The organism is Bradyrhizobium sp. LeoA1Lang (assembly GCF_055413685.1).
On sequence record NZ_JBVAPG010000056.1, the window covers coordinates 1 to 50,555 of the forward strand.

The 50,555-nt window shown below is 64.4% G+C and carries 44 protein-coding genes and 2 pseudogenes; 21 read left to right on the forward strand and 25 right to left on the reverse strand.

Going from position 1 to position 50,555, the window contains the following annotated elements:
* Nucleotides 1-263 (forward strand): annotated as a pseudogene (locus ACZYOF_RS19895) (IS4 family transposase); the annotation flags it as partial.
* Nucleotides 264-345: 82 nt separating this feature from the next.
* On the forward strand, nt 346-1,026 hold the full coding sequence (locus tag ACZYOF_RS19900; protein WP_130583758.1) for a DUF1345 domain-containing protein: 681 nt from the start codon (nt 346-348) through the stop codon (nt 1,024-1,026).
* A 150-nt stretch (nt 1,027-1,176) separates the two neighbouring features.
* On the opposite strand, the gene ACZYOF_RS19905 is transcribed toward ACZYOF_RS19900, so the two are convergent.
* Entirely contained in the window at nt 1,177-3,000 is a 1,824-nt protein-coding gene (locus tag ACZYOF_RS19905) for a caspase family protein (protein ID WP_463716839.1), read from the reverse strand.
* A gap of 253 nt (nt 3,001-3,253) precedes the next feature.
* On the opposite strand from ACZYOF_RS19905, the gene ACZYOF_RS19910 reads away from it, so the two are divergent.
* Nucleotides 3,254-3,628, forward strand: coding sequence for a nuclear transport factor 2 family protein (locus ACZYOF_RS19910; RefSeq protein WP_130583756.1), 375 nt, complete (start codon nt 3,254-3,256; stop codon nt 3,626-3,628).
* A 107-nt stretch (nt 3,629-3,735) separates the two neighbouring features.
* Nucleotides 3,736-5,343 (forward strand): Na+/H+ antiporter, encoded by a 1,608-nt coding sequence (locus ACZYOF_RS19915; protein WP_463716840.1) that lies wholly within the window; start codon nt 3,736-3,738, stop codon nt 5,341-5,343.
* 28 nt (nt 5,344-5,371) lie between these two features.
* Here the strand turns inward: ACZYOF_RS19915 and ACZYOF_RS19920 are convergent, their stop codons facing one another.
* Nucleotides 5,372-6,220: an N-acetylmuramoyl-L-alanine amidase gene (locus ACZYOF_RS19920; protein ID WP_463716841.1), complete on the reverse strand. Its 849-nt coding sequence runs from the start codon at nt 6,218-6,220 to the stop codon at nt 5,372-5,374.
* A gap of 48 nt (nt 6,221-6,268) precedes the next feature.
* Nucleotides 6,269-7,609: a Rieske 2Fe-2S domain-containing protein gene (locus tag ACZYOF_RS19925; protein WP_463716842.1), complete on the reverse strand. Its 1,341-nt coding sequence runs from the start codon at nt 7,607-7,609 to the stop codon at nt 6,269-6,271.
* A 180-nt stretch (nt 7,610-7,789) separates the two neighbouring features.
* On the opposite strand from ACZYOF_RS19925, the gene ACZYOF_RS19930 reads away from it, so the two are divergent.
* Complete coding sequence (locus tag ACZYOF_RS19930) at nt 7,790-8,065, forward strand: hypothetical protein (RefSeq protein WP_463716843.1); 276 nt, start codon at nt 7,790-7,792, stop codon at nt 8,063-8,065.
* 31 nt (nt 8,066-8,096) lie between these two features.
* Here ACZYOF_RS19930 and ACZYOF_RS19935 read toward each other — a convergent pair whose 3' ends face one another.
* Nucleotides 8,097-8,993 (reverse strand): TauD/TfdA dioxygenase family protein, encoded by an 897-nt coding sequence (locus tag ACZYOF_RS19935; RefSeq protein ID WP_463716844.1) that lies wholly within the window; start codon nt 8,991-8,993, stop codon nt 8,097-8,099.
* 126 nt (nt 8,994-9,119) lie between these two features.
* The gene (ispG, locus tag ACZYOF_RS19940; RefSeq protein ID WP_394567401.1) at nt 9,120-10,406 is read right to left on the reverse strand and encodes a flavodoxin-dependent (E)-4-hydroxy-3-methylbut-2-enyl-diphosphate synthase; all 1,287 of its coding nucleotides are present in this window, start codon (nt 10,404-10,406) and stop codon (nt 9,120-9,122) included.
* 267 nt (nt 10,407-10,673) lie between these two features.
* Between ispG and ACZYOF_RS19945 the strand changes: the two genes are divergently transcribed.
* Nucleotides 10,674-11,549, forward strand: coding sequence for a sulfurtransferase (locus ACZYOF_RS19945; protein ID WP_130580510.1), 876 nt, complete (start codon nt 10,674-10,676; stop codon nt 11,547-11,549).
* 242 nt (nt 11,550-11,791) lie between these two features.
* Here ACZYOF_RS19945 and ACZYOF_RS19950 read toward each other — a convergent pair whose 3' ends face one another.
* Both ACZYOF_RS19950 and ACZYOF_RS19955 read right to left on the reverse strand, forming a co-directional pair.
* A complete protein-coding gene (locus tag ACZYOF_RS19950; protein ID WP_130580527.1) occupies nt 11,792-12,667 on the reverse strand; it encodes a DMT family transporter in 876 nt (291 codons plus the stop codon).
* A gap of 252 nt (nt 12,668-12,919) precedes the next feature.
* A complete protein-coding gene (locus ACZYOF_RS19955; RefSeq protein ID WP_130580528.1) occupies nt 12,920-13,405 on the reverse strand; it encodes a Fur family transcriptional regulator in 486 nt (161 codons plus the stop codon).
* Between the two features lie 152 nt (nt 13,406-13,557).
* Between ACZYOF_RS19955 and ACZYOF_RS19960 the strand changes: the two genes are divergently transcribed.
* The 4 genes from ACZYOF_RS19960 to ACZYOF_RS19975 all read left to right on the forward strand — a co-directional run bounded on the left by ACZYOF_RS19960 (nt 13,558) and on the right by ACZYOF_RS19975 (nt 18,061).
* Entirely contained in the window at nt 13,558-14,037 is a 480-nt protein-coding gene (locus ACZYOF_RS19960; protein ID WP_207234525.1) for a MarR family winged helix-turn-helix transcriptional regulator, read from the forward strand.
* Entirely contained in the window at nt 14,030-15,190 is a 1,161-nt protein-coding gene (locus ACZYOF_RS19965; RefSeq protein ID WP_463716845.1) for an HlyD family secretion protein, read from the forward strand. Before ACZYOF_RS19960 ends, ACZYOF_RS19965 begins: the two co-directional genes overlap by 8 nt.
* Nucleotides 15,191-15,198: 8 nt before the next feature.
* Entirely contained in the window at nt 15,199-16,764 is a 1,566-nt protein-coding gene (locus ACZYOF_RS19970) for an MDR family MFS transporter (RefSeq protein ID WP_282528816.1), read from the forward strand.
* A 232-nt stretch (nt 16,765-16,996) separates the two neighbouring features.
* The gene (locus tag ACZYOF_RS19975; protein ID WP_463716846.1) at nt 16,997-18,061 is read left to right on the forward strand and encodes an SDR family oxidoreductase; all 1,065 of its coding nucleotides are present in this window, start codon (nt 16,997-16,999) and stop codon (nt 18,059-18,061) included.
* 145 nt (nt 18,062-18,206) lie between these two features.
* Here the strand turns inward: ACZYOF_RS19975 and ACZYOF_RS19980 are convergent, their stop codons facing one another.
* The 8 genes from ACZYOF_RS19980 to ACZYOF_RS20015 all read right to left on the reverse strand — a co-directional run bounded on the left by ACZYOF_RS19980 (nt 18,207) and on the right by ACZYOF_RS20015 (nt 26,937).
* Entirely contained in the window at nt 18,207-18,926 is a 720-nt protein-coding gene (locus ACZYOF_RS19980; protein ID WP_130580515.1) for an HAD family hydrolase, read from the reverse strand.
* Entirely contained in the window at nt 18,923-19,846 is a 924-nt protein-coding gene (gene cbbX, locus ACZYOF_RS19985; RefSeq protein WP_463716847.1) for a CbbX protein, read from the reverse strand. The genes ACZYOF_RS19980 and cbbX overlap by 4 nt, the downstream gene beginning before the upstream one ends.
* Nucleotides 19,847-19,956: 110 nt before the next feature.
* Nucleotides 19,957-20,382, reverse strand: a complete 426-nt coding sequence (locus tag ACZYOF_RS19990) for a ribulose bisphosphate carboxylase small subunit (protein ID WP_130580517.1) — start codon at nt 20,380-20,382, stop codon at nt 19,957-19,959.
* A 13-nt stretch (nt 20,383-20,395) separates the two neighbouring features.
* Nucleotides 20,396-21,856 (reverse strand): form I ribulose bisphosphate carboxylase large subunit, encoded by a 1,461-nt coding sequence (locus ACZYOF_RS19995; RefSeq protein WP_130580518.1) that lies wholly within the window; start codon nt 21,854-21,856, stop codon nt 20,396-20,398.
* A 32-nt stretch (nt 21,857-21,888) separates the two neighbouring features.
* On the reverse strand, nt 21,889-22,971 hold the full coding sequence (gene fba / locus ACZYOF_RS20000) for a class II fructose-bisphosphate aldolase (RefSeq protein WP_130580519.1): 1,083 nt from the start codon (nt 22,969-22,971) through the stop codon (nt 21,889-21,891).
* Between the two features lie 2 nt (nt 22,972-22,973).
* The gene (tkt, locus tag ACZYOF_RS20005; protein ID WP_463716848.1) at nt 22,974-24,998 is read right to left on the reverse strand and encodes a transketolase; all 2,025 of its coding nucleotides are present in this window, start codon (nt 24,996-24,998) and stop codon (nt 22,974-22,976) included.
* Nucleotides 24,995-25,870 carry a phosphoribulokinase gene (locus ACZYOF_RS20010; protein WP_463716849.1) on the reverse strand — a complete coding sequence of 292 codons (876 nt, stop codon included), beginning with the start codon at nt 25,868-25,870 and terminating at the stop codon, nt 24,995-24,997. Before ACZYOF_RS20010 ends, tkt begins: the two co-directional genes overlap by 4 nt.
* Nucleotides 25,871-25,881: 11 nt before the next feature.
* Nucleotides 25,882-26,937, reverse strand: a complete 1,056-nt coding sequence (locus ACZYOF_RS20015; protein ID WP_463716850.1) for a class 1 fructose-bisphosphatase — start codon at nt 26,935-26,937, stop codon at nt 25,882-25,884.
* Nucleotides 26,938-27,073: 136 nt separating this feature from the next.
* Between ACZYOF_RS20015 and ACZYOF_RS20020 the strand changes: the two genes are divergently transcribed.
* Nucleotides 27,074-28,000 carry a LysR family transcriptional regulator gene (locus ACZYOF_RS20020; RefSeq protein WP_130580523.1) on the forward strand — a complete coding sequence of 309 codons (927 nt, stop codon included), beginning with the start codon at nt 27,074-27,076 and terminating at the stop codon, nt 27,998-28,000.
* A 239-nt stretch (nt 28,001-28,239) separates the two neighbouring features.
* Here the strand turns inward: ACZYOF_RS20020 and pcaG are convergent, their stop codons facing one another.
* The 3 genes from pcaG to pcaF form a co-directional block, all read right to left on the reverse strand.
* Nucleotides 28,240-28,845, reverse strand: a complete 606-nt coding sequence (gene pcaG / locus ACZYOF_RS20025; RefSeq protein ID WP_463716851.1) for a protocatechuate 3,4-dioxygenase subunit alpha — start codon at nt 28,843-28,845, stop codon at nt 28,240-28,242.
* A complete protein-coding gene (gene pcaH, locus ACZYOF_RS20030; RefSeq protein ID WP_463716852.1) occupies nt 28,842-29,546 on the reverse strand; it encodes a protocatechuate 3,4-dioxygenase subunit beta in 705 nt (234 codons plus the stop codon). The genes pcaG and pcaH overlap by 4 nt, the downstream gene beginning before the upstream one ends.
* 185 nt (nt 29,547-29,731) lie before the next feature.
* Nucleotides 29,732-30,940 carry a 3-oxoadipyl-CoA thiolase gene (gene pcaF / locus ACZYOF_RS20035; protein WP_463716853.1) on the reverse strand — a complete coding sequence of 403 codons (1,209 nt, stop codon included), beginning with the start codon at nt 30,938-30,940 and terminating at the stop codon, nt 29,732-29,734.
* 198 nt (nt 30,941-31,138) lie between these two features.
* Between pcaF and mutS the strand changes: the two genes are divergently transcribed.
* Nucleotides 31,139-33,865, forward strand: coding sequence for a DNA mismatch repair protein MutS (mutS, locus tag ACZYOF_RS20040; RefSeq protein ID WP_463716854.1), 2,727 nt, complete (start codon nt 31,139-31,141; stop codon nt 33,863-33,865).
* Nucleotides 33,866-34,069: 204 nt separating this feature from the next.
* Here the strand turns inward: mutS and ACZYOF_RS20045 are convergent, their stop codons facing one another.
* The 5 genes from ACZYOF_RS20045 to ACZYOF_RS20065 form a co-directional block, all read right to left on the reverse strand.
* Nucleotides 34,070-34,870 carry a hypothetical protein gene (locus tag ACZYOF_RS20045; protein ID WP_463716855.1) on the reverse strand — a complete coding sequence of 267 codons (801 nt, stop codon included), beginning with the start codon at nt 34,868-34,870 and terminating at the stop codon, nt 34,070-34,072.
* Between the two features lie 46 nt (nt 34,871-34,916).
* Nucleotides 34,917-35,426 carry an OsmC family protein gene (locus tag ACZYOF_RS20050; protein WP_463716856.1) on the reverse strand — a complete coding sequence of 170 codons (510 nt, stop codon included), beginning with the start codon at nt 35,424-35,426 and terminating at the stop codon, nt 34,917-34,919.
* A gap of 53 nt (nt 35,427-35,479) precedes the next feature.
* A complete protein-coding gene (locus tag ACZYOF_RS20055) occupies nt 35,480-36,265 on the reverse strand; it encodes an ABC transporter ATP-binding protein (protein ID WP_463716857.1) in 786 nt (261 codons plus the stop codon).
* Nucleotides 36,265-37,107 carry an ABC transporter permease gene (locus ACZYOF_RS20060; RefSeq protein WP_463716863.1) on the reverse strand — a complete coding sequence of 281 codons (843 nt, stop codon included), beginning with the start codon at nt 37,105-37,107 and terminating at the stop codon, nt 36,265-36,267. Before ACZYOF_RS20060 ends, ACZYOF_RS20055 begins: the two co-directional genes overlap by 1 nt.
* A gap of 90 nt (nt 37,108-37,197) precedes the next feature.
* Nucleotides 37,198-38,172 (reverse strand): aliphatic sulfonate ABC transporter substrate-binding protein, encoded by a 975-nt coding sequence (locus ACZYOF_RS20065; RefSeq protein ID WP_463716858.1) that lies wholly within the window; start codon nt 38,170-38,172, stop codon nt 37,198-37,200.
* Nucleotides 38,173-38,377: 205 nt separating this feature from the next.
* On the opposite strand from ACZYOF_RS20065, the gene ACZYOF_RS20070 reads away from it, so the two are divergent.
* From ACZYOF_RS20070 to proB, 3 genes are all read left to right on the forward strand, one after another.
* Nucleotides 38,378-41,182: a [protein-PII] uridylyltransferase gene (locus tag ACZYOF_RS20070; protein WP_463716859.1), complete on the forward strand. Its 2,805-nt coding sequence runs from the start codon at nt 38,378-38,380 to the stop codon at nt 41,180-41,182.
* Between the two features lie 197 nt (nt 41,183-41,379).
* The gene (gene obgE, locus ACZYOF_RS20075) at nt 41,380-42,435 is read left to right on the forward strand and encodes a GTPase ObgE (RefSeq protein WP_463716860.1); all 1,056 of its coding nucleotides are present in this window, start codon (nt 41,380-41,382) and stop codon (nt 42,433-42,435) included.
* A gap of 122 nt (nt 42,436-42,557) precedes the next feature.
* Complete coding sequence (gene proB, locus ACZYOF_RS20080; protein ID WP_463716861.1) at nt 42,558-43,700, forward strand: glutamate 5-kinase; 1,143 nt, start codon at nt 42,558-42,560, stop codon at nt 43,698-43,700.
* A gap of 39 nt (nt 43,701-43,739) precedes the next feature.
* On the opposite strand, the pseudogene ACZYOF_RS20085 reads toward proB, so the two are convergent.
* Both ACZYOF_RS20085 and ACZYOF_RS20090 read right to left on the reverse strand, forming a co-directional pair.
* Nucleotides 43,740-44,000 (reverse strand): annotated as a pseudogene (locus ACZYOF_RS20085) (type II toxin-antitoxin system RelE/ParE family toxin); the annotation flags it as partial.
* Nucleotides 43,990-44,268: a type II toxin-antitoxin system ParD family antitoxin gene (locus ACZYOF_RS20090; protein ID WP_130579692.1), complete on the reverse strand. Its 279-nt coding sequence runs from the start codon at nt 44,266-44,268 to the stop codon at nt 43,990-43,992. The pseudogene ACZYOF_RS20085 and the gene ACZYOF_RS20090, both read right to left, overlap by 11 nt.
* 186 nt (nt 44,269-44,454) lie before the next feature.
* Here ACZYOF_RS20090 and ACZYOF_RS20095 point away from each other — a divergent pair, with 186 nt between their 5' ends.
* The 6 genes from ACZYOF_RS20095 to ACZYOF_RS20120 all read left to right on the forward strand — a co-directional run bounded on the left by ACZYOF_RS20095 (nt 44,455) and on the right by ACZYOF_RS20120 (nt 50,279).
* A complete protein-coding gene (locus tag ACZYOF_RS20095; protein WP_463716862.1) occupies nt 44,455-45,741 on the forward strand; it encodes a glutamate-5-semialdehyde dehydrogenase in 1,287 nt (428 codons plus the stop codon).
* 34 nt (nt 45,742-45,775) lie between these two features.
* A complete protein-coding gene (locus ACZYOF_RS20100) occupies nt 45,776-46,402 on the forward strand; it encodes a nicotinate-nucleotide adenylyltransferase (protein ID WP_207234489.1) in 627 nt (208 codons plus the stop codon).
* A gap of 225 nt (nt 46,403-46,627) precedes the next feature.
* A complete protein-coding gene (rsfS, locus tag ACZYOF_RS20105; RefSeq protein WP_130579691.1) occupies nt 46,628-46,978 on the forward strand; it encodes a ribosome silencing factor in 351 nt (116 codons plus the stop codon).
* Between the two features lie 48 nt (nt 46,979-47,026).
* Nucleotides 47,027-47,509, forward strand: coding sequence for a 23S rRNA (pseudouridine(1915)-N(3))-methyltransferase RlmH (gene rlmH, locus ACZYOF_RS20110; RefSeq protein ID WP_130579686.1), 483 nt, complete (start codon nt 47,027-47,029; stop codon nt 47,507-47,509).
* Nucleotides 47,506-48,915, forward strand: a complete 1,410-nt coding sequence (locus ACZYOF_RS20115; RefSeq protein ID WP_394568268.1) for a murein hydrolase activator EnvC family protein — start codon at nt 47,506-47,508, stop codon at nt 48,913-48,915. The genes rlmH and ACZYOF_RS20115 overlap by 4 nt, the downstream gene beginning before the upstream one ends.
* Entirely contained in the window at nt 48,912-50,279 is a 1,368-nt protein-coding gene (locus ACZYOF_RS20120; protein ID WP_282528797.1) for a S41 family peptidase, read from the forward strand. The genes ACZYOF_RS20115 and ACZYOF_RS20120 overlap by 4 nt, the downstream gene beginning before the upstream one ends.
* The last annotated feature ends 276 nt before the right edge of the window (nt 50,280-50,555 follow it).

A 50,555-nucleotide genomic window follows, 5' to 3' on the forward strand; every position in this document is an offset into this window, starting at 1 on the left:
CCACCGGCCAAAACCTGCTTGAGGCCTTCGAGCCTGCCGATCAACCCATCCTCGAAGCCGTCTCGGCCAAACTGGAAGGCAAGACCGAGCGGCAAAAGAACGCGCACCCTAAAGGTTCACTGGCCTTTGCCGCTTGGGTCATTGCCCGTCTGGGCGGATGGGACGGCTACTATGGCAAGCCCGGGCCGAAAACGATGCGCTTGGGGCTCGAAGCCTTCCAGCGCATCAAATTTGGTACCAGTCTGGCGCTCCGCGATGTGTGAATCGGACAGCCCGCAAGCGGGGAGGTGAACGAGTGCGCGGTCGGACCGTTACAATCAAATAGAACGAAAAGATGGGCGGACCATGAGCAAGGAATTCGAGGAACGCCTTGTTCGCTTCCGGAAGCTGCCGAAGGCCGTCCGCGTGGTGTATTCGCGGCCACGCATCTTTACTTCGATCGCAGTGGGCGTCGCCGCGTTTTTCCTGCTGCCGCAGTGGCTGCGGCCGGTGACGCGGCTCTTGGTGAGCTGGGACATCTTCGTCGCGCTGTATCTCGCCCTCGCCTTCATGATGATGCTCCAATGCAGCATCGCTTACATCAGGCGCAACGCGATACTGCAGGATGACGGCCGGTTCCTGATCCTGCTCATCACGGCGCTCGGCGCCTTCGCGAGCCTTGCCGCCATCATCTTCGAGCTCGGCGCCGCCAAGAGCAGCGCGGAAGCGCTGGCGCTCGCGATCGTCACCATCGTGCTATCCTGGGCGCTGGTCCACACCGCCTTTTCGCTGCACTATGCGCACGAATATTATCGCGGGAAGGAACCCGGCGGTCTGCAGTTTCCCAGCGGCAAGGAACACGTCGAGGCCGATTACTGGGATTTTGTCTATTTCTCGTTCGTGATCGGCATGACCGCGCAGGTCTCCGATGTCGGCATCACCGACAGGATCATCCGCCGCACCGCGACCGTGCACGGCATCATCTCCTTCGTGTTCAACACGGCGCTGCTCGCGTTGATGGTCAATATCGCGGCGAGCGCGATCTAGCCGGTTTCAAGCTATCGACCGTCATTGCGAGGAGCGATAGCGACGAAGCAATCCATGCCTCCGCAAGCGGCTCCATGGATTGCTTCGCGGAGCCTGTCATCGGGCGCGCATTCGCGCGACCCGTTGGCTCGCAATGACGGCACCCCGGTCTCAATTGCAAACCTGAACGTTGCCGCCGCCGCCCTCGTACGGGCCGCCTTGCGCGGTGGTGCGGAATTCGAGGTGGCAGCCGCGCGCGACCGGGCGACAGCCGCCGCGGTCGCAGACCATTTGGCCGCCACCACCGCCGCGGCCGCCCGAAGAGGCCATCGGCCGGGGAATGCGCACTTCCGGCCGCTCGCGCCGCGCCGGCCGATCGTCGGAATCGCGCTTGGCGACCGGCTTCTTCTCGCGCCGCTTCTCGCACGCATTGTCGTCGTTGAGGAACGAGCCGGCGCCGCAGACGATCCGGGTGCAGCGGTCGCCATCGGCCTTGGTGCCGTGCTCGCAGACGAGCGGGCAGACGCGCGATGATTTCTGCTTGATGGCATCGAGCGTGTCGACATTGGCGACCTTGGTGTCGAGCCTGGTTCCGGCATAGCGATTGAACAGCGTCAGCGACCGCTGCGAGGCGGCGTTCCACTCGCCATCGGCACTACCTGTGAGGCAGCCGACGCGGCGCAGCTCGGTCTGCACCGATTTGGTGACGTCAACCTGCGGCGAGCCGGTACTGAGCACGGCGACATTCACCGCCTTGTCGACAGGCGCTGCGGCGGGCGCCTGCTCCGCGGTGGCCTTGTCGGCGGCGATCTTGTCGGCCAGTGCCTTTTCGGCCGCGAGCCGCTTCTGCTCGGCGACCGCCGCCTGATCCTGCGCGACCTGCTTGGCCTTCTCGGCGGCAATGCGCGCCTGTTCGGCGGCCCTGGCGTCGGCGGCCGCCTTGGCCTGCTCGGCTTTTTGGGCACCTTCGGCGGCAAGCCGGGCACGCTCCTGCTCCGCCGCCCGCGCCTTCTCCGTGGCGGCGACGCGGGCTTCCTCGGCGGCGATCTTCTCGAGCTGGAGCTTGGCGAGGCTCGCATAGAAGCCGTCGGGATATTGCGCGAGGAAAGCGTTGAGCGCGCTCTTGTTGCCGACCTGCAGCGCCAGTTCGTAGTCGCGGCGGATGTCGGCCTGCGGGCTCAGTGCGGGCGCGGCAGGTGCCGCCGCCTTGGCCGGCGCCGGCACCAGCGGCACATCCTCACCACCGAGCGAGCCATAGACGAACGGCTCCTGGCGGTTATTGGTCGACTTCAGCACGTCGTCGCGGACGTAGCCGAATGCGCGCCGCACATCGAGCCCGGGCGTCGTCAGGTGCTTTGCGAGCGCTGATGTGAAGGGGCTGTTCTTGCCGTCGCCATCAGCGGCGGTGGAACCGGCCTTGGCGGAATAGGCGATCAGCACGTTCGGGCTGGTCGGCTCCACCTTGGCAAGGCCCTGCCCGATCGCGCGCGAGGCCACCGTGCGCTTCATGGTCTTGGCAAAGGGATTGTCGCGGCAGGCGTCGAGGATCACGAGCCGCAGTTTCTTGGCCGGCTCGATCGCGATCAGGACGCGGTCGAGCGAAAACGCCTCATCATAGACGTCGGTGTCGCGTTCCAGCCTGGCATCGACCGGAATGAGGTAATTGCCGCCGTCGACCTCGATGCCATGGCCGGCGTAATAGACCACGGCGATCTCGGCATCGCGGGTACGATCGGCAAAGTCGCGCAGCGCGCGGCGGGTCTCAACCGCCGGAAGATCGCGGCGGAAATCCACCACGTCGAAACCGGCGTCCTTCAGCATCGCGGCGATCAGCGCGCCGTCATTGACGGGGTTGGGGAGCGGCGCGACGTTCTGATAGGCCGCATTGCTGAGCACGAGCGCCACGCGCTTCTCGGCGAAGGCCGGCTGGCACATCAGAAGCAGGAACAACGCCAGAACGAACCGATGCAATCCCGGAAATCCAATCGATTTCATTACCGCACCTTCAAAAAACCCGCCTGTTCAGCATGATAGCAAAGCCTATCAGAAGCCGGGGCGGGGTTTGGTGACCCAGGTCACGAACGGGCCGCACCATCCGCTAAGCTTTAGTACCGCGGGACGAATGATGGTTCGGCCCGCCAGCCCGTAGCCCGGGTCAAGCGCCAGCGTAACCCGGGATCGCTCGTAACGGGTTGCGCGCTCCGCTCCACCCGGGCTACCAACGAATGCCGCGAGGGAGGAACCAACCATGAGCCATGACCGATCGACCGTCGAAGCCGTCGTGCAGAACTATTTCGACGGACTCTATGAAGGCGACGCCGACAAGCTCGGCGCGATGTTTCACCCCTCCGCCGACCTGCGCTGGGTGGAAAAGAGCGAGCTTCAGGTGCTGACCGTGCCGGACTGGCTCGACCGGGTCCGCAAGCGGCCGTCGGCGAAGGCGGAAGGCAAGCCGCGCGAGGATTTCATCGTCACCATCGACCGTTCGGACGACGTCACCGCCTTCATCAAGGTCCGCTGCCAATTGCCGCCGCGCTATTTCACCGACTATCTGGTGGCGATGAAGCTCAAAGACGGCTGGCAGATCGTCTCGAAATCCTATCGTTACGACCTGCGGGAGTAAGTACACCCGGGGCTTGGCTGATCGGACGGCCGCTTTTTCGATCTCGCACGGTCGAGCCGTCCACGCACATTGACCTTGCCTGCGCTTCGGGGCCAATTGGACCGGCCATGGAAGCCAGATTCCAGACCTTCCTGATCCTGCTTGCCGTGCTGGCGGGCACGGCGCTGTTGGCGCGGCGCCTCAATGTCGCGCCCGCCATCCTCTTGATGCTGGCCGGCATCGCGCTGGCGTTCGTGCCGGGCATGCCCAGCATCGAATTGCCGCCGGAACTGGTGCTGCTCATGGTGCTGCCGCCGCTGATCTACATGGCCGCGGTGGCCATGAGCTGGCGGGAGTTCAAGAACAGCCTTCGTCCGATCGTGCTGCTCGCCGTCGGCTGCGTGATCTTCACGGCGGCGGCGGTCGCGACCGCCACTCACTACCTGATCGGGCTGCCCTGGGAGGTCGGGTTCCTGCTTGGTGCGATCGTGGCGCCGCCCGACGTGGTCGCCCCGCTTGCGATCGCGCGGCGGCTCCATCTCCCCCGCCGCATCCTCGTCATACTCGAAGGCGAGGGGCTGGCGAATGATGCCACGGCGCTGATCCTCTACCGCTTCGCCCTCGCGGCGATCACCACCGGCGCCTTCTCGCTGCCGAAGGCCACCGGCGAATTTGCAGCCATCGTCGTCTGCGAGATCGCGTTCGGCATCGCGGTCGGATGGTTGAGCCTGCGCGCCCGCCAGCACTCGCGCGATCCGCAGGTCGAGATCACGCTCTCGCTGATCACGCCCTATGTGGCCTATTGGCTGCCGGAGCACTTTGGCGGCTCCGGCGTGATCGCCACGGTCGCCTGCGGTCTCTACGTGAGCTGGAACGGGCCGCTTCTGATTCCTTCCGCCACCCGCCTGCAGGGCATCTTTTTCTGGGACTTGGTGATCTACCTGATCGAAGGCATCCTGTTTTTGCTCACCGGCTTCCAGATGCGTTCGCTCTACGAGAAGTCGAAGGCATTTCCGCTCGACGACATCCTCTCCACCACCGCGCTGGTGATCGCGGTCATCGTCATCGCCCGCTTTGCCTGGGTGTTTCCCGCAACCTACCTGCCGCGGATCCTGAGCGAGCGCGTGCGACAGCGTGATCCGCAGCCGCGCTGGCAATGGACATTCCCGATCGCCTTCGTCGGCGTCCGCGGCGCGGTGTCGCTCGCCGCCGCACTGGCGCTGCCGTTCGCGCTCGCGAGCGGCGAGCCTTTTCCCTATCGCGACATGATCCTGTTCGTCGCCTTCGGCGTCATCTTCATCACGCTGGTGGGGTTCGGCTTGACCCTACCCACCGTCGTGGGTTGGCTGAACATCGCCAAGGACGGCTGCGCCGAGACTATCGCCGAGCATGAAGCCGAAATTGTCGCGAGGCGCCAGGCGCTGGCCGCCGGCCTCGCATCGCTCGACGCCATCGTCGACGAGCGCGAGCTCTCCGAAGAGGTCGTGAAGCTGCTGCGGGCGCGGCACGATATCCGCACCAACCAATTGCCGGCCGCGCTCGACCCCGACAACCACGACGTCTCCGCCAACGGCACCGAGCTGACGCGGGAATTGATCGCGACCGAGCGCCAGTTCATCCACGCCCTGCTCCGCGACGGCAAGATCACCGACGAGACGCGGCGCCGGATCGAGCGCGATCTCGACCTGGAAGAGGCCAGCCTCGCGAACCGCGAATATCGGAAGATACCGCTGTAATCGGGGGCAGGCCACCGCACAGGGTGCGCTACCGCGAGGCGCAGAATTCCTTGACAGCACCGACCACGGCGGCGCCGATCATGTCCTGCCGTTCCGTGGACGCCATCGCCAGCTCTTCGTCCCGGTTGATGATCGAGCCGGCCTCGAACAGGACGGCAGGCACGCGCGTCCGCGAGAGCACGATGAGCTGGTCGTACCGGTAGAGCCCGACCTTCTTGTCCAGCAGTTTGCGCCGGTACCGACCCATCACCGCCTGCGAATATTGGCGGGCATATTGCAGGCCCTGCGCCTTCATTCGATTGCCGAGCAGCCGGGCGAACCTCAGGCTGGTCCAGAATTTCGGATTGTCGTGAGAAACGAACAGCGAATAGCCGCTGAACCGGTCGCTGAAATGGCTCTTCGTTCCCTCGAACTCCCATTCTTCGAGAAAGGAATCAGGCACCGAGTCATGGTGGATCGACAGGACCAGATCGGCCCCCGAATTGTTGATCGCGGTGGCGCGCTTGAACAGGCTCGGCCTTTTCGGGCCTTCCGTCACCAAGAGGCTGGTTTGCGCAAAGCCTTCCGACTTCAGTTTGTCCTCGATGCGTTTCGCAAGGCGGAGATTGAAATCGAACTCCGGAATGTTGCGAGCGCTCCTCGCACCCGGCGCGTCGGCGGTATGGCCGACGTCCAGGATGAGCTTGAATTTGGACCGGTCGCATTTCGATGGCACGGCCTTTGGCGCAGTCCTGACACTCCCGCGCGGCCATGCGGCATATCTCGTGTCGAGCGACACGAGCGACAACAGGATGATCATGATGATCGGACTGTGGCGCCACACGCCCGGCATCGTAGCCCGGATGTAGCGAAGCGCAATCCAGGATCGGTCTGTCAACTGGCGAAGATGTCCCGGGTTACGCTTTCGCTTCACCCGGGCTACGACCTACTCCGCCGCGGCGTTCTGGCCGGGACCGCCAACGAAGCCTGCCGGGTCGCCGAAACGCTCGATCATGACCGCCGTCAGATCCTTGGCCTTGCTGGTGACACAGGCGCCGGAACGGACGGTGTAACGATCCTGATGCGCAACATGCGGCGGGGCCTCGCCCTGTTGCAGCGCGCGGGCCGCGTCCATCACCAGCTTGCGGAAATGCATGATGCCGAGATCGGTCGGCCCGAGATGCTCGCGGGTGCGGTCGGCAATCGGGCCCTGGCTGTCCTGCACCGCGGCATCCTGCTCTGAGACGCCCTTGATGCCGGTGTAGCTCTTGGTCTTCTGCAGTTTGCGATCGATCAGGTAGTCGTTCGACTTGTTGCGCAGCGGCACATAGTTCTCGTCGATCTCGGCGATCACGCCGTTGCCGCGGTCATAGGCGTCGCGCTCCGCTTGCGTGATCGGACGCTGCGGATTCCAGGCATAGGTGTAGATCCAGCACTTGGTGTCGCTGACCGGCACGAAGCTCTGGCCGAAGATGTTCTCGCCCGGCATCGAGCTCGGCGCGTAAGCGTGAACCGGCATCAGGAACTGGGCGATGCGCCAGTAGATGTTGTCAGTGCCGGTGAGGCGCCCGCCTGCGATCGTCAGCCCGGCGTCATGCGGGTTGATCTTGATCACCGGCCGCGGGTCTTCGGCGATCCAGCGCATGTGCTCGGTCGCCACGCGCACCAGCGGATTGACGAAATGCTTCTTGATGTCGAGGATCTCGTTCTCGTCCTTCTCGAACGACAGATGCGCGAAGGTGAAATGCGCGGTATCGATCGAGCCTTCCAGCGCCTGCACCCAATTGCAGTCCTGCCATTTCTTGCTGACGTAGCGGTGCGACGGCGGCAGCAGCGCCATCTCCAGCGCCGGCAATTCCGGCACTGAATCAGCCGGGCCCATATAGGCCCAGATCATCTCGCCCCATTCGCGCACCGGATAGGACTTGATGCGGATGTGATCCTTGGCGTTGAGATCGGGATAGGAGGTCGGCATGTCGACGCAGCGGCCGTCGGTGTCGAACTTCCAGCCGTGATAGACGCAGCGGATGCCGCATTCCTCATTGCGGCCGAGCCAGAGATTGGCGCCGCGATGCGGGCAATATTGGTCGATGACGCCAACGACGCCGCGACTATCGCGGAAGGCGAGCAGCTCCTCGCCGAGGACGGTGACCTTCTTCGGCTCGCTGTCAGGCTCTGGCAGCTCCTCCGACAACAGCACCGGCAGCCAAAAGCGGCGCAACAGCTCGCCCATTCCCGTGCCCGGCCCGCTTTCGGTCAAGAACTTGTTGTCTTCCGCGCGAAGCATAGGGCGCCCTCCCGTTCTTGTTTTGGTTGTGGGGAAGCTTGGCGCAAGCGCAAGCGCGGGTCAACGCGCGCTGCATCAACGTGTCACACATATAGATTGTGAGGTTTATCACACACAATTTCCGGTGAAGATGATAGCGATGGTTGCACTGCCATGCCCCATTCAGGAAAGGATGCTCAGATGACGACGTCGGAAGCCGAAGTCCAAACCGCTGTTCGTGGCGGATGCGCTCTCTTCAGGCGAATGATCGCAAACCTGGAAATCAGGATCCGCGACGAGCGGCGCAGGCTCGCCGTCCTCGAAGCCAGCTTGAGGAAGGCGGAGTCTCAACCAGGGCCCGAACCGACCCTCATCGAGCAGCTCAAGCAGTCGATCGCAACATTGCAGAGCCAGATCGATGAGGATGAGATGAGCCTTGCCGACATCCGCATCGACTTCGAGATGTTCTGCGCGTGATAGGTAGCGGAACGCCGTCCTGCGTTCACCGTCACACCGGCCGCTCGCCCTTCACTGTGACGCGCGTGCCGGCGCGGGTGTGGGGCCAGTAGTCCCACATCGCACGGTGCTGGGTGCAGCGATTGTCCCAGAAGGCGATCGCGTTCTCGGTCCAGCGGAAGCGGCACTGGAACAGCGGATTTTCCGCGTGCTGATAGAGATAGGCGAGGATCGCATCGCTCTCGTCGCGGGGAATGTCTACGATGTGGCGGGTGAAGCCGCGATTGACATAGAGCGCCTTCCTTCCCGTCACCGGATGCGTGCGCACCACCGGATGCTCGGCATGGGGATAGCTCGGCTTGTCGGCGACGCCATAATTGGCGTAGAGGCCGCGATAGATCGGCTCGCCGTCATGCAGCGCGGTGAGCCCTTCGAGATAGGCCTTCATCCGCTCCGACAGCGCCTCATAGGCCGCATACATATTGGCGAACAGCGTGTCGCCGCCGTGCGGCGGGCACTGCCTGATGTAGAGGATCGAGCCCATCGGCGGCTCGAGATCGCAGGACACGTCCGAATGCCAGCCTTCGCCATTGGCGCGCGGTGAATCCTTGTCGGCGTAGATCTTCATCAGCGCGGGATCCTCGCCCTGATGCGGCGCGGCGGGATGGATGTGCAATTCGCCGAACTTGCGGCCGAAAGCGAGATGGTCCTTTGGCGTGATGCGCTGGTCGCGGAAGAAGATCACGAGGTTCTCGGCAAGCGCGCGATGGATCTCGTCCATCTGGCGATTGGAGCGCGCATCGTCGGAGACGAGCTGCGCGACATCGACACCGGAAATCTCCGCGCCGATGATCGGCGTCAGCTTTTCGACGCCGATGGTCTCATAGGGCTCGCTTTCGTCGGCGAGATGCTTGTAGCGAGGACCTTGCTTGCCGGACAGCGAGCTCATGGGTGTTGCTCCCAATCGTTATTGTTGGGAGCATCGTAGCCCGGATGGAGCGAAGCGCAATCCGGGATCAGTCCGTTAGGGTAGGAGCAGTCCCGGGTTTCTCTTCGCTCCACCCGGGCTACGATGTTACTCCGCCGCGGTGACGGTGCTCGCGGGCACGCTGCTGCCCTGGCCGTAGCGCTGGTCGATGTAGTCGATCACCAGCGCCTTGAAGTCGGCAGCGATCGCGGGGCCGCGCAGGGTGCGGAACTTCTTGCCGTCGACGAAAACAGGCGCGGCCGGCGCTTCGCCGGTGCCCGGCAGCGAGATGCCGATATTGGCGTGCTTGGATTCGCCGGGACCGTTGACGATGCAGCCCATGACAGCGACGTTGAGCTGCTCGACGCCGGGATACTTCGTCTTCCAGGCCGGCATCTCGTCGCGGATGAAATCCTGGATCGAGCGCGCCAGCTCCTGGAACGTGGTCGAGGTCGTGCGGCCGCAACCCGGGCAGGCCGCGACCAGCGGCACGAAGGTGCGGAAACCCATGGTCTGCAAGAGTTCCTGCGCGACCTGGACCTCCAGCGTGCGGTCGCCGCCGGGCTCAGGCGTCAATGAGATGCGGATGGTGTCGCCGATGCCGTCCTGCAAGAGGATGCCGAGGGCGGCGGAGGAGGCGACGATGCCCTTCGATCCCATGCCGGCCTCGGTGAGGCCGAGATGAATCGCATAATCCGAGCGACGCGCCAGATCCTGATAGACCGCGATCAGATCCTGCACGGCCGAGACCTTGGCCGACAGGATGATGCGGTCCTTCGGCATGCCGAGCTCTTGCGCGCGGGCCGCCGACAGCAACGCCGACTGCACCATGGCTTCGCGCGTCACCGCGCGGGCATCGCGCGGGTTCGGCGAGGCCGTGTTCTCGTCCATCAGCTTGGTCAGGAGTTCCTGATCGAGCGAACCCCAGTTCGCGCCGATACGGACCGGCTTGTTGTTCTTGTTGGCGATCTCGATGATGTCGGCGAACTGCGAATCGCGCTTGTTCTTGAAGCCGACATTGCCGGGATTGATGCGGTACTTGTCGAGCGCCTCGGCGCAGGCCGGATATTCGGCGAGCAGCTTGTGGCCGATATAGTGGAAGTCACCGATCAGGGGCGTGTCGATGCCGCGCTTGCGTAAGGCATCGCGGATATGCGGAACGGCGGCGGCTGCTTCCTCGCGGTCGACCGTGATGCGCACCATCTCCGAGCCGGCTCGGGAAAGGGCCGCGACCTGCGCCACCGTACCGTCGACATCGGCGGTGTCGGTGTTGGTCATCGACTGCACGACGATCGGGGCGCCCCCGCCGACGGCGACATGGCCGACCATGACCTGGGTTGTCTGATGCCGGGCCTTGGGACCGGCGACATCGCTCAATAGTTCGGGCTTGTTCATGGCGTCTCGAATATCAGGTTTTGGTGACATTCACCAAGGGGGCACGAAGGCGGGCTGGCGCTTTATTGGATCACATATTTTCTAACGGAGATTCAACGAGTTGCGCCTGAAGCGGAGATCGGAGCAAGACGGGCGGTTGTCCGGACGCTGACCGGTATATCGGGGGAGGATTCGGGGGATTAAAGGGCCCGCGAACACGCGAGGACGGCTTTTCATCCCCCGCTGCGCGCCATAGCTTAAAGTAAACACAACCTGCGGGAGGTGCAGATGGCAACGAGGGATGGGCTTATCACCACGGCGGAACTTGCCGATATCCTGCATCAGCCGGATCTTCGCCTGTTCGACTGTACGACCTATCTGGAGCCTGCGCCCGAAGGCAGCGGCGTGCCCTATATTGCGGTGCCAGGGAAAGCGACCTTTGAGGCCGGCCATGTCGCGGGCGCCGATTTTCTCGATCTGCAGGGCGAATTCTCCGATCCGAACACGGAACTGCGGTTCATGATGCCCCACGTCGGGCAGCTCGAAGCCGCATTCGGCCACCACGGGATCGGTCCCGACAGCCGGGTGGTGCTGTATTCGATCGGCACCCCGATGTGGGCGACGCGCTTCTGGTGGATGCTGAAATCGCTGGGCTTCGACGGAGCCTCCGTGCTCGACGGCGGCCTGGACAAGTGGAAGGCGGAAGGCCGCCCGCTCGAGACTGGCCCCGCCAAGGGCTATCCGCCGGCGACGTTTGCAGCCAAACCGCGAACGGGTTTCTTCGTCAGCAAGAACGACGTGCTCGCCACGCGCGGCGACCAGGGCACCGTCACCGTCAATGCGCTGGGTCCGCAATTCCACGCAGGCCTTGAGCCCAGCCGCTACGGCCGGCCAGGCCGTATTCCCGGGAGCGTCAATGTGCCGGCGGCGACGTTGCTCGATCCGGCAACGAAAACGTTCGTTGCGCCGGCGGAGGCCGCAGCAAGATTCGCGAGCCAAGGCATCAGCAAGGACAAGCGCGTGATCGCCTATTGCGGCGGCGGCATTTCCGCCACGGTCGATTTGTTCCAACTCCATCGGCTCGGCTACGACAACCTCACCCTCTATGATGCGTCGATGGGCGAATGGGCCAAGGACGAGACGCTGCCGATCGAGAGGGGATAGGCGCGAAGCGCAAGTTCTCTCCGCGTCATTGCGAGCGAAGCGAAGCAATCCATGGCGCCGCCTGCGGAAGCATGAATTGCTTCGCTGTGCTCGCAATGACGCGGAAAGTCTACCACAACACGCACCTGTCATTCCGGGGCGATGCGAAGCATCGAGCCCGGAATCCATTTATTCACTCGCGCGTGCGGCCCGATGGATTCCGGGCTCGCGACTTCGTCGCGCCCCGGAATGACAGTGATGGTTCACGCCGGCACGTTGGGATCCGGCGTCACTTTCGGATCGGGCTTGTTGACGAGATAGAGGCCGACGATCACCAAGAGCGCCGCGACGCCGAAAACGGGCGTCAGCGTGTCGTGCATGATGATGTAGGCAGCGACGACGCCGAACAGCGGCGTGATGAAGGTGAAGGCCGACAGTTTGCTGGCGGAATACATCTTCACCATCGCAAACCAGATCACAAAGGTGCAGCCGACCACCCAGATCGCCTGGTACGTCATCAAGGCAAGCGACAGCGGGCTCGGAAAATGGGTGACGGTTTCGCCCGCAAGCCACGAGGCGATACCCAGGATCGGAATCGACAGGGCGACCTGGTAGCCGAGCGCCTTTTCCGGCGCGGCCTTGCGCAGCGCCGTTCCCTTGGCGACCAGCGTCGTGGCCGCCCATAGTGCGCCGCCGCCGACCACCATCAGGTCGCCCAGCAATATTTTGGCGTCGACATCAGGCTGCGGCACGCCGATCGCGAGCGCGACGCCGGCAAAACTCAAGGCGAGCCCGCTCCACTGCAAAGCGGAGAGCCGCTCGCCGAGGAACTGATAGGAGCCGAGCGCGACGAAGAACGGTGCCGTATAAAGGAAGACCGACGCGCGCGAGGCTGAAGTGAACATCAGGCCGCTGAAGATCAGCACGAACTCGATGCCGAACATCAAGCCCGCGGCCAGGCCGGCCAGAAGCGTGCCGTCGCGCTCGAAGAATTTGACGCCGCGCAGCCAGCCCACGATCAGCATCACCGGCAACGCGCCGGCGGAGCGGATCATCGCCTGCAGCATCGGCGGAATGTCTGATATCACGAGCTTGATCGCGATCTGGTTGAATCCCCAGCTCACGCACAGCATCAGCATGATCGCGACCGCACCCGGGGTGAGCGCGCGCCCGGTAGCGGCGACGCTGGAGATGGTTTGCGTTGACATGTTGCCTCAGTTTCCGGCTTGGCGCCGTGTTATCTTTGTCAGCGTGATCGCCGGAACAGGGACTTCCGGATTTGTGCAGAAGAGATCGTCATTGCGAGCGGAGCGAAGCAATCCATTTCACCGCTCGTGGAGGCGTGGATTGCTTCGCTCCGCTCGCAATGACGGGAATTCGATTTTCCTAGATTACTTCTGGCAATGCGCGCAAGTGCCGGCGATCTCGACCACCGACAGCTTCGGCGCAAAGCCCGCCGCGCGCGCCGCGGCCTTCAGGCTCTGTGCCACCGGCGCCGCCGGGATTTCGCCGACCGCGCCGCAGCGATCGCAGATCAGGAACGCCACCATCGAAGTCTCGTCGTGATCATGGGCGCAGGCCAGAAACGCGTTCCGGCTTTCGATGCGGTGGACGAGGCCGTTTTCCATCAGGAAGTCGAGCGCGCGGTAGACGGTGATCGGCGCCGGGCGCGGCATCGACTTGGCGAGCTCGTCGATCACCTCATAGGCGCCGAGCGGCCGGTGGCTGGACAATAGCGCCCCGAGCACCTGACGGCGGATCGGCGTGAACTTCTGCGCCCGCCGCGCGCAGACCTCCTCGGCATGCGCGATCCCCTCCGCAGTGCAGCGGCCGTGATCGTGGTCAGGTGCAGGAAATGTGGTTTTTGCCAACGTCATATGCATCATTTTAGCAGCCTGACGGGCGATCCCAAAGCCCCGGGCCCCGTCGCGTTCCCAGCCATGTTCTGGAAGCGGAGCTGCCTTCCGCTAACCGAGCGTGCGGAAATCATAAGCTAGCTTATTATAGCCAAAGCTTATGGAGGGTAATTATGCCGGGGTCCGTCGACGCGAACTTCATGTTCACGCTCGGTGAATTGTTTCGCCTGATCCGCGTCTACGCGGACAAGGAGGCCGCGCGCTACGGAATCACCCGCGCGCAATGGGCGGTGCTGACCAAGGTCGAGCGCAGCGAGGGAATGAAGCAGACCGAGCTTGCCGAGCTGCTCGAGATGCAACCGATCACGCTGACGCGGCTGATCGACAAGCTCTGCGACAATGGCTGGATCGAGCGCCGCGGCGACGAGAACGACCGTCGCGTCAACCGCCTCTATCTGCGCAAGGCGGCGCGCCCGCTGCTCGCCAAGCTCGCCGGCCTTCGCTCCGAACTCACTGCGACCGCGCTGGAAGGCATCAATCCCGCCGATGCCCACCGCCTGCTCGCCCAACTCGAATCAATCAAGGAAAACGTCCGCAATGCCATCCAAACCCCGGCCGGCGAACCCTCCAGAAAAGAGCAGCGCTATGGCTGATCCCGTCCTGAAACTCGCGCCCGAGCAGAGGGACAATCCGGCCTCGGCTCCAGCGAAGACCGATCAGCCGCGCGGCCTGATGGCGGGCTTGCGGCGCTATCGCCGATTCCTCCTCCTGGTCGTGTTGCCGCTGGTGGTGCTGGTCGGCGGCGTCGTCTTCTATCTTAACGGCGGCCGCTACGTGTCGACCGACGACGCCTATGTCGGCGCGCAGAAGGTGCTGATCACGCCCGACATCTCCGGAAAGATCGAGAAGGTCGTGGTCACGGAAGGTCAGCAGGTCAAGGAAGGCGACGTGCTGTTCGAGATCGACCCGGTGCCGTTCCGCCTTGCGGTGGACCAGGCCAAGGGCGCGCTCGACCAGGCACGCACGACCTACGACAACCTGGTCGCCAATATCAGAATCTATGGCCAGATGCTCGACCTGGCGCAACGCGGGGTCGACCTCAAACAGCGTGACGTCGACCGCAAGCAGTCGCTGGTGAAGAGCAATTTCGGTTCGCAGCTCGACCTCGACAATGCCGCGACGTCGCTGGTGACCGCGAGCGCGCAGGCTGAGTTCATCAAGCAGCAGATCTCCAGTTCCAAGGCGCAACTGCTCGGCAATCCCGATCTGCCGCTGGAGCAATTCCCGCCTTATGCGCAGGCCAAGGCCAAGCTCAATGATGCCCAGCGCAACCTGGACCACACCGTGATGCGCGCGCCGATGGCGGGCACCGCCACCCAGGTCGAGCAGATCCAGCTCGGCCGCTTCATCGCCGCCGGCACGCCGGTGTTCTCCATCATCGACGTGGCGAACCCCTGGGTCGACGCCAACCCGAAGGAATCCGACTTCACCTATGTCGCGGTCGGCCAGCCGGTCGACCTCGAGGTCGACGCCTTCCCGAACCACACGTTCAAGGGCACGGTCGGCTCGCTCTCGCCCGGCACTGGCGCGCAGTTCGCGATCCTGCCGCCGCAGAACGCGACCGGCAATTTCGTGAAGGTCGTGCAGCGCGTGCCAGTCAGGATCTATTTCGACCAGAACGACAGGATGGTGCGCAAGCTGAAGGCGGGCATGAGCGTCTACGCGACCATCGACACCAACCATCGCCGCTCGCTGTCCGGCCTGCTCGGCCTGTCCTCGGCCGCAGCGACCCACGAACAGGACTGATCTCAGCAATGTCGACGGCGGCCCCCTCGCCCAGCATGGTGCCCGGCATGCGCCGGAACATGGTGACGGTCTGCGCCATGACGGCGACCGTCATGCAGGCGCTGGACACCACCATCGCCAATGTCGCGCTGCCCTATATGCAGGGCACGCTGTCGGCGTCGCAGGACCAGATCAACTGGGTGCTGACGTCCTACATCGTGGCGGCGGCGATCATGACCGCGCCGGTCGGCTGGATCGCCAACCGGTTCGGGCGCAAGCGCATCTTCATCATCTGCTCCGCGGGCTTCACCGTTGCCTCCGTGCTGTGCGGCCTGGCGCAGGACATCACCCAGATGGTGCTGTTCCGCCTGCTGCAGGGCGTGTTCGGCGCAGCGCTGGTGCCGCTGTCGCAGGCCGTGATGCTCGACTCCTACGCACTGCATGAGCGCGCCAAGGCGATGTCGATCTGGGGCATGGGCGTGATGATGGGCCCGATCATGGGCCCATCGCTCGGTGCCTGGCTGACCGAGACCTATTCCTGGCACTGGGTGTTCTTCGTCAACCTGCCGTTCGGCGCCATCACCGTGCTCGGCCTCATCGTCTTCATGGACGAGACCAAGCAGAATTTGAACCTGCGCTTCGACTGGTTCGGCTTCGGCGCGCTCGCGCTCGCGATCGGCTCGCTGCAGCTCGCGCTCGACCGCGGCGAGCAGCTCGGCTGGCTCGAATCCAACGAGATCATAGCCGAATTCATCATCTCCGGCATCGGCTTCTATTACTTCTTCGCCCATTCGTTCACGACGACAAAACCCTTCATCCAATTCGAGCTGTTCAAGGACAAGAATTTCGTCGGCGGCTGCGTGTTCATGACCGTGATGGGGCTCGTGCTCTACTCGACCATGGCGCTGTCCTCGCCTTACTTGCAGAACGTGATCGGCTATCCCATCATCACCGCCGGCGTGCTGTTGGCGAGCCGCGGCTGCGGCACCTTTGTTGCGATGATGCTGGTGGGGCGCATGATGCGGTTCATCGAGGCGCGCACGCTGATCATCTCCGGCCTCGCGCTGACGGCGGCGTCGCTGTTCGTGATGACGGGCTGGACCGACCAGACCAGCGCGACCGAGATCGTGGTCGTGAGCATCGTCCAGGGTTTCGGCTTCGGACTGGTATTCGTGCCGCTCTCGACCGTCGCGTTCTTGACGCTGCCCAATCACCTGCGCACCGACGGCACCTCGATGCTGACGCTGCTGCGCAACGTCGCGAGTTCGATCGGCATCTCCATCGTGATCGCGCAGCTCACGGAAGGCTCCCGGCGCATCTATGCGACACTGTCCGAACACATCAACCCGTTCAACCACGCACTGCAGATGCCCAATGTCAGTGGCATGATCAATTTGAACACCGACACCGGCCGCGCGATGGCGGATAAGATCGTCGCGGTGCAAGCGCAGATCATCGCGTTCGCCCACGACTACCAGCTCGTGATGGTGTTCATCCTGGCCTCGATCCCGCTTGCGATCATGATCGGCTCGACCAAGGCGGCGCTGCGGTCGCAGTCGCAGGCATCATCGGACCATGCGGCGGTGATGGATTAGGGCTAACCCAGGTCCCCCGTCATTGCGAGCGGAGCGAAGCAATCCATCTCTCAGCTTGCGGCGGCGTGGATTGCTTCGCTTCGCTCGCAATGACGACGTGGCGGGCCTCGGGGCTTACGCTGGCGCTCCACCCGGGCTGCTGCACTCACGAAGGAGTTATTCCGGGCGCGGCGGCCCTGGTTGATGCGTCGACCAATCCTATCTCCTCACCGATATCCCTGGAGGTTGGAACATGGCGGGTTCAGCACTGGTCGTCGGTGCGAGCGGTATTGTCGGCAATAATCTGGTCCGGCACCTTCGTCAGCGGGGGTGGCAGGTTTACGCCTTGGCGCGTCGGCCGCCGGCCAATATCGACGGCGTGCAGCCCGTGGCGGCGGACCTGCTGGATCCCGCGTCGGTTCGCAAGGCGCTGCAGGGGTTGAGACCGACGGACGTTTTCATCAGTACGTGGTTGCGGCAGAACACCGAGGCTGAGAATATCAGGGTCAACTCCGCAATGGTGCGCAACCTGCTCGATGCATTGTCGCCTGCAGGCTCGGTCAGGCATGTCGCGCTCGTCACCGGGCTCAAGCACTATCTTGGTCCGTTCGAAAACTACGGCAAGGGCAGCCTGCCCGCCACGCCGTTTCGGGAAGACCAGCCACGGCTCGATATCGAGAATTTCTACTACGCCCAGGAAGACGAAGTGTTCGCTGCGGCCAAGCGCGACGGCTTTGGCTGGAGCATCCATCGTCCGCACACCATCATCGGCTATGCCGTGGGCAACGCGATGAACATGGGCGTGACGCTCGCGGTCTACGCCACGATTTGCCGAGAGACCGGACGGCCGTTCCTGTTTCCGGGCTCCGCGACGCAGTGGAACGGTCTCACCGATATGACGGATGCGCGGCTGCTCGCGCGCCATCTGGAATGGGCGGCGACGACGCCGGGCGCCCGCAATCAGGCGTTCAATGTCGTCAATGGCGACGTGTTTCGCTGGAGCTGGATGTGGCAGCGGCTGGCCGACTGGTTCAACCTAAAGCCGGCGCCATTTCCGGGCGAAGGGATTCCGCTGGAGCGGCAATTGACTGATGCGGGTCCGATCTGGTCCGACATCGCGCGGAAATATCGGCTGGCCGAGCACGATCTCGGCGTGCTCGCCTCGGCCTGGCACACCGACGCCGACCTCGGCCGCCCGATCGAGGTCGTCACCGATATGAGCAAAAGCCGCAAGCTCGGCTTCCTGGAATACCAGGCAACCGACGACAGCTTCTTCGATCTCTTCGCCCGTCTGCGGGAAGAGAGAATCATTCCGTAACGCCTGCCGGTCACGCCACCGCGTCGAGCCGGACGTAGCCCGGGTGGAGCGAACGCGTAACCCGGGACATCAGCGTCAAGGTTTGCGAGCGGCCCCGGGTTACGCTGGCGCTCCACCCGGGCTACAGCACTCCAACGCGGCGCCGTCAGCCGGCGATCTCGGTCAATTCATCGACGGCGAGCAGGGCTTCCGAGCAATCATCGTCGCGGAAGTAGGCGCTGCGGGTGAACAGCACAGGAATGCCGGCGCGCGAGGCCGCGAGCAATCCGTTGCGCGAGTCCTCGATGGCGATGCAGCGCGAAGCGGGGAGCGAAAGCCGCGCCAGCATCATGAGATAGACGTCGGGCGCCGGCTTCTTCTCCGGCACATCGTCGCCCGCGACGATCGCCTCGAACCATTCAGCCCAATCCTCGCCCAGCGCGACCGACAATAGCGCATCGATATTGGCATGCGAGGTCGTCGTCGCGATCGCCAGCCGTTGGCTGCGCCGTCGTGCCTTTCGGAGCAAGGCCTCCACGCCGGGCCGCAGCGGGCAGCCGCCCGTTGCGATCAGCTCGGCATAACGCGCGGTCTTGATCCCGTGCAGCTCTGCGATCTCGCGATTCGATAGCAGCGGCATGGTTCGCTTGCACATGGCAAACGCGCGGATCCGCTCCTTGCCTCCGGCGACACGCAGCAACCCTCCGTAGGTCGCCTGGTCCCAGTACCAGTTGAGGCCTGCGCGCGAGAACGCGTCGTTGAAGGCGCGGCGGTGTACCTCCTCCGTCTCGGCCATTGTGCCGTCGACGTCAAAGATCAGTGCGTGGGCGCGAGCGATGAGGTCCTCGAAGGCCGCCGTCCGCACGGCTGTCAGCGTCTCGCTCATGTCTCCTGGTCCGTCGCGCCTTTCGAAAATACCCGGCTTGCCAGCACATCACCGGCCTCGATCGACATCACATCGTCGGTCGTGAGCACCCGGTCGAGCCGGGAGACGATGCGGTTGGCCTGGCGGAGCCGGATGCGATCCAGAGCATTGCGGATCGAACGCGCGTTGGAGAATAGCGGCTGGGTCTTGCGCACGGCGATGTAGCGGATGAAGGCATCACGCGCCGCCGATGAAAGACGATAGTTCTGCTGCTGCAGCATCAATTCGGCGATCGCGAGCAGCTCGGCGTCCGAATAATCGGGGAAGTCGATGTGATGGGCGATGCGGGAACGAAAACCCGGATTGCTCTGGAAGAATTTTTCCATGCGGTCGCCATAGCCGGCGAGGATCACGACCAGATCCTCGCGCTGCTGCTCCATGATCTGCAGGAGAATCTCGATCGCCTCCTGGCCATAGTCGCGCTCATTGTCGGGGCGATAAAGATAATAGGCCTCGTCGATGAACAGCACGCCGCCCATCGCCTTCTTCAGGATCTCCTTGGTCTTCGGCGCAGTGTGGCCGATATATTGCCCGACCAGATCGTCGCGGGTGACGCTGATGACATGGCCGCGGCGCACGAAGCCGAGCCGGTGCAGGATGCTGGCCATGCGCAACGCCACCGTGGTCTTGCCGGTGCCGGGATTGCCGGTGAAGGACATGTGCAGGGTCGGAAAGGTGGTGGCGAGCGCCATCTTCTGCCTGATACGCTCGACCAGCAGCAGCGCTGCGATCTCGCGGATGCGCGTCTTCACGGGCACCAAGCCGATCAGCTCGGAATCGAGCTGGTCGAGCACGGCGCCGATGCCGAGGTCGGCGAATTCGCGCCGGAGATCGACGGCCTCCAGCGGGGCTTCGTGAGTCTGTGGCTGTGGTTGCGTCATCCTGCTCTCGTGTCGAAAAGCTCCGTCGCCGCAACCTAGCGACGACGGAGAAGTGCATCCGGACCAGGTCGGCCGAGGGAGCCACCCGCCTGGCTTTGAACCGGACGCGGTTAACGGTCGACGTAACGCTCGCCTTCAGGGCGTTCCGCCGCGTAAGCGTGTGTCGAGTAACGGAGGTTGCGGCCGACGGATTCCTGCCGGTCGAGACGGAAGCCGGGCTCGTCCTTGGGCCGGTTGACGATGAAGGAGATGCGAACGGACTCCCATCCGTGGCTCGAATCGAAACCCGAGATTCGAATGTAACGGTCGCCATACACGCGCCGGCATTCGGCGAGCTCCCGCATGATGCCCGCGGCGTCGGGCAAATCGAACATCGGCAAGCCCCACATCTCCCAATAGGTGTTGCGGGGATGCGGATCGTCGGTGAACTCGATGTTCACCGCCCAGCCCTTGTCGAGGCAGTATTGAACCTGCGCGGTGATCTGCTCGTCGGTGAGATCGGGCAGGAAGGAGAAGCAGCCCTGGGTTATGCGCATGATCAAGCTCCTTTCAGACCGCGACGCTCGGTGTCGGAACGAAATCCGGAGCATCGGTCGATTCGTAGTTGAAGGTGACGTCCTTCCAGACCTCGAGCGCCTCGCGCAGCGGCGTGCAGCTCTGCGCAGCCTTGGCCAGGATCTCCGGCCCCTCATGGACGTAGTCGCGCCCCTCGTTGCGGGCGAGGATCATGGCTTCCAGCGCGACGCGGTTGGCGGTGGCGCCCGCCTGGATGCCCTGCGGGTGACCAATGGTGCCGCCACCGAACTGCAGCACGACGTCCTCGCCCAAGAGGTCGAGCAACTGATGCATCTGGCCGGCATGGATGCCGCCCGAGGCCACCGGCATCAGCTTGTTGAGGCTGGCCCAATTCTGGTCGAAGAACACGCCGTGCTCGAGCTGCATCGGATTGAAGTCCTCGCGGCAGATGTCGTAGTAGCCGCGCGTCGTGTTCGGATCGCCCTCGAGCTTGCCGACGACAGTACCGGCGTGAATGTGATCCACGCCCGCGAGCCGCATCCATTTTGCAATCACACGGAACGAGACGCCATGCGACCGTTGCCGGGTGTAGGTGGAGTGGCCGGCGCGGTGCAGATGCAGGATCATGTCGTTCTTGCGCGCCCATTTCGCCATCGACTGGATCGCGGTGTAGCCGATCACGAGATCGATCATGATGACGACGGAGCCGAGCTCGCGGGCGAAATCGGCGCGTTCGTACATGTCCTCCATCGTCGCCGCGGTGACGTTGAGATAGGTACCCTTGATCTCCCCGGTCGCGGCCTGCGCGCGGTTCACCGCCTCCATGCAGTAGAGGAAGCGCTCGCGCCAATGCATGAAGGGCTGCGAGTTGATGTTCTCGTCATCCTTGGTGAAATCGAGCCCGCCCTTCAGCGCCTCATAGACGACGCGGCCATAATTGCGGCCGGAGAGGCCGAGCTTCGGCTTGACAGTGGCGCCGAGCAGCGGACGCCCGAACTTGTCGAGCCGCTCGCGCTCGACCACGATGCCGGTCGCCGGCCCCTGGAACGTCTTCACATAGGCGATCGGCAGCCGCATGTCCTCGAGCCGCAGCGCCTTCAGCGGCTTGAAGCCGAAGACGTTGCCGATGATCGATGCGGTGAGATTCGCGATCGAGCCTGCCTCGAACAGGTCGAGATCGTAGGCGATGTAGGCGAAATAGCTGCCGGGCGAATTCGGCACCGGATCGACGCGGTAGCATTTCGCGCGATATTTTTCCGCCGCCGTCAGGCGATCGGTCCACACCACGGTCCAGGTCGCGGTCGAGGATTCGCCGGCCACCGCCGCGCAGGCTTCGGTCGGATCGACGCCGTCCTGCGGGGTGACGCGGAACAGCGCGATGACGTCGGTGTCCTTGGGTACGTAGTCGGGCTCCCAATAGCCCATGCGCTTGTATTCCATCACGCCGGATTTGTAGCGATCCTTGCCGCGCAGGGTCATCGACTGCATGTTCATATGGTCCTCCTGAAATTGTTCTGGCGTGCCCCTCACGCTGCTTCGGTCATCGCCCCAATTTGCGGATCGAGCGCGCCGGCGCGATAGCGCCTCGCCATCTCGGACAGCGGAATCACCTTGATCTTTCCGGCATTGCCCGCGGTGCCGAACTGCTCGAACCGGTCACGGCAAAGATCGCGCAAGGCTTCCATCGCGGGCTTCAAGAATTTGCGCGGATCGAATTCGCTTCTCGATTGGGTCGCGACCTTGCGGAAGGCGGCGGCCATCGCAAGGCGACAGTCGGTATCGATATTGACCTTGCGCACGCCGTGCTTGATGCCGCGGACGATCTCCTCGACCGGAACGCCCCAGGTCTGCGGCATCTCGCCGCCGAACTGGTTGAACATGTCCTGCAATGGCTGCGGCACCGAGGACGAGCCGTGCATCACCAGATGTGTATTCGGCAGCCGCTGATGGATCTCCTCCACCACGCGCATCGCGAGGATGTCGCCATCGGGCCGCCGCGTGAACTTGTAGGCGCCATGCGAAGTGCCCATCGCGATCGCGAGCGCATCCACCTTGGTGGCGCGGACGAAATCGACCGCCTGGTCGGGATCGGTCAGGAGCTGGTCATGGCTGAGCTTGCCTTCGACGCCGTGGCCGTCTTCCTGCTCGCCGCCGCCATGCTCAAGCGAGCCGAGCACGCCGAGCTCACCCTCGACTGAGGCGCCAACCCAGTGCGCGATCTCGACGACGCGTCGGGTGATACCGACATTGTAGTCGTAATCGGCTGCGGTCTTGGCATCGGCCTTCAGCGAGCCGTCCATCATGACCGAGGTGAAGCCGTAGCGGATCGCGGTGGTGCAGGTGGATTCCTCGTTGCCATGATCGAGATGCAGACAGAGCGGTACGTCCGGATACATCTCCTCGAGCGCATCGATCATCTTCGACAGCATGACGTCGCCCGTATAGGCGCGCGCGCCGCGCGAGGCCTGGATGATGACGGGCGCATCGCAGGCGGATGCGGCCTCCATGATCGCGAGCCCCTGCTCCATATTGTTGATGTTGAAGGCCGGCACGCCGTAGCCGCGTTCGGCGGCATGATCCAATAATTGCCTCAGGGTTATCCGCGCCATGCTTATTTCCTTTCGTTTGCCTTCTGGATCACGCGCCTGGCCGCGGCAGCGACGGCGGCCGGCGTGATGCCGAACTCGCGGTAGAGCACGTCGGCCGGTGCGGAGGCGCCGAAACCGTTCATGCCGACGAACTCGCCGTCGTCGCCGAGCCAGCGCGCCCAATCGCCTTCGACGGCAGCCTCGATGCCGACGCGCGGCGCATCGCCCAGCACCTTGGCCTGATAGTCGCGCGGCTGCTTCCGGAACAAATCGAAGCACGGGGCGGAAACGACGGCGGCGCGGATGTTCTCGCTTCCAAGCAGCTTTGCCGCCTCGAGCGCGATCGATACTTCCGAGCCGGTTGCAATCAGCGTGAGGTCACGGCCTCCGTTCGGCTCGATCGCCACATAGGCGCCGAGCGCGACGTAGTTGGTATCGGTCACATCGCGGAAGGCGGGCAGCGCCTGCCGCGACAGGCACAGGATCGACGGCGAGGTCTCGGCTTGCAGCGCGCAATCCCAGGCTTCCGCGGTCTCGATTGGATCGGCAGGACGGAACACCAGCAGATTGGGAATCGCACGGAGCGCGGCGAGATGCTCGACCGGCTGGTGGGTCGGGCCATCCTCGCCCAGCCCGATCGAATCATGGGTCATGACGTGAATGACGCGGATGCCCATCAGCGCCGCGAGCCGGATCGCGGGGCGGCTGTAGTCGGCGAACGCGAGGAATGTTCCGCCATAGGGGACGAAGCCGCCGTGCAGCGCGATGCCATTCATCGCCGCCGCCATCGCATGCTCGCGGACGCCATAGTGGATATAGCTGCCGTGCAGCCAGCCCGAGCGAACCGGCACTTGCGATTTCGCTAGCGTGAGATTGGAGTGCGTCAGGTCGGCCGAGCCGCCGAGCAGGTTGGGCAGCACCTCGGCGATCGCATCGATCACGTGTTGCGATGCCTGCCGTGTCGCAAGCTTCGGACGTTCGAGCTCGAAACGCTCCTTCAGCTTCGCCATCGCCTCGGTATAGGCGCCGGGCAACTTCTTGTTCAGCGCATCGTGAAAGGGCGACCTGCCGCCGCCGTTACAGGCGCGCCGTGAACGCTCGATCCAGGCACGCCGCGCCGCACGGCCGCGCGCGCCGATCTCGCGCCATTCCGCAAGCACGGCTGGCGGAATTTCAAATGGCTGGTAGCGCCAATCAAGCGCCGCCCGCGTTTTGGCGACCTCCTCCGATCCGAGCGGTGCACCATGAACCTTCTCGCTGCCTTGCCGGTTCGGCGCGCCGAAGCCGATCACGGTCTGGCAGGCGATCAGTGACGGCAGGTCGCTCTTCCTTGCTTCATCGATCGCCCTCGCAACCGCTTGCGGATCATGGCCGTCGATCCGGCAGGCCGACCAGCCGGAGGCTCTGAAGCGCGCGAGCTGATGATCCGAACAGGACAGCGAGGTCGCCCCGTCGATCGAAATCCGGTTGTCATCGAACAGAACGATCAGCCGGTTCAGCCGCAGATGGCCCGCGAGCGAGATCGCCTCGTGGCTGATGCCCTCCATCAGGCAGCCGTCGCCGGCGATCACATAGGTGAAGTGGTCGACGAGTTCATCTCCGAACCGCGCGTTCATCAACCGCTCGGCGAGCGCCATGCCGACGGCGGTCGCGATGCCCTGCCCGAGTGGGCCGGTGGTCGTCTCCACGCCGGGCGTGTGGCCATATTCGGGATGGCCTGGAGTTGTCGATCCCCACTGGCGGAACGCCTTGAGCTGATCGAGCGTCACGCTCTCATAGCCAGTCAAATGCAGCAGCGCGTAGAGCAGCATCGAGCCATGGCCGGCGGAGAGGATGAAGCGGTCGCGGTCGGGCCAGGCCGGGTCATCGGGATCGAATTTGAGGAAGCGCGAGAACAGCACGGTCGCGACATCGGCCATGCCCATCGGCATGCCCGGATGCCCGGACTTCGCCTTCTCGACGGCATCGATGGCGAGGAAGCGGATGGCGTTCGCCATCTCGGCATGGCTGACTTGGGCGCGGCTGGCCACAGACGCAAGTGCGGTCATATCGTTCGCCTCTTTCGTTCCATCAGTTGCAGGATCAGCGGGGTGAGGATGAGCTGCATCGCCAGATCGAGCTTGGCGCCGTGGATCACGATCGAATTGGCGCGCGACATGAAGCTGTGCGGAATCATCGAGAGCAGATAGGGAAAATCGATGCCGCGCGGGTTCTTCAGCCGGATCACGACCATCGATTCGTCCGGTGTGGGGATCCAGCGCGCGATGAACGGATTCGATGTGTCGACCGTCGGCACGCGCTGGAAGTTGATGTCAGTCTCGGTGAACTGCGGGCAGATGTAGTTCACATAGTCAGGCATGCGCCGCAGGATGGTATCGGTCACCGCCTCCGTGGAATAGCCGCGGTGGCTGCGGTCGCGATGCAGCTTCTGGATCCATTCGAGATTGATGACGGGGACGACGCCGATCTTGAGGTCAGCATATTTGGCGACGTTCACCTTGTCGGTGACGACGGCGCCATGCAGGCCCTCGTAGAACAGGAGATCGGAATTCTCCGGCAACGGCTCCCATTGGGTGAAAGTGCCGGGATCCCCGCCATAGAGCCGCGCCTCGTCCCCGTCGTGCACATAGTGCCGCGTCGTGCCGGTGCCGGACTCGCTATAGTCGCGGAACAGCTTTTCAAGATTCTCGAACAAATTGGTCTCGGGGCTGAAATGGCTGAAATGCTTGTTGCCGCGATCGGCCTCCTCGACCATCTTGCTGCGCATCTCGGCGCGGTCGTAGCGGTGGAAGGCGTCACCCTCGACATAGGCGGCGCTTACATTCTCGCGCCGGAAGATGTTCTCGAAGGTCCTCCTGACCGACGTCGTTCCGGCGCCGGAAGAACCCGTGACCGATATGATGGGGTGACGCCGCGACATGCCGGCCTCCTTCAGCGAAACAATCCGCGGCGCGCGAACAAGGGCGCGTCGGCGTTTTCGAACAGCGGCTCGACACCTTCGTGCATCATATCGATGCCGCGCACGGTGCGCGGCGATCCCATGATCAAGGGGACGCGCTGGTGCGGCGTCCGTGCCGAAAGCTCGAGAATGCGGGCGCGCCCGCTGGAGGCGGCGCCATCAGCCCATTCCATGATCAGCGCCACGGGATGGGCTTCGTAGAGCAGGCGCAGGCGGCCCTCGCGGTAGCCCGGGCGCACATCGGCCGGATAGAGGAAGACGCCGCCACGGACCAGGATGCGGTAGGCTTCCGCCACCAGCGATCCGATCCAGCGCATGTTGAAATCGCGGCCGCAGTCGCCATTGGCGCCCGCGAGGCATTCGTCGATATAGCCACGCACGGCGCCGCTCCAGTGCCGGCGGTTGGAGGCGTTGATCGCGAACTCTGGTGTATCGGGCGGAATGCGGACGCCGCGCCCGGTCAGCACGAATTCGCGCGTCGGGGGATACAGTGTGAAGACATCGACGCGCTGGTCGAGTGCCAGCACCAGCACGGTCTGCGGGCCATAGATGAAAAAGCCCGCGGCGATCTGCGCGGTGCCGGGCTCGAAGAAGGTCGAGAGGATGTCACGCGCTTTGGGCCGGATCGAAAAGATGGTGCCAACCGAGATGTTGTTCGCAAGATTGGCCGAGCCGTCGAGCGGGTCGATCGCGACACAGAGCGGCGCCTCGGCATCGAGCGTCTCCGGCAGTTCCACTTCCTCCGAGAGCACGGCGGCCACCGGCGCTGTGCGCAGGGCGTCGCGCATCAGCCGATCTGCGACAACATCGATGTCCTTTTGGGTGTCGCCGTCGGGGTTGACCGCGCCGTCGCGGCCGGTGATGCCGACCAGCGGGCCCGAGGCGATGACGCCTGCGAGTTCGACCGCGGCCGCGGCCAGCGCCTCCACCACCGCGACGGCTGCGGCGCGGACGCTGTCCTGACGCGCGGGATCGTCGAGATAGGCATGCAATGCAGGAAGATGATCCACGGCCGCTCTCCCATTCATCGAGCCCTCTCGACGGGACTTCGCTTGACGCGGCTCCGGGTTGGAGTCGCTGTCGCCACTATCAACACGCGAATTGCCGAATTAGTGAAATTTTAATATCTTAAGTGTGTCCAAAGTATTTTTTATGGAGGTGCTCATGCCGGGGCATTTCTCGCGCGACCTCACCCTTCGTCAGCTACGCGCATTGACCGCCGTGCATGCGGCCGGCTCGATCACGGGCGCGGCGAACCGGCTCAACCTCACCCAGCCGGCGGTCACCCTGCAGCTTCGCAACCTGCAGGAACTCGCCGGGCTGCCGCTGATCCAGCGCACCGTTGAAGGCATGGCGTTGACCGATGCCGGCCGCACCGTTCTCGCGCTGGTCGAGCGCATCGAATCGGCGCTGGCCGACTGCGAACAGTCGCTCGACATGATCGCGGGCAAGAGCGGCGGGCGTGTCGCGATGGGCGCGGTCAGCACCGCGAAATATTTCGTGCCGTTCGCGATCGCGGCGTTCTCGCAGCGCTACCCGAAGATCGACGTGACGCTCAGGATCGGCAACCGCGAGGACATCCGCGACGCGCTGCGCGGCTACGATCTCGATATCGCCGTGATGGGGCAGCCGCCACCGGACATCGAGGTCGAGATGCGCCCGCTCGGCAGGCATCCGCACGTGATCATCGCCGCCGCCGATCATCGGCTCAATGGAAAGAAGCGCGTCGCGGCTAGCGATCTCGCCTTTGAGACCTTCATCACCCGCGAGCACGGCTCCGGCACGCGGATGCTGATGGAGCAGTTCTTCCAGAAGCATCGGATCGAGCCCAAGGTCGGCATGGCCATGGACAGCAACGAGACCATCAAGCAGGCGGTGATGGCCGGGCTCGGCATCGCCTTCATTTCCCAGCACACCGTGTTCCACGAACTGGAGGAAGGGCGGCTGGTGGTGCTCAAGGTGGCGGGCCTGCCGGTGATGCGCCAATGGCACGCGATGCGCCGCGCCGACAAGATCCTGCTGCCGCCGGCGCAGGCGATGCTGGAGTTTTTGGGGAAGGAGGGATCGCGCTATTTGCCGAATGTTCGATGAGAGGGGTTCCGGTGCATGCGCAGCATTGAACCCGGAATCTCGCACCACAACTTCCAGATTCCGGGCTCGCCGCTTTGCGGCGCCCGGGAATGACGAGCCTGGGCTACACTGCGGCAGCAACCACAGTTGTCATACGCGGGCTTGACCCGCGTATCCATCGAACTTCGCAAGAAGCTATTTTGAAGATGGATGGCCGGGCCAAGCCCGGCCATGACGAGAGAGAACGCTGCAGTGCAGCCTCACACGTCGAAGAACACGGTCTCGTTGTCGCCCTGCAGGTGGATGTCGAGCACGTAGGCCGGGTTGGCCGCGCCCGCCTTGCGCTTGGCGATCAGCGTCGCGCGGCGATCCGTCGGCACCAGCGCCAGCACGGGATCGGTGGCGTTGGCCGATTCATCGTCGAAATAGATCCGGGTGTAGAGATGCAGCAGCATGCCGCGCGCGTACACCGCGAGCAAAATGTGCGGCGCCTGCGGCTTGCCGTCCGGATCAGGTACTTGGCCCGGCTTGATGGTGTCGAAGGAGTAGCCGCCCTTGGCATCGGTGCCGACGCGGCCAAACCCCTTGAACGAACTGTTGGGCAACGCGCGGGCATCCTGCGGATCGGAGAACCGGCCCTGCGCGTCGGCCTGCCAGATCTCCAGCATGCAGTCCGGCACCGGCACGCCGTCGCCGTCGAACACCGTGCCTTCGACACGGATGCGCTCGCCGGAAACATCAGGCGTGATCAGGTTGTTGGTGAAGGCGTCGTTCCACGCGTACTCTCCGTTCGGCGTCAGGCCGTATTTGAAATACGGGCCGACCGTCTGCGATGGCGTGATGCCGTCCGGCCGCTGCTCGCTCACGATTTATTCTCCATCGGCGTCGCGTTCCTGCCGCGCAGGACAATGTTGAAGCGGTAGCACAGCGCCCATTCCGGCTGGGTGTTCTCGAGATCGAACGACGAGATCATCCGCACGCGCGCCTTCTCATCCGTCACCGAATTGAAGATCGGATCGAACGGAAACAAGGGATCGGCCGGGAAATACATCTGTGTCACCAGGCGCGAGATAAAGGAATGGCCGAATACCGAGAAATGGATGTGGGCCGGGCGCCAGGCGTTGTGGTGATTGCCCCACGGGTAGGCGCCGGGCTTGATCGTGATGAACCTGTAATAGCCGCTCGCATCGGTCTGCGCGCGGCCGGCGCCGGTGAAGTTCGGATCGAGCGGCGCCGGATGCTGATCGACGACATGGACGTAGCGGCCGCAGGCATTGGCCTGCCACAGTTCGACCAGCGCGTTGGGCACGCCGCGGCCGTCCTCGTCGAGCACATGGCCGTGCACGATGATGCGTTCGCCGAGCGGCTCGCCCTTGTGCTGGATCGTGAGGTCGTTGTCGTTCTCGCGTACCGTCTCGTGGCCATAGACCGGGCCGGTCAGTTCGGAGAGCGTTTGCCGGATCGGGATCAGCGGCTTTTGCGGCGCGCGCTTGACCGTCGAGCGATAGCCTGGCGATAGCCGCGGCGGATGCGCCGCGAGCGATTGCAGCGGATAGAGCAAGGTCATGACGATTTCCTCCCTGGCGCTCCTTGCCGGTGAGCCAGCCGTCGAATCATTATAGGATATAACTAACCCGGAAAAGCGGTGTTTTTCGCCTTTCTATCCCGTCATTGCGAGCGAAGCGAAGCAATCCATGCCTCAGCAAGCGGCGAAATGGATTGCTTCGCTTCGCTCGCAATGACGCAGACAGATCAATTCAACTTCTCGATCGCTGCCGCAACGCCCTGGCCGACGCCGACGCACATGGTTGCCAAGGCAAGCTTTCCGCCCCGCTTCTCCATGCCATGTACCGCCGTCAGGGCGAGCCGCGCGCCGCTCATGCCGAGGGGATGGCCGAGCGCGATAGCGCCACCATGCGGGTTCACGAAGTCGGCATCTTCCTTGACCCCGAGCTGGCGCAGGCAGGCTATGCCCTGCGAGGCGAAGGCCTCATTGAGCTCGATCAAATCGAAATCAGTGATCTTGAGGCCGAGCCGCTCCATCAATTTGCGCGTCGCCGGCACCGGGCCGATGCCCATGATGCGCGGCGGCACCGCGGCCGATGCGAGCCCGAGGATGCGCGCCCGCGGCGTCAACCCGTGCTTCTTCACGGCGGCCTCGGAGGCAAGGATCATGGCGGCGGCGCCGTCGTTGACGCCGGAGGCATTGCCGGCCGTCACCGTGCCGGGATTGCGCACCACCGGCTTCAGCTTGGCGAGGCCTTCCAGCGTCGTCTCCGGACGCGGATGCTCATCCTTGTCAACGGTAATGGGGCCCGCCTTGCCGCCCGGCGCGGAGACCGGCGTGATCTCCTCGGCGAAATAGCCGGCCGCGATTGCGGCGCCTGCGCGCTGCTGCGAGCGGATCGCGAACGCATCCTGGTCAGCGCGCGAGACCTGGAATTCCTCGGCGACGTTCTCGCCGGTCTCCGGCATCGCATCGACGCCATACTGCGCCTTCATCAGGGGATTGATGAAGCGCCAGCCGATCGTGGTGTCGAAGATTTCGGCCGAGCGCGAGAACGCTTCCGCCGCCTTGCCCATCACGAACGGCGCCCGCGTCATCGATTCAACACCGCCGGCGATCGCGAAATCGATCTCGCCGGCGCGGATGGCGCGGCCGGCGGCGCCGACCGCGTCGAGGCCGGAGGCACAAAGCCGGTTCAGCGTCTGGCCGGGAACCGTATCAGGCATGCCCGCGAGCAGCAGCGCCATGCGCGCAACGTTGCGGTTGTCCTCGCCGGCCTGGTTGGCGCAGCCGAAAAAGACCTCATCCACCTGCGCCCAGTCCAGATTCGGATGCTTCGCCATCAGCGCCTTGATCGGGGTGGCGGCGAGATCGTCGGTGCGCACCTTGGCGAGAGATCCGCCGAAGCGGCCGATCGGGGTCCGGACGGCATCACAAATGTAGACATCACGCATCGATTCTCTCCCTGATTGCCGCCGGTTCGGCGCTAGAGGCTTGGATTGAGGCCGAGTTTTAGGAGCGCCCTGACGAGAGGTCAATTGACGGGAACGCGCCCCTCGCCCGCTCTCACGACGTGGAGAGGGTGGAAAACCTTCAATCGGCCGGCAAAGCGGTGGGACGGAAGGACGAAATTTTGTAGTTTCCGCCCCCTCATGACCGTCCAGCAGCCTATTCCCGTTCCATCCGAAACGCCGAGCGCGGAAGCGCCCATGCGCGTCACGCCAATGATGGAACAGTATCTCGAGATCAAGGCCGCCAATCAGGGCCTGCTCCTGTTCTACCGGATGGGCGATTTCTACGAATTGTTCTTCGAGGATGCCGAGATTGCCTCGAAGGCGCTCGGCATCGTTCTGACCAAACGCGGCAAGCATCAGGGCATGGACATCCCGATGTGCGGCGTGCCGGTCGAACGCGCCGAGGATTATTTGCACCGATTGATCGCGGCCGGCCACCGCGTCGCCGTGTGCGAGCAGAGCGAGGATCCGGCGACGGCGCGCGCCCGCGGCAACAAGAGCGTCGTGAAGCGCGACGTGGTTCGGCTGGTGACGCCGGGCACGCTGACCGAAGACACGCTGCTCGATGCCCGCACCAATAATTACCTTCTGGCGATTGCGCGCGCCCGCGGCTCGTCCGGCGGCGACCGCATCGGGCTCGCCTGGATCGATATTTCGACCTCCGAATTCATGGTGACGGAATGCTCCGTCGCGGAGCTTCCGGCGACGCTGGCGCGGATCAATCCGAATGAAGCCATCGTCGCCGACGCGCTCTATAATGACGTCGAGTTCGGGGCACTGCTGCGAGAATTGCCGGCGGTGACGCCGCTCACCCGTGACGTCTTCGACGGCGCCACCGCCGAGCGGCGGCTGTGCGACTATTTCGCGGTCGCGACCATGGACGGCCTCGCCGCAATGTCGCGATTGGAAGCCACCGCCGCCGCGGCCGCCGTCACCTATATCGACCGCACCCAGGTGGGCAAACGGCCGCCATTATCGCCGCCCTCGCGCGAAGCGGTCGGCACGACGATGGCGATTGACCCGGCGACGCGCGCCAATCTCGAATTGACCCGAACGCTCGCCGGCGAACGCCGCGGCTCGCTGCTCGATGCGATCGACTGCACCGTGACCGCTGCCGGCTCGCGCCTGTTGGCGCAGCGGCTCGCGGCGCCGCTCACTGACAGCGCTGCGATCACGCGGCGGCTCGATGCGAGCTCGGCCTTCGTCGCGGATAGTGCCGCGCGCGAGGATATCCGCAGCGTGCTGCGCGCGGCGCCCGACATGTCCCGCGCATTGGCGCGGCTATCGGTCGGCCGCGGCGGCCCGCGCGATCTCGCAGGGCTCCGCGACGGCATCCTGGCCGCCGATCAGGCCTTGGTGCGGCTGGCGCAGCTCGATCAGCCGCCGGCGGAAATCGTGGCCGTGATGGAGGCACTGCGCCGTCCCTCGCGGGACCTGGCGCATGAATTCGAGCGCGCGCTCGCCGAGCAATTGCCGCTGATCAAGCGCGACGGCGGTTTCGTCCGCGAAGGTTATGAGGCTGCGCTGGACGAAAGCCGAAACCTGCGCGATGCCTCACGCCTTGTCGTTGCTTCGATGCAGGCGCGCTACGCCGAGGTGACCTCCGTCAAGGCGCTCAAGATCCGGCACAACAATGTGCTCGGCTATTTCGTCGAGGTGACCGCGCAGCACGGCGACAAACTGATGACGCCGCCCTTGAACGCGACCTTCATCCATCGCCAGACGCTCGCCGGCCAGGTCCGCTTCACCACCTCCGAACTCGGCGAGATCGAAGCCAAGATCGCCAATGCCGGCGACCGCTCGCTCAATCTCGAGCTCGAGATCTTCGACCGGCTCAGCGCCATGGCGCTTGCCGCAAGCGACGATCTGCGCGCCGCCGCGCACGCCTTCGCGCTGCTCGATGTCGCGACCGCGCTCGCAAAGCTCGCGGTCGACGAGAACTACGTGCGGCCCGAGGTCGAGCATTCCCTAGGCTTTGCGATCGAAGGCGGCCGCCATCCGGTGGTCGAGCAGGCCTTGAAGCGCGATGGCCAGCCGTTCATCGCCAACGCTTGCGACCTCTCACCGGGGCCGGCGCAGAAATCCGGACAGCTCTGGCTCCTCACCGGTCCGAACATGGCCGGCAAATCGACCTTCCTGCGCCAGAATGCGCTGATCGCGCTGCTGGCGCAGATCGGAAGCTATGTGCCGGCGTCGCGGGCGCGGATTGGCATTATAGACCGCCTGTTCTCCCGCGTCGGCGCGGCTGATGACCTCGCGCGGGGACGCTCGACCTTCATGGTCGAGATGGTCGAGACGGCGGCGATCCTCAACCAGGCGAGCGAACGCTCGCTGGTGATCCTCGACGAGATCGGCCGTGGCACGGCGACCTTCGACGGCCTCTCGATCGCCTGGGCCGCGATCGAGCATCTGCATGAGAACAACCGCTGCCGCACACTGTTCGCGACCCACTATCACGAGCTCACCGCGCTCTCGGCAAGACTGCCGCGACTGTTCAACGCCACGGTGCGGGTGAAGGAATGGCAGGGCAATGTCGTGTTCCTGCACGAGGTGCTGCCGGGCTCGGCGGATCGTTCCTACGGCATCCAGGTGGCAAAGCTCGCAGGATTGCCGCCAGCGGTGATCACCCGGGCGAAATCCGTGCTGGCGAAACTGGAGGCGCAGGACCGCGGCCAGACCGCGCGCGCTTTGGTCGATGACCTCCCGCTGTTCGCCGTCCCCTCCCGCGCCGCCGCGGAAGCAGCACCGCCGAGCGAGGCAGAGCTTCTGGTGGAGGCGGTGAAAGCGCTGCACCCCGACGAGATGTCGCCACGCGAGGCGCTGGAAGCGCTCTACGCGCTGAGGGCAAAACTGCCGAAGCAGTAGACCCTGCCGTAGGGTGGGTAAAGCGCAGCGTGCCCACCATCGCGGGCAGAACGTGGATGGCGGGCACGGCGCAAGAGCGCCTTTGCCCACCCTACGCGTCTCCTCATCCCGAGGAGCCGCGAGGCGGCGTCTCGAGGGATGGGCCAGGGGCGCGATCGGGGCCTCATGGTTCGAGACGCGCTACGCGCTCCTCACCATGAGGATCTAAGTTCGACGCATTCGTCGCCGCCCATGCCACCACAGGCCGAGATTCCAGGTCACGCAGGTCAGAAGCGCGAGACTGAGGCCGATCGCCGAACCGAACTGCAGCGCGGCGACATGCAGCACCGCGATCGCAATTCCAAATCCCATCAGGCCCCAGGCGCCGTTGGCAATCACGGCTGCCGTCGGCGGGCCGCCGATGCGCGGATGCAGGATCAGCATCATCGAGGTGAAGACCACCGGAAACAGCGCGATGATGCCGCTGACCCGCGGGCCTACCCAGCCCGAGGACGTCACCACGACCGCCACCAACGTCGCGACCAGCGAGGCGCGCAGGGGTATGTCGTACCAGCGGCGGGTGATCAGCGGCATCTTCTTCACATGGCGATAGCGCTGCAACAGCGGCACGCAGATCGCAAAGGTGATGACGTTCATGATCAGCCCGGCGGCGAGCGTCCAGTGGAACTGGCGGAAGATGGACGCGAGTATAATCCATACCGCGACGGCTGCGGCCGTGCTGAGCAACGCACTGTGGCGCTGTGCCAGCACGACATAGGTCAATCCGAGATAGATCGTCGCCGCATTGATCGGCAGGCTCGCGAGCGCACCCTCGGCGATGAAGGCCGCATCATGGTCAAGCGCGAGGAAGACATAGGACGGTCCCGCCGAGATCGGCAAGGTTGCCACCAGCGCGCCGATCACCGGCTGTGAACGCTCGGCGATGACGGAGGCGGTCACGACAAAGGCGGCCGTGATCGCCATGCGCAAGACGAGCGTCAGCAGGAAGATGAATTCGGGAGGCATTGGCGCTCTCTGCACCCTCCCCTGAAAGGGTAGGGCTCAAGCGACATCACACCCGCTTCATCGAGACGGCGACCTGCGGGCCGTGCCGGATGGTCTGGTAGACCACGCAATAGCGCTCGGTGAGCTTCAGCAAGAGGTCGAGCTTGTCCTGCGGTGCGTCGGTGTCGACCTCGAAGCGCAGGCGGATCTCGGCGAAGCCGACCGGCGCCTCCTTGTCGACGCCAAGCGTGCCGCGGAAATCGAGATCGCCTTCGGCGAAGACGTTGCCGCTCTTGAGTGGCACTTCGATCGCGGTCGCCACGGACTTGAGCGTCACGCCGGCGCAGGCGACCAGCGCTTCGAGCAGCATGTCACCGGAGCAGAGTTCCAGTCCTGAGCCACCGGTTGCCGGATGAAGGCCGGCGACCGCGAGCGCGCGACCGGTTTCGACCTTGCAGGCGATGCCTTCGCTCTCGATCGAGCCCTTGGCTTTCAGCGTGATGACGGCGGTGGCGGGGTCGGCCTTGTAGCGTTCCTTGATCGGGGCTTGCAGCGCGCGGAGCTCGATAGCGTCCATTGTTGTTCTCCCGGATTTTCTGCTCTCCGGTGTACCCCCTCGATACGCCGCTGTCACCACCACATCGCCTCGCCGGCGTTCGCGGCTGCCTCGCTGTCGGGCACGTTGCGGTCCAGCGAACGATCGAGCGCCGTGAGCACACGACGCTTGAAATTGTCAAAGTGGGGCGAGTTGCGGTCGCGCGGCCGCGCCAGGTTGATCGCAATCTCCTCGAACAGCCGGCCCGGCCGCGGCCGCATCACCAGCACACGGTCCGCCAGCACCACGGCCTCGTCGACGTCGTGCGTTACCAGGATCAGCGTCGGGCGGGTGTCGGCCCAGAGGTCGAGCAGATGATCCTGCAGGTCGCGCCGGGTGAAGGCGTCGAGCGCGGAGAACGGCTCGTCCAAGAGCAGCACCTCCGGCTGCGGCACCAACGCGCGCGCGATCGCGACCCGCTGCGCTTGCCCGCCGGAAAGCTCGCGCGGCCAGGCATTGGCCTTGTCGGCGAGTCCGACGCGGGCCAGCGCGCGCGCCACCTTTTCACGCCGCGCATCGGCCGGCAGATCCGAGAGGCCGAAGCCGATATTGTCGGCGACGCTGAGCCAGGGCAGCAGCCGCGGCTCCTGGAAGATGATGCCGATCTTGGCGTGCGGCGCGGTGATGGTGGCGCCATCGAGAATCACCGTGCCTGACGTGGCGCGATCGAGCCCGGCAATGGCGCGCAGCAGCGTCGACTTGCCGCAACCGGACCCGCCGATGATCGCGATGATCTCGCCCAACTTGATCTCGGCGGAGAAGCGCGAAAGCGCATGGACCCCGTTGGGATAGGTCTTGCCGACCTTGCGAAGGGAGAGCATCAGGCCGCTCCGCGCCCGCGGCCAAAAGCGTCCTGCCAGCGCAAGAGCGGCGCGGTGGCGAGTTCGATCAGCCAGTCGGTGGTCTTGCCGAGGATCGCGAAGATCACGATCGCGGCGACGATCTGCGCCGGCTTGCCGAGCTGCTGGCCGTCGATCAGGAGATAGCCGAGCCCCTCGGAGGCGCCCATGAACTCGGCGGCAACCACGAACATCCAGCCCAGACCAAGGCCGACGCGGAGCGCCACCACATAGGCCGGCAAGACCGCCGGCAGAAGGATGCGGCGGATCATCGCCGGGCCCGAGAGGCGGAAGATGCGGCCGACCTCGACGATCTTGCGGTCGACCGAGTGGATCGCGCCCATCACGCCGAGATAGACCGGGAAGAACACGCCGACCGCGATCAGCGCCACCTTCGAGGTTTCAAAAATGCCGAGCCAGAGGATGAACAGCGGCACCCAGGCAATCGATGGGATCGCGCGCAGCGCCTGCACGGTCGGATCGAGCAGCCGCCGCGCCAGCCCCCAATAGCCGGAGACCGCGCCGAGCAGCGTACCGGCGACGACGCCGAGCGCAAAGCCCGCGGCAACGCGGGAGAGCGTTGTGGCGATGTGCCGTGACAGCTCGCCGCTTTTCGCGAGTTCCATGATCGTGGCGAAGACTTTCGTCGGCGGCGGCACCAGCCGGCCGTTGGAATAGCCGAACCAGACCGCGAGCTCCCAGCCGAGGGCGAGGCCTAACGGCAGCAGCAGCCCGAGCGCGGGCCGCACAAAACGCGACAGCCGCGCCGCCGCAGGCGGCATGGCGGCGTCGGGTTGTTCCAGCACTGGCGCTTCAATGGTCATCGCCACGGCAAGAACCCCTTCCCGCGCCGAATTGCAAGGTGGGCATTCGTCGTCCCGGGTCGCGCTGCGCTCCACCCGGGCTACGGATTGTCAATTCGTCGGCAGCGGGACCTGGTCGTCGATCAGCGAATTCAGCACCGCCTTCACGTCGACCTTGGCGTCGACCACGCCGGCCTGCTGCAGCGCGAGCCCTGCGGCGAGGATCGAATCGCGCTGCGGGGCGCCGATCCGGCTGTGGGTCAACTCGGTGCGCTCCTTGAGCTGCTTGTCGACCACCGCCTCCGGCAGCTTGGTCACGGCAATGAAGGTCTTCTTCAGCTCGTCGTAATTCGCCAGCGAATATTTGCGGGCCTCCTCGTAAACGGCGAGCACGCGACGGACCACGTCCGGGTGGTCCTTCAAAAACTGCTCGCGCACATTGAGGATGCCCCAGGTGTTGGCGTCCGCTTTCCGGAAGAACAGTTTTGCGCCGTCCTCGACTTCCGCCTGCGCCATCATCGGGTCGAGGCCGGCCCAGGCGTCGACGTCGCCGCGGATCAGCGCGGTCTTGCCGTCGGCGTGCTGGAGCAGCACCGGCGTGATATCCTTTTCGGAGAGGCCAGCATCAAGCAGCGCACGCACCAGGAAGATATGCGGATCGGTGCCGCGGGTCACCGCGACGCGCTTGCCCTTGAGGTCGGCGACCGAGGCGATCTTGGAATCCTTGCCCGTGACCAGCGCGGTCCATTCGGGACGCGAATAGACATAGATCGACTTGATCGGGTTGCCGTTGATCTTGGCGACCAGCGCCGCCGAGCCCGCCGTCGAGCCCAAATCGATCGATCCCGCGTTGAGGAATTCGAGCGCCTTGTTGGAGCCGGCGGATTGCACCCAGACGATGCTGATGCCGTCCTTGGCGAACTCCTTTTCCAGGAGCCCTTTCTGCTTCAGGACCAGCGAGACCGGATTGTAGGTCGCCCAGTCGATGCGTATCTCCTTGAGCGGCTCCGCCGCAAAACTTGCCGCGGGCGCAAGCGCCAAACCTGCAATCAACGCAGCCACAGCGCGCCGTGAAATCCGGACCATCCTCAGCCTCCAGGTATTGGAAAATCTTGGTAAAACGTCTTTTTATCTCAATGAGTTACGCCGGAAGGTCAACGAGAAAATCCACACCCTGAAGGCGGCAACGCGAGAATGGCTTTGCTCAAATCAACCGGAATTCAGCACAGAGTGACCGCGGGGCCACAATGTCCCGTGACAGCACAGGCGCCGTCCTTTATCGGGATAGACCATGGATAGTGTCGTGGCCGAACCCCGCCTGGAAGTGGATGACCGTTTCGATACCGCGCAGATCACCGCCGCGGTCGACGCGCTCGCCGAGAAACACGCGGGACGCGAGGACCAATTCCGCTCGGCCATGGCGCAACTGCTCAAGACGGAACTGATCGCGGCACGCGCCACGGCGCAGACCGTGCTGCTCAAGGACCGCCACGGCCGGCGCTGCGCGGAGCGGCTCTGCTTCGTGCAGGACGAGATCATCCGCATCCTCTATGCGGCGGCGACCAAGCATCTCTATCACTCGCCGATCCCCTCCGGCGAAGAGCGCATGGCGGTCGTGGCCACCGGCGGCTATGGCCGCGGCCTGATGGCGCCGGAGTCCGACATCGACCTGCTGTTCATCCTGCCCTACAAGCAGACCGCCTGGGGCGAGCAGGTCGCCGAAGCGATCCTTTACTGCCTGTGGGACATGGGACTGAAGGTCGGCCACGCTACGCGCTCGGTCGATGAATCGATCCGCCAGGCGCGCGGCGACATGACGATCCGCACCGCGATCCTGGAGACGCGGTTCCTGACCGGCGACCGGCCTCTCTATGACGAACTGGTCGACCGCTTCGACAAGGACGTCGTGCAGGGCACCGCAGCCGAATTCGTCACCGCCAAACTGGCCGAGCGCGAGGAGCGGCACCGCCGCGCCGGACAGTCGCGCTATCTGGTCGAGCCCAACGTCAAGGACGGCAAGGGCGGCCTGCGCGACCTGCACACGCTGTTCTGGATCGCAAAATACGTCTACCGGGTGCGCGAAACCGACGAGCTGCTGGAGCGCGGCGTATTCGACGCGCAGGAATACCGCACCTTCCGCCGCTGCGCCGATTTCCTCTGGTCGGTGCGCTGCAACATCCATTTCTTCGCCGGCCGCGCCGAGGAGCGGCTGTCGTTCGACGTCCAGCGCGAGATCGCGATCAGGCTCGGCTACACCTCGCATCCCGGCATGCAGGACGTCGAGCGCTTCATGAAGCATTACTTCCTGATCGCCAAGGACGTCGGCGACCTCACGGCGATCCTGTGCGCCAAGCTGGAGGAGGAGCAGAAGAAGCCGGCGCCGGTGCTGAGCCGCATGGTGGCGCGCCTGCGGCCGGGCAGCACCAAGCGGCGCGTGCCCGAGAGCGACGACTTCATCGTCGACAACAACCGCATCAACCTGGCCGCGCCCGACGTCTTCAAGCACGATCCGGTCAACCTGATCCGCATCTTCCGCCTGGCGCAGAAGAACAACCTCGCCTTCCATCCCGACGCGATGCGCACCGTGACACGCTCGCTCAAGCTCGTGAACACGCAGCTTCGCGAAGATGCGGAAGCCAATCGGCTGTTCATGGAGATCCTGACATCAGACAATGCCGAGATCGTGCTGCGGCGGATGAACGAGACCGGCGTGCTCGGTCACTTCATCCGCGCCTTCGGCAAGATCGTGTCGATGATGCAGTTCAACATGTACCACCACTACACGGTGGACGAGCACCTGATCCGCTGCATCGGCTTCCTGCAGGAGATCGAGCGCGGCGGCAATGACGAGTTCATTGTCGCCAGCGACCTGTTCCGCAAGATCCGCCCCGAGCATCGTCCAGTGCTCTATATCGCGACCCTTTTGCACGATATCGCCAAGGGCCGGCCCGAGGATCATTCGGTCGCCGGCGCGAAGGTGGCGCGGCGGCTATGCCCGCGGCTTGGCTTCAGCAACGCCGACACCGAACTCGTCGCATGGCTGATCGAGGACCACCTGACGATGTCGACGGTCGCACAGTCGCGCGATCTCTCTGACCGCAAGACCATCGAGAATTTCGCCGCGGTCGTGCAATCGGTCGAGCAGATGAAACTGCTGACGATCCTCACCACCGCCGACATCCGCGGCGTCGGCCCCGGCGTCTGGAACGGCTGGAAGGCGCAGCTCCTGCGCACGCTCTATTACGAGACTGAGCCGGTGTTGACCGGCGGCTTCTCGGAAGTGAACCGCGCCCGCCGCATCGCGGTGGCGCAGGCCGAATTCCGTGCCGCCTTCACCGAATGGCCAGACGCGGAGCTCAACGCCTACATCGAGCGGCATTATCCGGCGTACTGGCTCAAGGTCGAATTGCCGCGCAAGATCCGGCAGGCGCGCTTCATCCGCGCCAGCGAGCAGGCCGGACACAAGCTTGCGATCAATGTCGGATTCGACGAGGCGCGCGGCGTCACCGAACTGACGATCTGGGCGACCGACCATCCCTGGCTATTGTCGATCATCGCCGGCGCCTGCGCTTCCGCGGGCGCCAATATCGTCGACGCCCAGATCTACACCACGACCGACGGCCGCGCGCTCGACACCATCGCGATCTCCCGGGAATACGACCGCGACGAGGACGAAGGTCGGCGCGCCACCCGGATCGGCGAGATGATCGAGGACGTGCTGGAAGGCAAGTTGCGCCTGCCGGAGGCGATGGCGCGCCGCGCCGTCCATCGCAGCAGCGGCAGCAAGGTGAAGGCGTTCACCGTCGAGCCCGAAGTCACCATTAATAACCAGTGGTCGGACCGCTACACCGTGATCGAGGTTTCCGGCCTCGACCGGCCCGGCCTGCTGTACCAGCTCACCACCGCGATCTCGAAGCTCAACCTCAATATCGCCTCCGCCCATGTCGCGACCTTCGGCGAGCGCGCCCGCGACGTGTTCTACGTCACCGACCTCCTGGGCGCGCAGATCACTGCGCCGACCCGGCAGGCCGCGATCAAGAGCGCGCTGTTGCACCTGCTCGCTGATGAGAACGCAGCCGCCCAGCCGGCGGCCTGAACCTTCGCCGTGATTTTACGGAACCAGCAACCGGCTGACAGTTAAGCCTTTTATCCGGTCAGCCAGCTTCAGGGTTGCCGCATCGGCGCCGCTGCCTTACCTAGAGCCTCGGTAAACCGAGGCTCTAGCCTTTTGTTTCGACGCGTTTTCTGGCGCGAACCGGTATCCACTTCGCTCGAAAACGCTATGGTAGGCTCATGAAATTCCTCGATGAAGCAAAGGTCTATATTCGCTCCGGCGACGGCGGCAACGGCTGCGTTGCGTTCCGGCGCGAGAAGTTCATCGAGTTTGGCGGGCCCTCAGGCGGCAATGGCGGCCGCGGCGGCGACGTCATCATCCAGGCGGTCGACGGGCTGAACACGCTGATCGACTACCGCTACCAGCAGCATTTCAAGGCCCAAAAAGGCACCAATGGCATGGGCAAGGACCGCCATGGCGCCGCCGGCAAATCGATCGTACTGAAGGTGCCGGTGGGAACCCAGGTCTTCGACGAGGATCGCGAGACGCTGATCCACGATTTCACCAAACTCGGCGAGAAATTCGTGCTGGCCGAGGGCGGCAATGGCGGTTTCGGCAACGCGCATTTCAAATCGTCCACCAACCGCGCCCCGCGCAACGCCAATCCCGGCCTGCCGGGCGAGGAGCGCTGGATCTGGCTCCGCCTGAAACTGATCGCGGATGCCGGCCTGGTCGGACTGCCGAACGCCGGCAAGTCGACCTTCCTCTCGGTGGTCAGCGCTGCCAAGCCGAAGATCGCGGACTATCCCTTTACGACGCTGCACCCGCAGCTTGGCGTCGTGAGCGCGCAGGGCCGCGAATTCGTGCTCGCCGACATCCCCGGGCTGATCGAGGGCGCACATGAGGGCGCCGGCCTCGGCGACCGTTTTTTGGGCCATGTCGAGCGCTGCCGCGTGCTGTTGCACCTGATCGACGCCACCTGCGAGCATGCGGGTAAGGCCTACAAGACGGTCCGCACCGAACTCGAGGCCTATGAGGGCCATCTTGCCGAGAAGATCGAGATCGTCGCGCTGAACAAGATCGACGCGGTCACGCCGGATGAATTGAAGAAGCAGAGGGACCGGCTGAAACGGGCGGCAAAGAAGACGCCGCTGCTTGTCTCCGCCGCCACCGGCGAGGGCATCCCGGAAGCGTTGAAGGCGCTGGTCGAGGTGATCGGCGAGGCGCCGGTATCGGCCAAGGCCAAAAGCAGCACTGATGCCGAACCCTGGGCGCAACCGACGCCGCAGGGCTGATTCCAAGGCCTGTTCGGCCCGCAGGGTTGATGTTCCCTTAACGCTCTTTCCCGTGCGCCGCTTCCAAAGTAAGGGGGTGGCGCGTATTGCTTCGCAAACGCCGCTCCGTCTCTGATCAAACCATGAAACGCCCCGCGCTCAACCGTTTTCGCCGCATCGTCGTCAAGGTCGGCTCATCGCTCCTGATCGATTCCGAGGCTGGCGAGGTCAAGGCGTCATGGCTGTCGGCGCTGGCTGCCGATATCGCCAAGCTGCACGGGGAAGGCCGGGAGGTGTTGATCGTCTCGTCCGGCTCGATCGCGCTCGGGCGCAGCCGGTTGAGGCTTCCGCGCGGGCCGCTCAAGCTCGATGAGAGCCAAGGTGCGGCCGCCGTAGGCCAGATCGCGCTGGCACGGATCTGGTCCGAAGTGCTTGGCGATCACGGGATTCGCGCCGGGCAGATCCTGGTCACGCTGCAGGATACCGAGGAGCGCCGCCGCTATCTGAACGCGCGATCGACCATCGCAAAGCTCCTGGAATGGCGCGCGGTGCCGGTGATCAACGAGAACGATACGGTCGCCACCAACGAGATCCGCTATGGCGACAACGACCGCCTCGCCGCCCGCGTCGCCACCATGGCGAGCGCGGATCTCCTGGTCCTGCTGTCTGATATCGACGGCCTCTATGACGCGCCGCCGGCCAATAACCCCAACGCAAAACTGATCCCGGTGGTCGAAAGCATCAGCGCGGAGATCGAGGCGATGGCGGGTGAAGCCGGATCCGAGCTGTCGCGCGGCGGCATGCGCACCAAGATCGAGGCCGCGAAGATCGCGACCACCGGCGGCACCCATATGCTGATCGCCTCTGGCAAGATCGAGCATCCCTTGCAGGCGATCACGGACGGCGGCCGCTGCACCTGGTTCCTGACGCCGGCCAACCCGATCACCGCGCGCAAGCGCTGGATCGCGGGCTCGCTGGAACCGAAGGGCACGCTGACCATCGACGCCGGCGCGGTGGCCGCGCTGCGGGCAGGAAAGAGCCTGCTGCCGGCCGGCGTGATCCGGATCGACGGCCAGTTCGCCCGCGGCGATGCGGTGATCGTCCGCGGCCCCGATACCCATGAGATCGGCCGCGGCCTCGTCGCCTACGACGCCGACGACGCCGAGAAGATCAAGGGCCGCTCTTCCCCCGACGTGATGGCCATCCTCGGGATCAGCGGCCGGGCGGAGATGATCCACCGGGACGATCTGGTGGTGGGCGGTCCGAGGATTGTCGATCCGGCCTGATCGCCAAAGCATGTCGTCCGGGTCGATATCTCTCCGAGCGCTCATCACCCGAACGACCTCGATGCCGTCGGGCAACGGGACGTAAAAAACAATATAGCTCCCGACAGGAAAGCTGCGCAGATTTCGCCGCAATTCCGGACGCGCACGGCCCGACAGCGGGTTCTGTACGAGCATTTCGAAGATTTCACCGATACGATCAATCTGCCTGTTGGCGGCGCTGACCGAATCGCCCGCGATGAAAGTCCAAATCGAATCGAGGTCGCGATCGGCTTGGGGAAGCTTACGAAATCTATTCGCCACGTTTCCGCGCGGCCAATAATTGCCGTCCCCGCGCTTTCACAGATTCCATCATTTCGTGGATATCGACTTCCTCCGCCGGACCGCTATCAAAACCTTTCTGGATCTCGGCGCGCAGCGCTTCGAGCTTGGCCTTGCGGCGCTCTTCGCGCTCTTCGATCAGGCGCAGGCCATCGCGCAAGACCTCACTCGCCGTCGAATAGCGGCCGCTCTCGATCAGGCCTTGGATCATGTCCTCGAAATGCTTGCCGATGCTGTAACTGGTGGCCATGGTCGTACCTGCAGATATCAATAAATGATATTTAATGATATCAACGACGAGGGGCAAGGCACCTGCTGCCAAGCTCGGCCATTGGCCGATGGCAGGCGTCGCCCGCCAGCCATGCCGGTTCCTCGCCTCGCCAAGACCCCGATTTCCGTGCTAGACCATGGCCTTAACAGAACGCTGGGACACCCCATGACTGCGCCGCTGAAGGCGATCGACGGTAACGCCGATCTGCCGACCCTGGTGAATGAACTCGCGACACAAGCGCGTGCCGCCGCGCGCGTGCTGGCGCTTGCGCCGCCCGAGCAGAAGAACCGGGCGCTTGCTGCCATCGAGCGTGCCATCCGCGAGAACGCGCCGGCCATCCTTGCCGCCAATACCGAGGATGTCGCCGAGGCGCGCGCGAGCGGGGCGACCTCGGCGTTCGTCGACCGCTTGACGCTGACGCATGCGCGCGTCGATGCGATGGCCGACGGCGTCGCCACCGTGCGCAACATTCCCGATCCGGTGGGCGCCGTCACCGAGAGCTGGCAGCGGCCGAACGGCATGACCATCGAACGCGTCCGCGTGCCGCTCGGCGTCATCGCCGTGATCTTCGAGAGCCGCCCCAATGTCGCGGCGGACGCCGGCGTGCTGTGCCTGAAGTCCGGCAACGCCGTGATCCTGCGCGGCGGCTCCGACAGTTTCCGCTCCTGCCGCGCGATTCATGACTGCCTGGTGCAGGGCCTGCGCGAGGCCGGCCTGCCGGAAGCTGCGATCACGCTGGTGCCGACCCGCGACCGCGCCGCGGTCGGGCTATTGCTCACGGGGTTGAACGGCGGCGTCGACGTGATCGTGCCGCGCGGCGGCAAGAGTTTGGTCGCGCGCGTGGAAGCGGAAGCGCGCGTGCCGGTGTTCGCCCATCTCGAGGGCGTCAACCACGTCTATGTCGACCGCTCCGCCAATCTCGAGATGGCGAAGTCGATCGTGCTGAACGCCAAGATGCGGCGTCCCGGCGTCTGCGGCGCGGCCGAGACGCTGCTGGTCGATCGCGCCTCCGCCAGCTTGAAACCGCTGGTCGAGATGCTGATCGATGCCGGCTGCGAGGTGCGCGGCGACGAGACGGTGCAGCGCGTCGATGCTCGCGTGAAGCCGGCAACCGAGGAAGACTGGGACACCGAATATGAGGATGCGATCATCGCGGCTCGCATCGTCGACGGTGTCGATGAGGCGATCGCGCATATCCACCAGCACGGCTCGCGGCACACCGACGCCGTCGTGACGGAGGATAAGGCTGTTGCCGAGAAATTCCTCAACGAGGTCGACTCCGCGATCGTGCTGCACAACGCCTCGACGCAATTCGCCGACGGCGGCGAATTCGGCTTCGGCGCGGAGATCGGGATAGCCACCGGCAAATTCCACGCCCGTGGGCCGGTCGGCGCCGAACAACTGACAAGCTTCAAGTATCGCATCCACGGCACCGGACAGACGCGGCCGTGAAGCCAAACTTGTGATCCCGTTGAAGCCAGCCCAGATCGCGTCGCCATCGGTCGCGCAGGCGCTTCCGTTCTACACCAACGGAATGCGCATCGGCCTGCTCGGCGGCTCCTTCAACCCGCCGCATGCCGCGCATCGCGCCATCAGCCAGTTCGCGCTCAAGCGGCTGCAGCTCGACCGCGTCTGGTGGCTGCTCACGCCGGGCAACCCGCTCAAGAATCACGACGGCCTGCATGCGCTCGCCGAGCGCTCCGCAGCCGCACTGAAAGTGGCCGACGATCCCCGGATCGATGTGAGCTGTCTCGAAGCTGTCATCGGTACGCGCTACACTGTTGACACGATCATCCATTTGCGGCGCCGCGTTTCCGGCGTGCATTTTGTCTGGATCATGGGCGCCGATAACCTCGCGCAGTTCCACCGTTGGAAAGACTGGCGGCGCATCGCCTCCGATGTGCCGATCGCCGTGATCGACCGTCCGCCACAAAGTTTCCGCGCGCTCGCCGCGCCCGCCGCACAGGCGCTTGCCCGCTATCGTCTGCCCGAGAATCAGGCGCCCCGGCTGGCGGATCAGCAGGCGCCGGCCTGGGTGTTTCTCACCGGCATGAAATCCAATCTGTCTTCGACCGGCCTTCGGAACCCTGATGGCAGCTGGAGGACGGTCTAGCGCATGATCGCGTGGATCATGCGGCAAGTGGTGTGGGGCTTACTGGAATATTGAAACCCTTAACCCCACATGCGTAGTATAGGCGGCGGGCACCGAGATTCGGCGTTCGCGATACAGTGAAAGGAATGGTCCCTGGCCACACCTGTATTGTCCAAGTCTGTTTTACCCAAGGTAGCTAACAAGGCAGCAAAACCTGCGCGTAAAACATCGACCCAAACTGCGGCCTTGAAGGCGCAAGGCGACGCCGACAAGACCCTGAATATGATCCTCTCCCGCCTCGACGATATGAAGGCGGAAGAAACGGTCACCATCGACCTTCGCGGCAAATCAGCATACTCCGACTACATGGTCATCACCTCGGGCCGGGCCAACCGGCACGTCGGTGCGATCGCGGAGAACGTCACGAAAGCCCTGAAGGAAAACGGCATCGGCAAAATCCACGTCGAAGGCTTGCCCAACTGCGACTGGGTGCTGATCGATTCCGGCGATGTGATCGTGCACGTGTTCAGGCCCGAGGTGCGCGAGTTCTACAATCTCGAGCGGTTGTGGACGCAAAGCCCGGTCGCGGCGGTCTAGATCTCTGAGCCGATGCAAATCGGCCGAGGCGCATGCTAACATGCGTTAATGCGGTTATTCGTCATCGCAGTCGGCCGATTGAAGCAGGGCCCGGAGCGGGAACTGGCGGAGCGCTATCGCGAGCGCTTCGACGATATCGGCCGCAAGCTCGGCTTCCGCGGCCTGGACGTTCATGAAATTTCGGAAAGCCGCGCGCGCGACGCCGCAACCAGGATGGCCGAGGAAGCGGCGGCGATCTCGGCGTTGATCCCGGAAAAGCATGTGCTCGTGGCGCTGGATCAGCGCGGCGAGAACGTCGACAGCGCGGCATTTGCAGGGTATCTCCGGCGCTGGCGGGACCAATCGGTCGCCAACACTATTTTCGTCATCGGCGGCGCCGACGGACTTTCGCCTGATTTGCAGCGCAAGGCCAAGCTGCGCGTCGCATTCGGCGCGGCGACCTGGCCGCACCAGATGGTCCGGGTCATGCTTCTGGAACAGATTTATCGGGCGGCGACCATTTTGGCCGGCCACCCCTATCATCGCGCGTGAACCGACAACAGAAAGCGCTGAACAATCCGATGCCGTCGCTGCGCGACCCTCACCGTTATCCCGACGCCGCGCGCCGCTGCCGGTATCCGGCATCCTGGCTTCCCCTTCCGGTCGTATTGTTGACGGCAAGCCTTGCCACAGTCGCAATCGCGCAAACTCCGCCGCAACAGCAACAGACCGCGGCAACCGCGCCGTCGCCCGATATCATCAAGCAGCGGGAGCAGGAGCTTGAGGCCACCCGCGAACAGCAACGAAAAGCCACCGAGCTGCAGGAGAAATTGAAGGCCGACATTGCCGCGATCGGCCAGGACCGCAGCAAGCTCAACCAGCAGATCATCGACATTGCGGGCCAGGTGCGCGGGGTCGAAGGTCGGATCGTCGATGCGGAGGCGAGGCTGCGCCCGCTCGACAGCCGCGAGCAGGAGATCCGCACCTCGCTCGATTCACGCCGCGCCGAGATCATCGAGGTGCTGGCGGCGCTGCAACGTGCCGGCCGGCGCACGCCGCCGGCGCTCCTGGTGCGGCCAGAAGACGCATTGCAGTCGCTGCGAACCGCGATGCTGCTCGGTGCGGTCGTACCTGAATTGCGGGGGCGCGCGGAGAAGCTGACCGCCGACCTCGGCGAGCTGGTTGCATTGCGCAAGACCATCGCCAGCGAACGCGATGCGATGGCGCGCGACCGCGACAAGCTCAGGGAAGACCAGGTCCGGCTCGCGGCGCTGGTCGAGGAGCGGCAACGCCAGCAGAGCGCGATCGAAAAGGACATGGCAGCGGAAGGCGCGCGGGCCATCGCCCTGTCCAAGCAGGTCGACGACCTGCAGGGCCTGATCGCCAAGATGGAACAGGATCTGAAGAGCGCCGCAAAAGCGGCCGCCGCCGCCAACCTCCAGGGCACGCCCGCCGCCCCGAACGGAAAGCCCAATCTGGGCGCTTTGAAGGATTCGGCGCGGCTGAGCCCGGCGGTCGCCTTTGCCTCGGCCAAGGGCCTGTTCGCCTATCCCGTTAACGGTACCAGGATTCGAGATTTTGGCGGCTCTGACGGTGCTGGCGGCGTGCAAAAAGGCATTTCTTTGGCGGCGCTGCCCGGCGCCCAGGTCACAACCCCGTGTGACGGCTGGGTCGTCTATGCCGGACCCTTTCGAAGCTACGGTCAACTCTTGATCCTCAACGCCGGGGGCGGGTATCATGTTTTGATCGCCGGGATGGAGCGTATTTCGGTAAACATCGGCCAGTTTGTACTTACGGGGGAGCCGGTCGCGACCATGGGGTCCACATCCCAGGTTGCTTCCATTTTCGCAACAAACGCGAGCCAACCCGTGCTCTATGTGGAGTTCCGTAAGGACGGCACTCCAATTGATCCAGGCCCATGGTGGGCCGCAAATGAAGGCGAAAAGGTTCGCGGATGATGCGCAAGACTTCTGTAATTCTCCTCAGCGCCGCATGCGGTGCAGCGTTGACGCTGTTCGTTACCCAACCGCGCGCCGTGCTGATGGGATCAAGCGCGCGCGCCGCGACCTCGGACACCTACCGCCAGCTCAATCTGTTCGGCGACGTGTTCGAGCGCGTGCGCAGCGACTATGTCGAGAAGCCCGATGACAGCAAGCTCGTGGAATCCGCGATCAGCGGCATGCTGGCCGGGCTTGATCCGCACTCGAGCTACATGGACGCCAAGAGCTTCCGCGACATGCAGGTGCAGACCCGCGGCGAGTTCGGCGGGCTCGGCATCGAAGTCACGATGGAAGACGGGCTGATCAAGGTCGTCTCCCCGATCGACGATACCCCGGCATCGAAGGCCGGCATCATGGCCAACGACATCATCACCACGCTCGACGACGAGGCGGTGCAGGGCCTGACCCTCAACCAGGCCGTCGAGAAGATGCGCGGGCCGGTGAACACCAAGATCCGGCTGAAGATCGTTCGCAAGGGCCAGGACAGTCCGATCGAGGTCACGCTGGTGCGCGACAACATCCGTGTCCGCTCGGTGCGTGCCCGCGTCGAGGCCGACGACATCGCCTATATCCGCATCACCACCTTCAATGAGCAGACCACCGAGGGCCTCAAGAAGGAGATCGCGAATCTCTCGAGCCAGATCGGCGACAAGCTGAAGGGCTACGTCATCGACCTCCGCAACAACCCGGGCGGCCTGCTGGAGGAAGCCGTGACGGTGTCCGACGCCTTCCTGGAGCGCGGCGAGATCGTTTCGACCCGCGGCCGCAATGCCGAGGAGACCCAGCGCCGCGCCGCCCATGCGGGCGACCTGACCAAGGGCAAGCCGGTCATCGTGCTGATCAACGGCGGCTCGGCCTCGGCCTCCGAAATCGTCGCCGGCGCGTTGCAGGACCACAAGCGGGCGACGCTGGTCGGCACCCGCTCGTTCGGCAAGGGTTCGGTCCAGACCATCATCCCGCTCGGCAGCGGCAATGGCGCGCTGCGGCTGACCACCGCGCGCTACTACACGCCATCCGGCAAGTCGATCCAGGCCAAGGGCATCGTGCCCGATATCGAGGTGCTGCAGGACGTGCCGGATGAACTGAAGGCCCGGACTGACACCAAGGGTGAGGCCTCGCTGCGCGGCCATCTGAAATCCGACGGCGACGAGAAGACCGGCTCGCAGTCCTACGTGCCGCCGGACGCCAAGGACGACAAGGCGCTCAAGCTGGCCGACGACCTCCTGCACGGCATCAAGTCCACGGCCAGTTCGGCGCCGCCGCCCGCGAACGGCGACAAGGCTGCGGTCGACAACAAGCCGGGCAGCAAGGCCGCGAACTGATCGGCCACCGCGAATTCAGACCAAGGGCGGCCCTTTCGGCCGCCCTTTTTATTTGGAAGGTGCCGTTGCCCGGGTGAAGCGCCGCGGAAAACCGGGCCCCGGGTTACCCGTGGAAGAGACCCCCCCCGGTACCCGGCGCGTCACCCCCGGGACAGGGCCCCCCCGCACTGCCACCCGCCGCCCCCTTCTAAATTCTGGGGGTTTTTTTTGGGGGGGTGATTGGAGATTCGGGCGCCCAACACATCGCCCCCCCCGCACACCAAAACATGTGCCAAA

What these genes read in the sequence shown, in the direction of transcription:
- ACZYOF_RS19975 (WP_463716846.1), top strand. Translation starts at nt 16,997, where the DNA reads ATGGCGGGTTCAGCACTGGTCGTCGGTGCGAGCGGTATTGTCGGCAAT.
- ACZYOF_RS20060 (WP_463716863.1), bottom strand. Translation starts at nt 37,107, where the DNA reads ATGACCATTGAAGCGCCAGTGCTGGAACAACCCGACGCCGCCATGCCG.
- ACZYOF_RS20120 (WP_282528797.1), top strand. Translation starts at nt 48,912, where the DNA reads ATGATGCGCAAGACTTCTGTAATTCTCCTCAGCGCCGCATGCGGTGCA.
- ACZYOF_RS20045 (WP_463716855.1), bottom strand. Translation starts at nt 34,870, where the DNA reads ATGCCTCCCGAATTCATCTTCCTGCTGACGCTCGTCTTGCGCATGGCG.
- ACZYOF_RS19935 (WP_463716844.1), bottom strand. Translation starts at nt 8,993, where the DNA reads ATGAGCTCGCTGTCCGGCAAGCAAGGTCCTCGCTACAAGCATCTCGCC.
- ACZYOF_RS19950 (WP_130580527.1), bottom strand. Translation starts at nt 12,667, where the DNA reads ATGCTGATGCTGTGCGTGAGCTGGGGATTCAACCAGATCGCGATCAAG.
- pcaH (WP_463716852.1), bottom strand. Translation starts at nt 29,546, where the DNA reads ATGACCTTGCTCTATCCGCTGCAATCGCTCGCGGCGCATCCGCCGCGG.
- ACZYOF_RS19990 (WP_130580517.1), bottom strand. Translation starts at nt 20,382, where the DNA reads ATGCGCATAACCCAGGGCTGCTTCTCCTTCCTGCCCGATCTCACCGAC.
- ACZYOF_RS19980 (WP_130580515.1), bottom strand. Translation starts at nt 18,926, where the DNA reads ATGAGCGAGACGCTGACAGCCGTGCGGACGGCGGCCTTCGAGGACCTC.
- obgE (WP_463716860.1), top strand. Translation starts at nt 41,380, where the DNA reads ATGAAATTCCTCGATGAAGCAAAGGTCTATATTCGCTCCGGCGACGGC.
- ACZYOF_RS19960 (WP_207234525.1), top strand. Translation starts at nt 13,558, where the DNA reads ATGCCGGGGTCCGTCGACGCGAACTTCATGTTCACGCTCGGTGAATTG.
- tkt (WP_463716848.1), bottom strand. Translation starts at nt 24,998, where the DNA reads ATGACCGCACTTGCGTCTGTGGCCAGCCGCGCCCAAGTCAGCCATGCC.
- ACZYOF_RS20015 (WP_463716850.1), bottom strand. Translation starts at nt 26,937, where the DNA reads ATGAATGGGAGAGCGGCCGTGGATCATCTTCCTGCATTGCATGCCTAT.
- ACZYOF_RS20070 (WP_463716859.1), top strand. Translation starts at nt 38,378, where the DNA reads ATGGATAGTGTCGTGGCCGAACCCCGCCTGGAAGTGGATGACCGTTTC.
- proB (WP_463716861.1), top strand. Translation starts at nt 42,558, where the DNA reads ATGAAACGCCCCGCGCTCAACCGTTTTCGCCGCATCGTCGTCAAGGTC.
- ispG (WP_394567401.1), bottom strand. Translation starts at nt 10,406, where the DNA reads ATGAACAAGCCCGAACTATTGAGCGATGTCGCCGGTCCCAAGGCCCGG.
- ACZYOF_RS19945 (WP_130580510.1), top strand. Translation starts at nt 10,674, where the DNA reads ATGGCAACGAGGGATGGGCTTATCACCACGGCGGAACTTGCCGATATC.
- ACZYOF_RS19925 (WP_463716842.1), bottom strand. Translation starts at nt 7,609, where the DNA reads ATGCTTCGCGCGGAAGACAACAAGTTCTTGACCGAAAGCGGGCCGGGC.
- ACZYOF_RS20020 (WP_130580523.1), top strand. Translation starts at nt 27,074, where the DNA reads ATGCCGGGGCATTTCTCGCGCGACCTCACCCTTCGTCAGCTACGCGCA.
- mutS (WP_463716854.1), top strand. Translation starts at nt 31,139, where the DNA reads ATGACCGTCCAGCAGCCTATTCCCGTTCCATCCGAAACGCCGAGCGCG.
- ACZYOF_RS19970 (WP_282528816.1), top strand. Translation starts at nt 15,199, where the DNA reads ATGTCGACGGCGGCCCCCTCGCCCAGCATGGTGCCCGGCATGCGCCGG.
- cbbX (WP_463716847.1), bottom strand. Translation starts at nt 19,846, where the DNA reads ATGACGCAACCACAGCCACAGACTCACGAAGCCCCGCTGGAGGCCGTC.
- ACZYOF_RS19995 (WP_130580518.1), bottom strand. Translation starts at nt 21,856, where the DNA reads ATGAACATGCAGTCGATGACCCTGCGCGGCAAGGATCGCTACAAATCC.
- ACZYOF_RS19900 (WP_130583758.1), top strand. Translation starts at nt 346, where the DNA reads ATGAGCAAGGAATTCGAGGAACGCCTTGTTCGCTTCCGGAAGCTGCCG.
- ACZYOF_RS19915 (WP_463716840.1), top strand. Translation starts at nt 3,736, where the DNA reads ATGGAAGCCAGATTCCAGACCTTCCTGATCCTGCTTGCCGTGCTGGCG.
- ACZYOF_RS20065 (WP_463716858.1), bottom strand. Translation starts at nt 38,172, where the DNA reads ATGGTCCGGATTTCACGGCGCGCTGTGGCTGCGTTGATTGCAGGTTTG.
- ACZYOF_RS20010 (WP_463716849.1), bottom strand. Translation starts at nt 25,870, where the DNA reads ATGTCGCGGCGTCACCCCATCATATCGGTCACGGGTTCTTCCGGCGCC.
- ACZYOF_RS19930 (WP_463716843.1), top strand. Translation starts at nt 7,790, where the DNA reads ATGACGACGTCGGAAGCCGAAGTCCAAACCGCTGTTCGTGGCGGATGC.
- ACZYOF_RS20090 (WP_130579692.1), bottom strand. Translation starts at nt 44,268, where the DNA reads ATGGCCACCAGTTACAGCATCGGCAAGCATTTCGAGGACATGATCCAA.
- ACZYOF_RS20055 (WP_463716857.1), bottom strand. Translation starts at nt 36,265, where the DNA reads ATGCTCTCCCTTCGCAAGGTCGGCAAGACCTATCCCAACGGGGTCCAT.
- fba (WP_130580519.1), bottom strand. Translation starts at nt 22,971, where the DNA reads ATGGCGCGGATAACCCTGAGGCAATTATTGGATCATGCCGCCGAACGC.
- ACZYOF_RS19905 (WP_463716839.1), bottom strand. Translation starts at nt 3,000, where the DNA reads ATGAAATCGATTGGATTTCCGGGATTGCATCGGTTCGTTCTGGCGTTG.
- rlmH (WP_130579686.1), top strand. Translation starts at nt 47,027, where the DNA reads ATGCGGTTATTCGTCATCGCAGTCGGCCGATTGAAGCAGGGCCCGGAG.
- ACZYOF_RS20095 (WP_463716862.1), top strand. Translation starts at nt 44,455, where the DNA reads ATGACTGCGCCGCTGAAGGCGATCGACGGTAACGCCGATCTGCCGACC.
- ACZYOF_RS19955 (WP_130580528.1), bottom strand. Translation starts at nt 13,405, where the DNA reads ATGACGTTGGCAAAAACCACATTTCCTGCACCTGACCACGATCACGGC.
- ACZYOF_RS19910 (WP_130583756.1), top strand. Translation starts at nt 3,254, where the DNA reads ATGAGCCATGACCGATCGACCGTCGAAGCCGTCGTGCAGAACTATTTC.
- ACZYOF_RS20050 (WP_463716856.1), bottom strand. Translation starts at nt 35,426, where the DNA reads ATGGACGCTATCGAGCTCCGCGCGCTGCAAGCCCCGATCAAGGAACGC.
- pcaF (WP_463716853.1), bottom strand. Translation starts at nt 30,940, where the DNA reads ATGCGTGATGTCTACATTTGTGATGCCGTCCGGACCCCGATCGGCCGC.
- ACZYOF_RS19965 (WP_463716845.1), top strand. Translation starts at nt 14,030, where the DNA reads ATGGCTGATCCCGTCCTGAAACTCGCGCCCGAGCAGAGGGACAATCCG.